Origin of the sequence: Agarivorans sp. DSG3-1 (assembly GCF_046774965.1) — a bacterium.
GTDB lineage: Bacteria > Pseudomonadota > Gammaproteobacteria > Enterobacterales > Celerinatantimonadaceae > Agarivorans.
In genome coordinates, this window is record NZ_CP177241.1 from 3,339,153 (window position 1) to 3,396,823 (window position 57,671).

A 57,671-nucleotide genomic window follows, 5' to 3' on the forward strand; every position below is an offset into this window, starting at 1 on the left:
CCTGCACATCGTGTTGCTTTGCCAAGTCGATTATTGCGTTTAAGTTGTTTTCAATATTACTGGTTGGGTGACCTTGTAAACCGTCGTTCCCACCTAATTCAATCAGTAACCAATCAATGTTATGTTGTTCCAGTAAGCTAGGAAGGCGTCGTAACCCGCCAGCTGTGGTTTCGCCACTAATACTGGCGTTGATAAGATCTACTGGCTGATTATTCACGTTATAGTATTGTTGACTGAGCGCAACCCAACCTTGGTCGATTGTCATGCCATAACCTGCGCTTAAACTGTCGCCTAATATCAAAATAGATTTTGAATTAGAGAAAGCTTTTGTATTCAATGTAAAAAAGAGTAAAACAAATAGTGCGAACAGCGAAAAACTTTTACTTTTGTGTCTAACCATCATTCTTGAGCACCTACTTTTATGCCAACAACCGAATCAACTTTAGCGCCTAACATAATCATAAACGCCAGCGGACTCAATCATCATGTTGCAACTCATGCCGGAAACCTGAGTTTATTGAACGATATAAACCTGCAAATAAAGCAAGGTGAGTCTTTGGCCATAGTAGGCGCATCTGGTTCGGGGAAAACCACCTTGTTAAGTATTCTGGCAGGCTTAGATAGCGCTAGCCAAGGCAGTGTTAACTTGTGTGGGCAAAACTTGGAATCTTTGGATGAAGAGCAAAGAGCCGGTTTAAGACGTGAAAACGTAGGCTTTATTTTCCAACAGTTTTTATTGGTCCCTGCTTTATCGGCGCTTGAGAACGTTATGTTACCTGCTGAGCTTAAGGGGGTAGCTAACGCTAGGCAATTGGCAGAACAGTGGTTAGAAAAAGTAGGCTTGGCAGAAAGACACGACCATTATCCAAATCAACTCTCTGGTGGTGAGCAGCAAAGGGTAGCAATTGCTCGCGCATTTATCAGCCAACCAAAAGTGTTGTTTGCCGATGAACCATCCGCAAATCTCGATAACAGTAATGGTCAAATTATTGAAGATTTGTTGTTTGAACTAAATCAGCAGTCAGGCACAACGCTTGTACTCGTGACTCACGAGCTTAAGCTAGCAGAACGTTGTGCAAGGCAAATTACTTTGCAAGCCGGCAGAATTATCAAGCAATAAGGAACAAACCATGAAAAGTTTGATATGGCGTTTGTTTCGAGCTGAATTACGCCGAGGCGAGTTAACCATTGTTGCCGCAGCCATTGTATTGGCTGTGAGTTCTGTATGGCTGTTCACCAGTATTACCGACCGCATGGAACAGGCTATTTTTAATAAAAGTGGCGACTTTATTGCCGCAGATAGAGTGGTGCGTAGTGCTCATCCGGTAGATTTACCCTTAGCTGATCAAGCGGGTGACCTCGAGCTCGACTACGCCGAGCAACTGCTGTTTCCGTCAATGGTTTATGGTAACCAAAACCTAGTACTTGCCAGCGTAAAAGCGGTGTCAGAGCAATATCCCTTAAAAGGTAGCTTACGCATTAGCTCTGACGTGGCTGGTAGTGATGCCGCACAAAAACAGGGCATTGCGATTGGAGAGGCTTGGCTGGCTGAACGATTATTTTATCAACTTAAGGTTGATGTCGGTGATGCCATAGAAATCGGTGAGGCTGAGTTTATTATTAGCGGGCGAATCGTTAATGAACCGGATGCGCCGTTTAGTGTGTTTATGACAGCACCGCGAGTCATTATTAATATTAATGATGTAGCCAAAACGGAAGTAGTACAACCTGGTAGCCGTTTAGCGTATCGCTATATGTTTGCTGGAGAAAAGACCAATTTAGCTGAATTTGAAAACTGGGTGAAACCACTGTTAGCCGACAATCAACGTTTAGTTAATGTTAGCAGTGGTGATTCGCCCTTGGCTGGTGCTTTGCAGAAGGCGCAGCAATTTTTATTATTGGCTGGCCTTATTGGCATTTTATTGGCCAGTGCAGCTATTGCTGTTGCTAGCCGTTTATATTGCCAGCGACATTACGACACGGTCGCAATGTTTAAAGTATTAGGCGCTAGCAAGCCGCAAATTAGGGCCATTTATTTAGGGCATTTGTTTGCGGTTATCGTGGCCTCTATTGTGATTGGCGTTGGGGTGGCGTTTATCGTTCAATGGCCAGTGGCAAATTACGTAGAAAGTTTGCTGAATATAACACTTCCTAGTGCCGGTGCTGCGCCTTACTTAATGGCGATAGGCAGCGGACTAATATGCGGGATTGCCTTTACTCTTCCTACACTTATTCAACTCTTCGATATCGCACCTATGCGAGTGATTCGTCGCGACAGCGATGATGGAGTGGTAAACCCACTGTGGGTTGGGATTTGGATGCTGTTAAGTGTATTTGTATTGCTGCTGCTTTACAGCGGTTCGCTAATGTTGAGCTTAATACTGCTAGGTGTTGGTATCGCAGCAGTGGCTTTGTTGCTGGTTATTAGCCAGTTACTGTTGTGGTTTGGTAAAAAACGCGCCGCTAGCCTGCGTAACTTGAGCCTTAAAATTGCAGTTTCATCACTGTATAAACGTGCCAAACAAAATCGAGTGCAACTGATTGGCTTTACGGTGGCGATTAAACTGGCCTTGGTGGTTTGGGTTATTCAACAAGATTTGATTAGTGAATGGCAACAACAGTTGCCTGAGGGTGCGCCCAATCACTTTATGTACAATATTAGCGAGCCTCAGAAACCGTTAATCAACGCGCGCTTTGAAAACGAGAATGTAGAACTTACTGAAATGTTCCCTATGCTACGTGGCCGATTAGTCTCTATTAACGACGAAGCGGTAAGCCAACAGCGCGAGGGTGAATACTCGGAAAAAAATTCATCACGTAGGCGTGGTGCTGGGCGAGAGCTTAATTTGAGTAGCGTGGCTAACTTGCCTTATCGGAATGCGCTATTAGAAGGAGAATGGCTAAACGCGAGCAGTGTAAATGAAGCCTCGGTAGAACAAGATTTTGCTCAGCGCCTCAATATTACTGTTGGCGATAAACTTGGCTTTATGGTGGGTGCGAGCGAGATAGTGGTAAATGTGACCAGTGTCCGCAGCGTTGATTGGAATACAATGCAACCCAACTTTTATGTGCTGCTTAGCCAAGACATTTTAAAAGATTTTCCCACTGGCTATTTAACCTCCTTTAATTTACCTGAAAACAAAAGTGCCTGGATGGCTGAAACCATGGCCAGTTTTCCTACCTTGGTTCTTATTAATGTAAAAGCCCTGATTACACAGTTGTCGCAAGTTGTCGATCAAGTGGCATTGGCACTGCGTTTGGTATTAGTGGTGGTGTTGCTAGCTAGTAGTTTAGTGCTGTATGCGCAGGTGCAAAGTTCATTAGAAGAGCGCAGGCAACAGACTGTGATATTGCGTACCTTGGGGGCCAGCGCTAAGTTACTACGCAATGCTGTTATTTATGAATTTGTTATTCTAGGGTTCTTAGCGGGTTTTATTGCCGCGAGCGCAGCACAGACTATCTTACTACTATTGCAAGTGATGGTATTTGATATTGGTACGTCGATTAACTGGGGATTATGGTTATTAGGCCCAGTGATTGGCACCTTGTTAGTCTCGGTGATGGGAGCAGGGGCCACCTTACGTTTACTAAAACAGAATTCAGCACAATTAGTGAGAAATTTGAACTAATTAACGACTGACAAATATGTAGTGGAAAGACATTTCATTCTCTGGTTGTTTGATTATATACTTATAAAAAAATGTAATAAGAAACCCACTAACGGGCAGTTAGTTGGAGTTTCGCGCCAGAGAATTTAACTACATGAAATTGCAGCAGTTACGTTATATCGTAGAAGTCGTTAACAATAACCTTAATGTGTCGGCGACTGCGGAAAGCTTGTATACCTCCCAGCCGGGCATCAGTAAGCAGATACGCTTATTAGAAGATGAGCTTGGTGTTCAAATTTTTAAACGTAGCGGCAAACACCTCAGCCAAGTGACTCCTGCGGGTAAGGAAATTATCCGCATTAGTAACGAGATCATGGCTAAGGTGGAGAGCATTAAGGCAGTGGCTAACCAGCATACTCACCCTGATCAAGGCTCCTTGAATATATCAACCACTCATACTCAAGCACGTTATGCATTGCCTGAAGTGATTCAAGGCTTTATTCATCGTTACCCTAATGTGTCCTTGAATATGCATCAAGGAACGCCGAATCAAATTAACGAAGCGGTTGCCAAGGGAAGTGCTGACTTTGCTATTGCAACTGAAGCACTGCACATTTTCTCTGATTTAGTGATGTTGCCCTGCTATCACTGGAATCGCAGTATTCTGGTGCCTAAAGAGCACGAGTTAGCTAAAAAACACCTTAACGGAGAAGTTGTTACCGTTAACGATTTGGCTAAACACTCGATTGTTACTTACATCTTCGGCTTTACAGGTCGCTCTGATCTCGATGATGCCTTTGGCCGAGCAGGTAAAGTACCTAAAATTGTATTTACTGCTACCGATGCAGATGTAATAAAAACTTATGTGCGTATGGGGATTGGTGTGGGCGTACTAGCCAGTATGGCCATTGATAAGCAACATGACCAAGATTTAGTGGCGATTGACGCGAGCCATTTATTTAGAGCCAGCACAACAAAGATTTGTTTTAGAAAAGGCACGTTCTTGCGTACTTACATGTACGACTTTATTGAACGATTTGCTCCACACTTAACTAGAGATATTGTAGATAAAGCTGTGCAAGCTAAGTCGCTGGATGAAGTAGAGGCGTTGTTTACTAATATTGATTTACCTGTGATGTAAATCTACCGCTTAAAATAAAAAAGCAGCCTAATGGCTGCTTTTTTATTGGCTTGTCTATACTACGGGAGCAGTCAATAAAATGTAGTTTAGGCATCGTTGCCGAGGCCTTAATTTTCGTGATGACAAATCGCTAATTAGAGCCCGCCCCGTAGACTTCTTTAACGTTTGTCTTTAAGCTTCTTGGATAGTGGTTAATGTTTTGTTACAGGGCTGTACGAACATTAGAAATAGAGCTACTTCACTCAACGCAGGGAAAGCGTATTTACGCAACATCATCATGACAATTAACTCTTTACGCAGCTTAAGTCAGCAGGTGCTGACCGTTTTCGTTCTACTATTCTGCGGGTTAGTTGCAACTAAAACATATGCTGAGTCTTTAACGGCCTTACATGTAAATGGCTTAGAAGATGGCAGCCGTTTAGGGCAGTACTTTCATGTGTGGCATGATGAAAGTGGTAGCGCTGATTTAGCCGATGCCATTGCCGCTTTTCGTTTACATAAATTCTCCCCGCTAAAAAGCAAAGGTTCTACGGGTTTACAGGCCGGCGCGTTTTGGAGCGTTTTCTACCTACATAATGATAGTGATAAACCTATTACTCTCAATCTAGAGTATGTAGACCATCAGCTGATTTATTTAAGTGCTTATCAGCGTAATACAAGCGCACCAAGCTTTCTTGAGATAGCAGATCTCGCCCTTAGCAATCCCTTTTCAGAGCGCTTAGTCAGTCACCAACGTTTTGTTGTGCCGGTAGAGCTAGGAGCGGGAGAGACTTATCAATTCTATTTTCGATTTGGCTCAGACGAGAAGGGCTTTGTATTCCCAGACCTAAGGCTCAGGCAGCCAGACAAAATGCACTATGTGCAAAGCATTGAACTGGGAAGTATCGCCTTTTTAGTCGGTGGATTAGCACTGATGGCAATTATTTCTTTAGTTACTGGTGTAGCCACAAACGACAAAACTTATTATGCCTATTTCGTTTATGCTGGGACTAAGTTAGCCACCTGGCCAACCATTCTTGGCTTTAGTCATATGTTCTTTGTACGAGAAGATTTTCACTGGAGTTACATGTCTCTCACGGGAGCTATGTCTATTATGACAGGGGTTATCTTTGCTCGAATTTTTCTCCAGACTAAAGTTAATACGCCGCGTTTAGACTACGTTCTCAAGTTTATGATTCTAAATGCAGGTTTATTGGCATTAGCCGCGTTAACCAGAGAAACCGTGTTCTCGGTAGTGCTTATTACTATCGCCTTACTGCTTTACCCTGTGTTAGCCATTGCCAGTCTTATTCGTTGGTATCAAGGGTCTAAAGAGTCCGCTGTATACACCTTAGGCTGGACAGTGTTGATTATTGGTCTATTTAGCCAAGCCTTGCGTGACCTAGGCTTAGTTGAACATACTTTTGTTACTTATTATTGGCCCGTAGTGGCGTCTTACAGTGAAATGATGGTGATCATGGTTGCCATGGGGATCCACTTGTTCAGATTACGACGCTTAAAAGAACAAGCGGAGTTACGTTACCGCAGCCAATTAGAGCGCGCTAAGCAAGAGTTAGAAATATTGGTGTCTGAGCGCACTCACGCTTTAGAAGTGGCTAAATCAGAAGCCGAGAAAGAAGCGCGTACCGATCCGCTTACTGGAATCAATAACCGACGCAGCTTTATGGCTAAATCAGAAGCTATGTTCGACAGTTGCCGAAATCGCTCGCACCCCATGTCTATGCTGATGTTCGATATCGATCATTTTAAAAAGATTAATGATAATCATGGGCATGCTGTTGGTGATCAAGCGCTCAAGCTGTTTGCGACCACTATTGAAAGTGAAATTCGAGACGGTGACGTGTTAGGCCGCTTGGGTGGGGAAGAGTTTGGACTTGCCTTGTACTCTGATAAAGATACGGCTATTCATACCGCCGAACGTTTACGTAGCGCGGTAGAAAGGATTTACCTAAACACTGGCGTCGTACAGGTACGATTTACTACCAGTATTGGTGTTGCCTTGATGGAAGCCGAAGAAAGCATAGAGCAATTGATGAGTCATGCTGACCAAGCTCTGTATAAAGCAAAAGAAAGTGGCCGAAACAAAGCTGTAGTATCGGCCGCCTAAAGCGGTTTATTCAGGAAATCCAGAATACTGTTTAATGCCCCTTATGTTTTTGTACCAGCTCGCTTTTTCTTTTACAAAAATATGGTCTTGAGGCGCTAAGCTTGGGCTGCTATCTAATGATCCAGCCGGAACAATTACCCAGCGTTTACTCGACGACAGATAGGGAACAGGGCTGCCGCAGTGTTTACAAAAAGCATTGGAAATATTCCTACCAGGAACATCATATTGGTTTATTTGCTGCTTTCCACTTAACCAAGTAAAGCGGCTCGGTGCTAAAAACAAGTTGGATACGTGGGCACCACCGGAGATCTTTTTGCATTGGTCACAATGGCAAAGATGAAACTGCTCGAAGTTATCCTCTGCTTCAAATCTTACCGCTTCACACAAACAAGTGCCTCTTAATACCTTCATTTGGTTTATCTCCGTAAGTATTTCGTGATGAATTGTACTAAATGCCGTTCAATCTCTTATGCCTTGATGGTATATCAAAAATATTAATAAATGATAAAAATATCTTACAGAGGTCTTTTTACATTAAATTCGTCCATATCTTGATACACGCATTTAACATTTAAATTGCGTTAAAGCAGAAATTTACTCGTCTTTATGGTAATTCTATTAGTAATAGCGATTGCAATTAAGTAACTCGCCTTTCGTTACATATTAATAACAAATACAAAATTCCATTTATGGTAACAATTAGCTAGTGCATTTTGGTTATATGCACGCAGTGGCAATGGAACTGCCAAGATAGATTTAGGGACAAATCGTGAAACCATTAACAACCTCCGCAATGAGCTTGCTATTAAGCCTCTGTGCGTTAGTTGGCTGTAGCCAACATTTAACGAACCTAGACAGCAACTACCAAGACGCAGTTGTTCAAGCTGCATTTCCAAGTAACCAAGATGTGAGTCACAACTTGTTCGCTCTCAACCAACAAAATGAGTCGCTGCAATGGAACGAACAAGGCGACAAAGTGTTGGTAGTGACTTGGAAAAACCAACAAGCGATTGACCAGTTCATCTTACCTAACACCCACAGTTCAGAAAACCCAGACTATCCAATTTGGGTAAGCTTGGCGCCGCAGTTACGTCAGTTTTGCCAATACTACGTTAAACAACATCCTGGTTTAGAGCAGGAACAATTAGCCTTGCGCTTAAAGCAATATCTAGGCCTTGACCCCAATTGGCATTACGACGCTATAGTGAGCCTGTATGTTAAGCCTGACGATCTATTTCGCCCTTGTGTTGACCCAGAAACTAACGATAGCAGTTGCCAATTAGAGGCAAGCAACATTACTGGCTCGGTAAAGGGGATAGATAACTACGCCAATTATTACCAGCAGTTATATTTCAAAAGTTTTCGAGCTACGGCAGGCGTTCCTTGGACTGGCTTAGGTTACACCTTTGATTGGGGGAACCCTGCGTCTAGACAAGGCGCAAGTGAATACATTTTGGTTCCCGGTGCAGAGTATCAAGTACATGCCGTCACCTCTACGAAGCAATATTGCCATGAGTGATTCAGCGCAGTTACAAGCATTGGGGGATTTTCTTAAGGCAACGCCGGCCTTTGCTGGGTGTGATAAAGAAGATCTAGCACGGTTATTAGCAAATATAAGTATCGAGAAACTAGCTGCTGGCGAGCGTCTTTGTCATACCGGTGATACTGCAGATAAGCTTTATTATTTACTAGAGGGGGAGCTAGAAACTACTAATAAAGACCAAGTTAAAGGGCCCATTAGTGGTTTTTTCGGTGAGGAGTCAGCACTCGGTATGCGCAGCTACATTTACGATATTGAAGTTGTAGATTGCGCCGAGGTAGTTGTGCTCCCACTAGAAACAATAAAAACTCTGGTTAGGTATTCAAGCTTCAAGCAAAGTTTGCTGGATAGTTTTCACGCACGTTTAGCTGGGCAAACCCATGTAGAAGTAGATTTATCTAAACAGCCAGAAGTAGAGATTGGATACCGATTACTGATTGGTTGGCTGTTTGCTTTAATTACCCCAGTTATGATTTACATGGGCCTGCAATATAGCGACGAAGGCCTGCATCAAGATGCCATCTATTTTGCTTCCATTCTGGGCATATGTTCGATCATGTGGATTTTTCGTTTACTCCCCGATTATGTGCCGGGTTTATTTGCGGTGTTAAGTGCAGTGTTGTTGGGGATTACCAGTAGCGAATCGGCATTTTCAGGATTCTCTAGCAATAGCTTTTTTATGGCTTTAAGTATTTTGGGATTAAGTGCGGTGATACGTTCTTCAGGCTTAAGTTATCGCATGTTATTGCATTTACTGTTAATTGGGCCAGCCTCAAAGATTTGGTATAACCTTAGCTTTTTTAGTGTCGGAGCGTTACTTACCCCAGTTGTACCAACGGTTAATGGCCGAGTGACTATTGTTGCACCTTTCTTAAAAGACTTGCTCAGTGGCGCTTCAAAAGAAGCTCGCGAACAAGAAGGGCCGCGTTTAAAAGCCAGCTTGCTGTTTGGCGCGAGCTTACTGTCGCCTATTTTCGTGAGCAGCAAATCGGTTAACTTTATTGTGCTAGGTATGCTGCCTCAGCAAGTTCAGCAATACTTTCAATGGTTAGACTGGTTAATTGCCGCTGTGGTTTGTGGTTTAGTTTTGTTGTTACTTTATGTCATCGCGCTGTGTTGGATTTATCGCAATAATCAAAACTTAACAATCCCTAAATCGATAAGTGATCAGCAGCTAAAAACTCTAGGCCCGTTAAATCCCGCTGAATGGTCATCTATTCTTGGCCTAATTGTGCTTATTGCCAGTTTATTGTTTGCCAATACTCACCGTATAGAGGTGGCATGGGTTGCGTTGGCGATCTTGTTTTACTTGATGATGTTTGGCTTTCTAAATCCTAATCAATTTAGGCAAAAGATTGATTGGAGCTTTCTAGTTTTTCTCGGTTCTTTAATCGGTATGGTCGATATTATTCACCAAGTTGAACTAGACGTATGGCTGACCGGAAAAATTTATTGGTTAGCAGCTTATATGCAAGAAAGCTTGGCCTTATTTGTGGTCATGTTAGCGCTAATCGTGAGCTTAGTGAGGCTGGTATTACCGATTAACGCCACCGTGGTCATCTTAGCGACCTTGCTTATCCCTGCATCGATTGAAGTTGGCGTAAATCCCTGGGTGATAGGGTTCTTAGTGCTGTTTCTTTCAGAAAGCTTTTTTTGGCCGTTTCAAGCGTCTTATTACATGCAGTTCCTCAGTTTAACCACTGGGGTGGTTAGCAACGACGAAGCCAAACTCATGAAGATGAATATTGCGATCTACTTATTTAAGTTAATTGCGGTGTACGCCAGTATTCCTTATTGGCAAAGCATGGGCCTTATTTAATGAAAAAAATCTTATTAAGTATAGTGATGTTAAGCTTTTTGGTGGCCACCATTACCATCACATTAGTTGTGGGGGCATCTCGCCCTCGGATTTTAATTTTACATAGCTACGATACCGACTACTCGTGGACTCGCACGGTTAATCAAGGCATTAAACGGGTGAAAACCGCGCATCTTAATGTGGATATTCGTTACCACTACATGAACACTAAAAATCAATCTAGTGAAGCGGCTAAACGCCGAGCTGCAGTGGTAGCCCATAGAGTTGTAGATTCTTATCTTCCCGATGTATTGATTGTTATTGACGATGACGCCCAGCGTTTAGTGGCGGTCGATTATTTAGACCGCCCTGAGTTACAGATTGTATTTGCCGGTGTAAATGCCGAACTAGAAACTTACGGTTACCAAAATGCCAATAATGTAACGGGGATTTTGGAACGAAAATCAGTGTTGGCGATTAAAGAAGTATTGCGCTTGTTGGTGGAAGCTCAGCCTACACCCGGAAAGTTACATGGAAAGGTCATCTATTTATCTGATAAGTCTTCTTCTGCGAAACATGACGCGGATTACCTTGCCAAACAACAATGGGATCCCATTCTTTACCAAGGCCATTTAGCGGTGAGTAGCTTTGAGGAATGGAAGCAAACCGTGCTGTCTTTGGCTGGGCGTTACCAGTTTTTACTGGTTGGTGGCTACCGTAAATTGGTAGGCGGCGAGGGTGGAGAGTTTGTATCTGCCAAAGATGTCGCACAATGGACCGAACAACATTCGCCTTTACCAATAATTGGCATTAATGCCTTTAATTCAGAAGACGGCATGATGCTGTCTATTGGCGCTTCTCCTTTTGAGCAAGGAGAAGTCGCGTTTACTCGCGCGATGCAGTTGGTGGATAAACCCTCTAATTTGGCGCAAATGCCAGTAACAGTGTCTAAGCAATACATTGTCGCGCTGCGCCGCGAGGCATTGCTTAAACGTGAAATCCAAGTGCCTAAAGTATTAGAGGCATTTGCTCGTGCTACCGATAATTATTTTGAATAAAAATAGCAAAGGAAGACTATTTTGACGATGAGATGGACCTTACGCAGACGCATGTTAGTACTGGGCTGCATAGCGGTGTTAATCAGTGCTGTTGTGACCAGTTACGAAAACTTACAGCATTGGCTGAGCAACAGCAATACCAACACTCTGGTATTAGCTGTTGTTGGGCCAATGACTGGGCCTGAAGCAGACAAAGGCCTGGCTATGGTGAGAGGCGCTGAACTATTTGTTAAACAATACAATCAACAACGTGTAGACAGCCAAATAGCATTGTCTGTTCAGCAGTACGATGATGCTAATAACATCGCCAAAGCAGAGCAAATAGCCAATCAATTTGTTAATAGCTCAAATGTTATAGCGGTTCTTGGTCACCGCGATTCTGATACCTCAGTTGAAGCAGCCAAAATCTATCAACGTATCGGTATGCCAATGATTGGCGCTTCCGCCACTGCACCTGAAATTACTCAGAACAATGATTGGGCGTTTCGTGTTATACCAGATAACAAGTTACAAGGGCGTTTCGTAGCCGATTACATTGCCAGTCTGGCCAAAGATAAAGTTGTAATGATCTTTAGCAACGATAAATTTGGCGTATCCCTGGCCGATGCATTTTTAGCTCGCACCGATCTGTTTGGTATAGAAACTAAACCCTTTATGGTTGAACCAAGCAGTAACATTGAGAAACAGGCCCACAAAATAAGCCGAGAAATTAGTCAATTTGGCCATACCGGCGCGGTGTTTTTAGCGGTAGGCGATGTTCAAGGTGAAGTATTAGTTAGTCAACTAAAACATCAGCATCCTAACTGGACGTTTATTGGTAGCTCATCAATCGGTAAACAGAGTTTTCCAGAGCGGTTTAAACAGCGTAGCCAAGAGCAAGAAGTGTCTGGTTACTTCACTAATGGCATGTTAGCGGTTAGCCCCATGTTGTTTGATGTGGCCAGTGAGTCTACTCAGTTGTTTTATCGTAATTTTAATCAAGATTTTGGTTATGAACCCAGCGGTGTGTCTGCAGCGTATTTTGACGCGACTACTATCGCCTCGGCGGCCTTAAGCGCTGCCATTGTTGATGTTGGCGGAACAGAGCTATTTAGCCAAAAAAGCATATCAAGCCAACGAGCAGCGGTAAAAAATAAACTGGCAAGTTTTAACTCTCAAAGCGCGTCGGTGAGGGGGCTTACTCATTCCTTGTATTTTGACCATCAAGGAAATGTTCAGCGCCCCATGCAAGTAGGACTATTTAGTGGTGGGGCGTTTGTATCAGCGCCACTGCAGTTGCAAATTTCTCCCGAAAGTCAGCTCAGCACTCGCCGAACTGATGTGGTGTATACCGGGGTAGAGATGCAGAGCATTAATCAGTTCTCTACGCTAGACATGACTTTTCAGGCCAAATTTAAGATCTGGTTTAGAAATACTCCTGGTGTTAACGCTGAAGATATCGTATTTCTAAATTCTGTCGGTGAACTGGTGCTGTCTACACCTATAGAATCTTCGTACACTAGTTTAAGTACTTACCAACTCTATCAAGTTGAAGGAACGTTTATTGCTGATGCAAAACCCGGCAGAGCAGCTTTTGGTGAGTATCAATTGGGAGTGAGTTTTCGCCACAAAACGCTGCCTAGAAGCGAACTCATTTATGTTTCAGATATTGTTGGCTTAGGCCAAACAAGCCTTCACAAAAACGTGAAAAACCAGCATAAGGTTCAATTCGATAATAGCCAATGGCGTCAAAAAGCATCACTGTCATTTCAAGATACTCTGCGTAAGCGAAGCTTGGGAGATCCAAAGTATCTTCACTCAGACAGACAAGCAGTGGAGTTTTCTCGATTTAACTCGGTAACGCCAGTTTTTGAAAACGCCCTTAGCCTGCGCGGGCGTATTCCTGCCCAATGGCAACAAATCATCTTCTATGCCAGTGTACTAGCTTGGTTGTTATACGCTCTAGTACTTGATTTTAAGATACTTGGTCAGTTGTCGAGAGCTTACGGCTTAGGCAATAAGCTGCTTTACGCCTTATTTATCGCCTCGGCAGAACCGCTATTTTTAGATTGGTTGGCACAGGCTTATCCAAATACTAATCAATCATTTGCTAGCAACTGTTTTGATGTGCTGTGGTGGCTATTGTTCGCCTCAACTTTAGCGTTGTTGGTGGATGTATTGTTGTGGGATCCCATCGAGCGACGCAGTGGCCGCCAAGTGCCAAAAATTATGCGCCACTTTACGCGAGGCATTATCTATATAGGTGCTGTATTTGCGATTTTGTCCTTTGTATATCAACGAGAGCTCACCAGCTTGTTGGCGACCTCTGGTTTGGTGGCAATGATTCTCGGTTTGGCATTGCAGTCAAACCTGGTGAATATATTTTCAGGGATTGCTATTAGTTTAGAGAAGCCGTTTAAGTTAGGAGATTGGATTAGTCTTGGTAGCTCTGGCGGGCCAATAGTGGGCGAAGTAATTGACATGAATTGGCGAACCACCAAAGTGAAAACAGCCGACAATACTTTGTATTCTATTCCAAATAATACCTTGGCAAATGCAAATTTAAACAATGTGAGTAGTAGTGGTCAGATTGTTACTGGCGGTTTTTCTATGTCGGTGAGTAAAGAGATTGAACCTCTTAACGTCATCCCTAAGATCGAAGCCGCTTTAATCGCCATTGATGCGGTAAAGCGCGTCTATACTGATGTATCTAATATTGGCTTTGACACGGTTGATTACCAAATGAAATTGGTACATGGGGTAGACGACACCGCCCAAACGACCGACTTAGTGTGGCAAGCAATTTGGCGTTTAGACAGTGAGCTAAAGAAAGAGTTAAGTGGCAACTCACCGCTTATCGATAATCAAACAGTTGAACAAGGCTAAGCTGATTGTACTTAAACAGGCGAGCTTGCTAAGGTAACTGGCCTGTTTAATTAGGAATTTCGTCGTGCAATTACATATTACCAATGGCGACTCTGTTGGCGACATGCTTGCTGAGTCAATACTTCTCGATGGCCAAGTGCTTTGCTGGCGAGATGTGCTTCACGATGGCCCTATCATCGCTGCTGAAGGTGAAACTCACCTTCAGGCTCGAGCTGATTTCATTTATCAAACTATGTTGTTAGACAGTCCATTTCCTCAAACAGAGATGACTAAAAATCAGATCTTGGAAAGCTTTCAACAGCGCCAGCAAGTATTAGATAAACTCGATAGCTTTAGCGAGATAGTGCTTTGGTTTGAGCATGATCTCTACGATCAGTTGCAGTTGGCTGAATGCCTGTATCACCTGGCTAAGTTGCCGTCAATTATAGATAAAACGCAGTTGATCTGTATTGGGAAACACCCAGATACAAGCTATTTCCATGGTTTGGGTAATCTCAATATTGCCCAGTTGGAAGCGCTATATCCTCAGCGCAGCTCATTAACCAACGCGCAATTAAATTTAGGTAAACGGATTTGGCTAACAATCGCCGAGCAATCCCCTCATGGTATTACAAATCTATTGAATGAAGATCTAAAATGTTTGCCGTTTATGGAAGAAGCATTGCTGCGTTTTGGCCAAGAGTATCCTTCTAGCTCAACCGGGTTAACTTTGACTCAACACTATATTTTACAGTCTTTGGCCTCGCCATTCGCTGAGTTACCAATATTACTAGCTAGCTTTGAAAGCAGTGAAAGCAGTGAAAGCGAAAAACTAAAAGCTAGGCAGGTAGAAACCACCACGCCGAGTGCTGCTGAGCGATACCAACAAGTTATGGCTAACCCTGATATTGGCTTAGGACGTTTGTTTGTTAATGTTCAAACCATAGAAAAGGCTACGTTCTTAGGGGATACTTGGTTGTGCAAAGACATTTTGTATCTCGCTAACTTGCAACCTGCATACCTTACTATCGTTAACGCTAATTCGTCTCGATGGGATAATCATTCAAGTTATAAAATTACCGATGCAGGTAAACAAGCTTTAGCGGGTAAGCGAACTGTGCCTGCGGAGCAAATAGGCGAGATTTGGCGGGGAGGGGTTGCGATAAACCCGGCTAATAATTGGCGCTGGAATGACCATAAAAATTGTTTTGAGAAGATTCAAATACTCTGAATGAAAAAGCCTGATTAACATCAGGCTTTTTCATGGGTCTAGTAAGCTTGTTGTTTGCAATCGCTAGCGAGAGTTTCGCCATCGATAGATTTAGCGTTTTGGTCAAAACAGCGCGGTAATGGCCAGGTAGGTTTACTAACAATTAAGCCTTGGTTCTCGTCACACGCTTCACCATTTTCGTTTATACACCAAGAGCTAGGTTCTGGTGTAGGCACTTTATTTTGGGAATGACGATACTTAGACACCGCTTGATAAACCACGCGTCGAGCCTTGTTTAAACTGCTTAAAGGTTCCCAGCCTTCTACTGCACGCCAAGGGTTCATCGAAATGTTTTCACAAAACTGTTGCTGCTGATCCGAGTATAAATACTGCGGCGGAATATTGATGGTGGCTACAGTGATAAACGGTGAGGCCTTTTCAGACCAAATCGCAGTGGCATCATCTACAGGCATGTAATGGCCGGGTACTTTCTCTTGAAGCATAAATTCAAAACAAGCTCCGCCGTTGGCCAGTTGAGTTTCTAACTGTTTGCTTAAATAATCGGGATTCGATTTATCTACTTTGTTAGGGAAACTCATGCCAGAGCAGGGTTTAGTCGAAAATTTTATAGTGCTCTTACCGAGTTGGTAGGGCAGCATCGAGAAATATTGTGCATTCAGTGGGGTATCAATCACTGATGAAACCGTCTGAATGGCGCGATAAAACTGCTTAGGGTGTAAGCGTGGCGGAAAGAAACTAATAAACCACTTGGTTCTTTCAAACTTAGCCAAATACAACATGTCATCAGCATAATCAAAGATGTTTCGATTAAAGAACGCAGGGGTATTGGTCATGATGAAATCTTGGTTGTGACTTTCGCCTAGCTCTGGAGCAATGGCTTTGCCAGGCACGCCCATCACCTTAACCGCCATGCCTCGCGCATCGCCTTTACTATCGGCTTGCACTAACATGTCTCCGTTAGAAAATCGGATCCACGCTTGGTACTGCTTATCAGCGTCGGCAAACATACCGGCTTTAAAGCGCTCTGGTATATCTGGATTGATTGAGAAAGTGGCTCGAGCACAACCGGTTGCTTTTGCATGAGCATCTCGACGGTAGGGCAAGCCGTTATATTGCTCTGCACGTTTAGAGATTTCTCTCGCTGAGTTAATCGCCGACATTATTGCTTCTTGCTCGGGCTTGGTAATGCCCATTTCCTGGTACAAATCAGTCGCCGTTGCGCTGTTTAATCCAATAGCCAGCAAGCTCGCTGCAATTGTGCACTGAATGATAGGAGTCTTTTTCATCTTAATGCACCTTCACTGGGTTGTTTTTAGCAGCACTGAAACTGTCTAAACAGGCTTGCTGCTCTGACGCAAAAGTCGGCGCTTGTGTATAAGCTGACCAATCTAAAGGATCGCCGCCTAAGCGTTGAGTAAAGTCTGGATTACCCATCACTTTTAAGTATTCAAGAATGGCTGCTCGTTCTTCTACGCTGAGTAAGCGACCGATGCGACCGGGCATATCTACGTCGGTAAATAGGTGACCGCGATTACTGTTGCCCTTAATGTTGGTGTCATGTTTAAAACTGCCAGGGCGTTTATCTGTGATAAAACCTAAACGCTGAGGGTTATATTCTCTATCCCCCACATAAAACTGTTTAGGGCGCTCTCTAAGTGGCGAGAGTAGGTCATACAAAGTCGGCACAGAACCGTTATGTAAGAATGGCGGAGTTGCCCATACGCCATGTAATGGGCGCGGTTTGTAGGCGCGCATATTGGCAATACGGAAAGGCACGTTTAAACCGTCGTAATCAGCCACTAGTTCTTTGCTTATACCATTATCTTGATACAGTTTAGGCACAAGACGATTGAGCAAAATCTGCAAGCCATCGCCCGCATTAACAGGCTCTGAACCAGGAATGATTTTACTGCCATCGTAACGGTGATCCATGTAATTGTCGGCCGCAGTAGGATCGGTGCCGATAACACTGGTTTTCACCCAAGGCATTGCCCAAATTACTTTACGCCAGTCTTCTCGTACAGCCTGTTGACCAACGAAAGTAACATCGCCATCCATATCCCATTGCCAGTTAACGTCTATTTGATTATCTGGGTTCTGTCCCGCCTTACTGGCGACTTTCCACTGGTAAGGTTCAACTTTATGCGGGCCATGGCAGAACTGACATTGATTTAAGAAAAGCTCTTTGCCGTGAGTCGCCTTATCGAGGTCAATATTGCCGAGAATATCCTCTGGCCAGCGAGGGGGCTCTAATGAACGCAGCGTACCTTCAATACAATGCATACCAGCTAAGTCGATGACCGATTCACCAAATTCCTCTGTTGTGAGCAATTCACCTTCATCATTCACTAACTTAATTGGCGCTAACACCCCGAGACTCTCGCCTACGTTGCGCGCCATCGCTTGATTAGTAAAGCCGGTGTATTGCACCCAATCAAAGCGCCAAATATCCCAAAGGAAGGGGTAACTTACCGGGGCGTTTGCTACACGGTAGTTACTCGGCTCATCTAAGTCGTAACCAAACACAACGTTTGCAATACGTCCAACTGCATCAGTTCGGCCTCGGCCTTCTTCAGTTGGGTAATATTTAGAGGCTCCAGCACCAGTAACAAATTGCTTAATGTTGCCTAAGAAGCCCCAAATCTGTTTGCGTAGTTGTTTTCGTAGTTCTGGGTCTTGGCCAACAACTCTGTCGGCAAAGCGATTCCATTTAACCGGATTAATATAAGTGGCTACTACCGAGGCTGCTAAGGTTGTAATGAATTCGCCGCGTTTGGCATTTGAGATACTTTGAACTGCCTGTCCGCCATCAACTCGCAAGGCATTACCTTTATAATGAAGCTCGCCGGTATGGCACATCGCACAGCTAAGGTCTAAGCGCTCTTTACCCGATTTAGGGTCAATATGTCGACCTAAACCAACCGGCAAATTACCTGGGTTTAGCGTAGTGGCCTGTTGTCCTGGTGATACAATAAAGCCCCAGCCACGCATGTTGTCTGGGCTTGTCAGTAAATCTTTAGATAAAGGCAACTCTAAGTTAACGAACCAGTCGTATTCTAAACCTAATAGTTCGGTGCCTTGGGGGGTGTAGTAGTAACGTTCGCGCTGTTCGTCGCTCCAGCCCTTATTGAGGTAATGAACCTGATTTACCGTTTCTAAGGTTAAGTTAGGTTTGAGAAAGGCTTTTAATGAGAAATAGCCAGCGAGCACAATAGCAATGCTCAGAAAAGAATAACGTAACCATCGCGGGCCAAGTGCTAACCAAACTTGCCATAGGGCTTTTAGTAAACCCGATACCCAATGTATTACCGCCATGATCCCTTTAATGATGAGCTTAAAAGGAAAAGCCACAGTTTTTAACACGAGCAAAAATAGCCCAGAGAGGAGCTGTAGTAGCATAGTTTCAAATCCATTTGTAATAATGCAAGCGGCCTGCAAAGATGCAGGCCGATATGTTGTACAAATGTTATAGTCTTTTAGTGTCAATTGCACTTAACTATTACTAAAACAAAGAGATAGCTCGAGTAACTAGATATTTACAGCAAAAATTCCATTAACATTCGATAATGTTTACTGCTAAGCCGCCGCGCGCGGTTTCTTTATATTTACTCTTCATATCACATCCTGTTTCCCACATAGTTTTGATGGCTTTATCAAGCGAGACCTTGTGTTCGCCACTACCGCGTAGAGCAAGACGAGCAGCATTGATAGCTTTTAGCGCCCCCATGGCATTACGTTCAATACAGGGAACCTGTACTAATCCGCCGATTGGATCGCAGGTTAGACCCAAGTTATGTTCTATGCCAATTTCAGCTGCGTTTTCTATTTGTTCAGGGTTACCGCCAAACATGGCAACTAAGCCTGCGGCAGCCATTGAACAAGCAACTCCCACTTCACCTTGACAGCCTACTTCGGCTCCAGAGATCGATGCATTGGTTTTATAAAGAGAGCCAATGGCGGTCGCAGTTAAGAAAAACTGATTAATCGCGTCTTGGTCGAGTTCTTGTACAAAGTTGTGATAGTAGTGCAACACTGCGGGAATGATCCCTGCTGCGCCATTAGTGGGGGCGGTAACTACTCGGCCGCCACCGGCGTTCTCTTCACTCACCGCTAGGGCATACAAGTTTACCCAGTCCATTACGTTTAAAGGGTCTGAACTTAGGTTCTGTTGAGAGGCCAGTTGGCGTTTTAAGCTTGGAGCCCGACGGGCTAGTTTTAAACCGCCAGGTAAAATACCTTCTTCATTTATGCCTCGTGCTACACACGCTTGCATAGTGTTCCAAATTTGCAGGGTATATTGGCTAATGGTACGAGTAGAGCAGTGAACTTGCTCGTTGGCTGACACTACTGCTGCAATGCTTTTGCCGCTTTCTTTGCAGCGAACTAGCAGTGACTCGGCGCTATCAAAGGGGTAGGGATAATTGTGCTGCTCAGTGCTAGTCGATTCGCCTTCTTCAATAATGTAGCCGCCACCAATAGAATAGTAAGTTGCAGTTACGGCTTTTCCGTTATCTAAATGCGCATGAAAACTTAGGGCGTTACTGTGTGCCGGCAAGTGTTTACGGCGGTGAAAAACAATGGCGCCGCTGTTACCAAAATTAACCAGTTTCTTACCCAGCAAATTAAGCTCTTCAGATTGTTCAATTTGCTGAAGCAAGGCATCTACTTTATCAACGTCTATGGCTTCTGGGGATTCACCCATTAAGCCCAAAATTACTGCTTTGCCTGTACCGTGACCTTTGCCAGTTGCGCCTAAGGAGCCAAATAGTTCTACTTTAAGATAATCTACGCGGGCTAGCTCTTGTTGAGTTTCTAAACGCTCAGCAAACAGTTTTGCGGCTTTCATTGGGCCAACGGTGTGTGAACTAGAAGGACCAATCCCAATGGAAAAAAGGTCAAATAAACTTACCATTTCTAATCCTACTGCTAAGGCATGAATGTGATTAAGATGTTAATTCTGAGATTATAAGTATATTCAGTTATCTGCAACATTGAATGGCAAAATCACGCAATATTTTAGCGGTAGCTCCCCAAATTACGTGTTTATCTACTTTTATAAAATAAACCTGCTCTTTATGGCCATTTCGCGTAAAGCGGTAGCTGTGGTAGTTAGTTAACTGCAGAAATGGGCGTAGCGGTAGTACCATTACTTGGGCTACTTCATCTTGGTTCAGCTTAAACAATAACTGTTCGGATGTGGTGGCTATAAACGGGCGTACTGCAAAATTGCTCACGGTGGTTTGCCGTGGTAACTGACCATGCAAGGTGAATACGTGTGCGGGAATACCAATTTCTTCTTCGGTTTCCCTTAATGCTGTATGAGCGAGGTTTATGTCTTCTGGATCTTGTTTGCCGCCAGGCAAACTGATTTGAGAAGGGTGATGGCGTAAATGTGCGCTGCGCTCGGTAAGCACAATCCTATCTTCTTTTCCTTGTTGGGAGATAATTGGTAACAACACGGCGGCAGCATGTTTTGCGCTTCGTTGGCTATCGGTATTGGCAAGTTGAAGTAGGAACCGCTGTAAATAATGTTGCATAACAGGCATTGGTGATAACTTCTCCTATTGGCTTAGATCAGTGTTACTCCAATACTGGTAAGATACGACTGAGTTTGTCAAAAATCTCTTGGTATTCACTGTCTACATTTGAGTCTACCACCACTCCGCCACCGGCCCAGCAGTATATATTTTGATTTTCGCAAACGAGGGTGCGAATAGTGATGTTGGTATCCATATCGCCGTTGGCTGATATATAACCAATCGCCCCACAGTAGGCATTTCGTCGATTGGCTTCCAGCTCTTCAATGATTTGCATCGCTCGTATTTTTGGCGCGCCAGTGATAGAGCCACCCGGGAAGCAAGCTGCTAACAGCTGCTCTGCCGAATATTGCTCCGCTAACTCTGCACGAATAGTACTAACCAAGTGATGAACCGCAGGAAAAGACTCTATGTCGAATAGTTTGGGAACAGATACGCTACCGGGTTTTGCTACGCGACCTATATCGTTGCGCAACAAATCCACAATCATTAGGTTTTCTGCTTGGTCTTTTTCTGCGGCCTTTAACTCATCGGCAAGTTGCTTATCTAGAATGAGATCGCTGCTTCGAGGCCGTGTTCCTTTAATTGGCTTGGTTTCTATTTGACCTTGCTTAAGGCTAATAAATCGCTCCGGTGAAACACTTAATACACAACTTTGTGGAAGTCGCATAAAAGCTGAGAAAGGGGCTTGATTAGCCGCAATGAGACGTTGATAAGCATCTAATTCGCTGCCTTGATAACTGGCTTCAAAACGTTGAGTTAAATTGATTTGATAACAATCGCCACTGAGCAAATAACGCTGCACTTGCGCAAACTTAGCTTGGTACTCAGCTTGGCTTGTATTACTGCGCCATGAACTGCTTAAGTTAAAAGCTGGTGTTTCTTGGCAGGTTTGAATACTTAACCACAAAGCCCGTTCTTTTAAGCGCGTTTCTGCTTGTATTTGATCGCCAAGATCATGCCATTGAATGAGTGTAGTCCGTTGTTTTTCATGGTCAAAGATAAGAGCCCAGTCATAAAAACCAACGGCCATATCTGGGGTATTAAGATCTTGAGCGATTTGCTCAGGAAGTGTTTCCAAACTACGGCCTAAATCGTAAGACCACAAGCCCATCGCCCCACCAACAAAAGGAAAGTCAGTGTCGTTTGTTTGCGCATTGGGAAACAGTTGTTCTCGCAGCTCTTCTAATAATTCAAAGGGGGCTTTTGTACTTTGATAGTGTTGCTCGCCGAGGCTTACCTGTGAAACGCCTGCTTGATAAGCAATAGTGGCGATAGGATCGGCCACTAGAATATCGAAATGGTTATTCTCATGAGAATCGGCAGCCGATTGTAAAAAGCAGCACCAGTGTTGTTGGGCGAGTTGCTCAAACACGATTTTTGGCTGAATAGGGTAAGTTTTACTAACAATCATATAGGCAGTTTAAGGTGACCGTTCACTAAAGGGTTTGTTGATGTAGAGAAAATGTAAAAACTTAGCTTAAGGTTATAGCAGGCTTAATGGCGCAAGGGTATCATAGGCGATGAAGGATAACGACTATAACCCTAACAGCCTTATAAGCAGCCTAAATAAAAGCTGTTGAAAATAAAGGCAATAATAAGGAAACGTGGAGACTTTATGACCATCATCCGTAAACAGGACTTCATTGACAGTGTTGCTGAATCACTGCAATTCATTTCGTACTACCATCCCATCGATTTTGTTACAGCCATGGCTGAAGCTTATGAAAAAGAGCAAAGCGTTGCTGCTAAAGACGCCATTGCTCAAATTCTTATTAACTCTCGTATGTGTGCTCAGGGCTTACGACCGATCTGCCAAGATACCGGTATTATTACTGCGTTTGTAAAGGTAGGCATGAATGTACAGTGGGAAAGCGATTTAACGGTTCAAGAAATGGTGGATGAAGGCGTTCGTCGCGCGTATACCAACCCAGACAATCCTTTACGTGCATCGATTGTTGCCGACCCTAATGGCGCGCGTAAAAACACCAAAGACAATACCCCTGCAGTGGTTCACATTGATTTGGTCGCTGGTGATAAAGTAGAGATTATGGTGGCTGCGAAGGGCGGTGGTAGCGAAAACAAATCGAAGATGGTGATGTTAAATCCTTCAGATTCGGTGGCTGAATGGGTGCTTAAAACACTACCTACTATGGGCGCAGGCTGGTGTCCGCCTGGCATGGTTGGTATCGGTATTGGCGGTACGGCTGAGAAAGCCGCTGTGATGGCGAAAGAATCGCTAATGGATCCGGTAGACATTCAAGATTTAATCGCAAAAGGCGCAGAGAATGCAGACGAAGAGCTGCGTTTAGAATTAATGGATGGGATTAATAAGCTGGGCATTGGTGCTCAAGGTTTAGGTGGCCTAACCACAGTATTAGACGTTAAAGTTAAATCTTGCCCAACACATGCTGCATCTAAGCCTGTGGTGATGATCCCTAACTGTGCGGCAACTCGCCATGCGCATTTCCACTTAGATGGCAGCGGCCCAGCAGTACTTACACCACCCAAGTTAGAAGACTGGCCAGAAATTACTTGGGATGTTGGCGACAACGTACGTCGGGTAGACGTAAACAAAGTTACTAAAGAAGATATCGCTAGTTGGAAGATGGGTGAAACGGTATTGCTAAACGGCAAAATCTTAACTGGCCGCGATGCCGCCCATAAACGCATTAAAGAATATTTGGAGCAGGGTAAACCATTCCCTAACGGCGTTGATTTCAACGGTCGCTTTATTTACTACGTTGGTCCAGTCGACGCGGTGGGTGACGAAGCGGTAGGTCCAGCGGGCCCTACAACTTCCACTCGTATGGATAAGTTTACCGACATGATGCTAGAAGAAGCGGGCTTGTTAGGCATGATTGGTAAAGCCGAACGTGGCCCTGCTACTGTAGACGCGATTGCTAAACATCAATCGGTGTATTTAATGGCGGTAGGTGGCGCAGCTTACTTAGTGTCTAAGGCCATTAAAAAAGCGAAAGTAGTCGCCTTTGAAGACCTAGGTATGGAAGCTATTTACGAGTTTGAAGTTGAAGATATGCCAGTGACTGTGGCAGTTGATTCAGATGGAAACTCTGCTCACCAACAAGGTCCGGCCATTTGGAAAGCTAAGATAGAAGAGTTAGATGCAAAACTAAGCCAATAAACCCGCTTAGTTTTGCAAGGTAAAGCAGCTTAGGCTGCTTTTTTTTGTGCCATTTTTTTGTTTAATATGTAATCGACAGAGAAAGGTCCCGCTCCCCAGATTATGTTGATAAGAATCATTAAACCCCAAAGTTGGTGGTCGTAAAAACCGCCTGGCCACAATACTGGGTAAGACACCACCGCAATGATGTTAAAGAAGAATAATTTTAGGGCGAAAATACGAGTAAATAAGCCCAGCACCAAAAATATGGGCAGTATTAGCTCTGCCGCAGTGCCCAAATAAGCCGCTAGCTCCCAAGGTAAAATAGGCACTTGGTATTCTTCTTCAAACAAATAGAGGGTGGAATCCCAGCTGCTAAATTTTAAGTAGCCTGAGCGAAAGAATACGATAGCAACCCATATTCGAGTAAAAGTGAGTAATAAGGGAATAAGTACCGCTTGCATTAATGCTACGGCTTTTAAATAAAGGTTATAAATTGGCATCATGGGACTCTCCTATCGGCGATGCAAAACTAAAATGGGATATACGCTGATGTTGAATTGCGTCGCCAAGCAAAAGTTCTAACTCTGCTAGGCAATCAGCCGGTAGCTGTCCAAGAGGCAGGCCTTGTTGGCTATGTTTGAGAAACGCAAAAGCAGTTGCTGAAACCTGTTCTATTTGCACTTCAAAATTGGCTTGTTTCGTGAGTAAAATATGATCGTGTTGTTCTAGCTCTACCTGTTCAACTTGGTCATGTTGCACCATTTGGTAGATGGTAAAGAGAGGGAATTCGCTAGCGAGTAAAGATTGATGAGGCGCTAGGTGTAATACTGCGTTGCCCAATTGCTCAGCCGGAATGCTCTGCAAATCGGCTATTGAGAATGTTGATGTGGGTATTGCTTGCCCAGCAGTTTGTTCGATATGCCAATCTAACAAGGCAATATCAGGTAAGTAGGGCAATGTGTTTAGTGCTTCTTGAGCTTGTAAAAACGTGTTAAAACCTTCACCAAACAAGTTTAGATCACCTTGGTTATGGCCGTATTGCAATACAAAGGCTTTAGCACAGTGTTTAAAGTAATCCTCACCTACCAGTTTTTCAACGGTTGGGTAGGTGGCGCATAAAGCCTCACTCAAACTCAACACATAGTTGTTTTGATAAATTTGAATAGATTCTTCGGCACTTAAGGCATTGGACGCCAGATCGTTACCTAACAGATTGTTTTCGCGGTTTAACGACTCGGCGAAGCGTGATTGTAATTGTTTAAGCACAACTCACCTCGTTAAGGCTTTGGTCGATACCTTTAGCGGTATTTACTTCATTTATTAATACGCTAAGCTCGGGAAAATCGCTGTCCCATTCAATAAGGGTAGGGATTGTGTTAGCAAAGTGCTGTTGAAAATAACGATAAAGTTGCCATACCTCTTGATGTACTTTTTGGTTATGACTATCAATGAGTACGGTTCTATCGCCAATAACTTTTGGTGTAAATCCGGCTAAATGAATTTCTTTTACCGCGTTAATATTTAACTGCTCAAAGTAAGCCTTAGTGTCCCACGCTAGGTTGTGCCCGCTAACATAAACGTTGTTAATGTCTAACAACAAACCGCAACCAGTAGCTTGTACTAATTGGTTCAAAAACTCAGGTTCATGAATATGACTTTCGTGGTAAGCCAAATATGCTGACGGATTCTCAATCAATAGCTGCCTACCCAAAAAGTCTTGAGCTTGATTAACTCGACTAATAAACAACGCTAAGCATTCTTCTGTGTAGGGGAGTGGTAACAGGTCGTTATAATAACGCCCATTAACACTGCTCCAGCTTAAATGTTCAGAAACGATAAAAGGATTAACATCATCGATTAATGCTTTTAGCTTTTCTAAATGGTGTTGGTTCAATGGATCGGTAGAGCCTAACGATAGACCCACGCCATGCACACTAATCGGGCTATGCTCAGCAATACGTTTGAGCAGATGATAATCGTAAGAGTGCGGGTTGAAGTAGTTTTCAGCATGGACTTCTAACCAATCAATATCTTGATTTTTGCTTAAAAGCTGCTCTGCATACGCCGAGCGTAAACCTAGGCCATATTGTTTTTTCATCATAGGGTATCGTTTAAAACAGAAAGAGGAGGGAGGTGCTGCCAAACTAACCTAAGTTAGTTTGGCAGGGGAACAAATTAGCTAGACTCTTTGCTGCTTCCAGCTAATTTGTCACATAAACCTTTTGGTAACACTACAAATGCATCTGATTGGTTGTCAGACGTTGCAGTACCGGCACATGAACTGGTTTTAGTGGCACAGTCGTTTTTACCTGCTTTGGCTACTCCGTAGCATTTCTCTTTACCGGCCGCAACGGCAGGTGTAGCGGTAAGAGTACCCAATGCGATTAAACCAGTTACTGCTGTTGCGATTGCGATATTTGAAGTTTTCATAAGATTTCCTTTATCAGTAGTTGTTGCGCTTGTTACAACTTGTTTACTTAGTTGTAGCTAATGAAACCGTATTACTAAAGGAAAAATTTCACGCCATTTATAAAAAACTGACAATTAATATTTATTTAGTTGCTGTATTTATTCGTAAAAAATTGCTTAAGCCCAGTAATGGTGTGGGCTTTCACTATATTAATAAGAAGCCAATTTTTTTTATGATTTGTCTCCCTGCTTTTTGTTGAGTGTGCAGTTGTTACCGAAAATTATTCAATTTTTAAGCCGTGCAACGTTACATATTTGTAATTAGTGAGGAGACCATAAGAGCTCTCACCCGGTGTGAAAGAGGTGGTTCTAAATAAAGATGAATCTTTATAGGTATAACCGGTCTTAACTTGGTGAAAAAAGGCTGAACTACTCATTGATGCTAAGCCGCTGAAAGGAAATGATTAACCACCCGAAAATGTAACAATAATCGTGCTTTTTAGTTTCATTTAGTTAATCATGTCAACATACAAGCTTTATAGGTTTAATTCATGAAAAAAGTTCTTTTATTTAGTGCGGTAGCAGTGTTGATCAATGGTTGTGTTCCTGTTCCTGATGATAGCCAAGCGCAGCGCAGTGGGCAGCAATATCGAGACACCATTATTGTTAACTCTGAGCCTGGATTTTCCCTAAGCAAAAACCAAACTGTTTGCAGCCACCCTTTACTAGAAGAAGCCTTGCGTAACCCTCAGCGATCTGATGTTCAAGCCTATGACAAAATCCATGTGGCGCTAGAACAAAAATTTACCAGCCTAGGCATAAACTACCAAACCACTGCCAACCAAGACTGTGATTATTGGATGGCTTTTGCGTTGCCGACTAGCCAAAAACTAAGTGATGAACAGTTAATGACCTTGTTTGGAGTATCGCCGGGTTTAGCAGATGACGGTAATGACCAGTTTCAGCGTGCGACGTTAATGATGAGTTTGTATACCGCTCAATCTAATTACCAAATGTGGCAAGTGAGTCTGCAGGCGTTTGCTGAAGTTGAAGAGGATGAGATGGGGCGTCGACAAATTGCGCTTAAGCCTGAAGGCGTGGACTACGCAATCAATCGCGTATTTACCTATTTAGAGATAAAAGACAGCGAGTAAACCGCAGACAAAAAAAAGCCCAGCTACAGGGGGCGCTGGGCGTTCAATTTAAGTATTTAATTGCAGTGGCATAGATTAAGACCCGGCGTTTCAAATATAGTTTCAAATTATTTGATTTTTTTCTTAAAAAAATACAAGTCCAGTTCTCGTTTTTAGTTTCACTCTTAAATTATCCACTGTGAATGATTGACATCTGCAGACCTTAAACGTAGATTTTAAACAGGTGTTTTATTTTTAAGGTGTCATAGTGAGACAAGGAACTAAAAGTAAGATTCTCGATGCGGCTGAACGCTTGTTCGCTGAGCGGGGTTTTGCCGATACCTCATTGAGGTTAATTACTTCCCATGCTGAAGTGAATCTAGCTTCGGTAAATTATCATTTCGGTTCGAAAAAAGAACTTATTCAAGCAGTGTTGATGCGTTATCTCGAGCAGTTTATGCCTTTAGTAGATAAAGCAATGCAAGAACATATAGAAAGCGCTACGCCCCCCAATCTCGATCAAGTTTTTTCTTCATTCATCGATCCATTACTAGAAATGAACCAAGTGAAGAAACACGGTACCGCCATGTTCCTACTATTATTAGGACGAGGTTATACCGATAGCCAAGGGCACTTGCGTAAGTTTATTACTCATCATTTCGGTGAAGTATTAAGCCGCTTTCAAGATGCAGTTAGGCTGGCTTACCCAGAGCTTTCTGATAGCGACATATTTTGGCGTTTGCACTTTACCCTAGGCACGGTGGTATTCACCATGGCGTCGAGTACAGCATTAAAAGAGATTGCTAGCGCAGATTTTAACGAAGAATTGAACACAGAAGGTTTGATTCGAAAAGTAATCCCCTATCTGGCTGCCGGTGTCGGTGCGCCAACCTAAACAATAAAAACTATAAAAGTACGTGAAATAAGGAAGAGCCATGACTATTTTGTTGATGTTAGTAACTGCCCTGGTAGTGCTTTTGTGCATACCAGATACGCGCAAAAAACTGGTGACTAGACCGGCATTTAAAGTATTTAAGAAAATCTTACCGCCACTTTCTCAAACCGAGAAAGAAGCGATGGAGGCCGGCTCGGTATGGTGGGACGGCGAATTGTTTGGCGGTAAGCCTGACTGGAACAAACTACACAGTTACCCAAAGGCAACGCTTAGCAAAGATGAACAGGCCTTTATGGATGTTCAGGTTGCTACTTTACTAGACATGCTGGATGATTTTGATATCGTGCAAAATCAACGCGACTTACCTAAGCAAGTATGGGATTACCTTAAAACTGAAGGGTTCTTCGCGTTAATTATTCCTAAAAGCTACGGCGGTAGAGAATTCTCTGCTATTGCAAACTCAACCATCGTAAGCACCATTGCTACACGTAGCCTTTCAGCTGCAGTAACCGTTATGGTGCCTAACTCTTTAGGCCCCGGTGAGTTATTGCTTCACTATGGCACTCAAGAACAAAAAGATCACTGGCTACCAGGTTTAGCCGATGGTACGCATGTACCGTGTTTTGCTCTTACAGGTCCGGAAGCGGGATCTGACGCTGGTGCCATTCCAGATAAAGGCATTATTTGTAAAGGTGAACATAACGGCGAAGAAGTTGTAGGTATTCGCTTAAACTGGAACAAGCGCTACATTACTCTAGCGCCCGTTGCTAGTGTGCTTGGTTTAGCCTTTAAGCTATATGATCCAGAAGGATTAATTGGCGATAAAGAAGAACTTGGCATTACTTGTGCGCTAATTCCAACGGATCACCCTGGTGTTCGCACGGGTGATCGTCACTTCCCGTTAGGCCTAGCATTTATGAATGGTCCTACTTTTGGGGAAGAAGTATTTATTCCCCTAGATTGGATTATTGGTGGTGCAGATTACGCAGGTAAAGGCTGGCGTATGCTGGTTGAGTGTTTGTCTGCTGGTCGCGGGATTTCACTTCCTGCACTTGGCACCGCGGTTGGGCACATGAGCTCACGTACCACCAGTGCTTATGCTTATGTGCGTAAACAATTTGGTTTATCCATTGGTCGCTTTGAAGGGGTAGAAGAAGCTCTCGCTCGTATCGGCGGAATGACCTACCAACTTGAGGCCGCTCGCCGCTTAACTGCTGGCGCACTTGATTTAGACCAAAGCCCAGCAATTGTTACGGCAATTGCTAAATACCACATGACCGAAATGGCGCGTACTGTCTTAGACGACGCTATGGACATTCATTCTGGCCGTGCCATTCAACTTGGCGCAATGAACTATCTTGGCCATGCATACAACGGCGTGCCGGTGGCGATTACCGTTGAAGGGGCGAATATTCTTACACGCAACTTGATGATCTTTGGACAAGGTGCCACTCGCTGTCACCCCTATGTGCTTAAAGAGCTACAGGCAGCCGCTAACCCAGATGAAGAAGCAGGTTTAGCTGAATTTGATAGTTTGTTATTGAAGCATATCGCTTTTGGCGCGGGTAACTTCGCGGGTAGCCTATTCCAAGGCTTAACCGGTGCTGCATTTAACTCAAGCCCTGTTTCTGGTGATACCGCTGTTTATTACCGCCAGTTAACTCGCATGAGCCGGGGATTAGCTTTGTGTGCTGACATGTCTATGCTGATTTTAGGTGGAGATCTTAAACGTAAAGAGCGCATTTCTGCGCGCTTAGGCGATGTGTTAAGTAATTTGTATTTAGCATCAGCTACGTTGAAGCACTATGAAGATCAAGGGCGACCAGCAGAAGACCTGCCATTTGTAAAATGGGCGGTAGAGCGTAACTTGCACGAAATTGGTATTGCCTTTGAAGGCTTCTTCCAAAACTTCTCAAACCGCGTAGTCGCTCGAGTGCTTAAAACAGTCGTGTTCCCATTTGGTAACCGTTTTAAACTTGCTGATGACCAAGTGGGTCACCAAATATGCGAAACGATGATGACGCCTGGAGCGGCTCGTGAGCGTCTAAGTCATTTGTGTGTTACCAATGGTGGAGAAGGGGACGCGGTAGCGATTATCGAACAAGCCTTTTTGGCCATGTACAAAGTTCGCCCACTAGAGCGTAAGATTGCTAAGGCGCAAAAAGCTGGTCAATTACCGCGTAAAGTGGCCTTAGATGAAATCGTAGAAAAAGCATTAGCACAAGATGTGCTGACTCAAGAAGAAGCTACAAACCTACTCGAAGCAGATAAGCTACGTTATGCTGCTATTCAAGTGGATCACTTTGAACCTGGCGTATTAGAAGCTAAAAACGCACCGATTGAGTCGTCGGCTAATGTTGCCTAAGGCTAACCCTTAGATTCCGAAAAAGGATGCTCAATGAGCATCCTTTTTTTATTGGGTACATTGCTGGCTAGGTCAATCAATTGAAGCTGTGTGGTCTATTTCATTGAGACAGCATTAAGCAGCACTACAAAAATTTATCTTTGCAGTTAACAGAGCGTTTAAAAAAGATGAGCGTAGTAGAGCATATAAGAGGTGTTATTTGAGCTACAAAAAAGCCAGCGCAAGCTGGCTTCTAGAGTAGCATTTAAGCTTATAACGACTTATCCGTTCGAGAATCTTTTAAGCTTTGTTTCACTTTACGTAGGTTTTCGCGAAACTTTTCACCGCGGCGTAAAGTAAAGCCTGTTGCAAGTACATCAATTAAGGCCATTTGTGCAATACGAGATGCCATAGGCATATATACGTCTGTATCTTCTGGCACATCCATCGACAGCACTAAGTTACATTCTTTGGCTAATGGGGAGTCTTTACTGGTAATGCCAATAACGGTTGAATCATTTTGCTGGGCAAGTACAGCAATATCAATCATCGCTTTAGTACGACCAGTGTGAGAAATCAAAATGATTACATCTTCTTCAGTAGCCACAATGCAACTCATCCGCATCATTACTACATCATCAAAGTAACTAACGGGTACGTTAAAGCGGAAGAACTTATTTAACGCGTCTTGTGCAACCGAAGCGGAAGCACCTAAGCCAAAGAATGAAATCTTCTTAGCTTGAGTAAGCAAATCTACAGCTCGATTAACCGCATTTGGGTCTAAACTGTTTTTTGCTGCTTCAAGGCTAGCCATTGACGATTCAAAGATTTTAGAGGTGTAAGCCTCTGGACCATCTTCTTCATCAACATGACGGTTCACGTAGGGAGTACCGTTTGCCAAGCTTTGAGCTAGGTGCAGTTTAAAGTCTGGGAAGCCTTTAGTATCTAAACGACGACAAAAGCGATTAACGGTAGGTTCGCTTACATCTGCCAACTTGGCCAGTGCTGCAATACTTGAATGGATCGCCGTTTGAGGGGAAGCGATAATAACTTCAGCAACCTTCCGTTCTGATTTACTGAAGTTCTCTAAATTTTTAGTTATTTTTTCAAGAGTATTCATAATATCCGTTATTTTTAGCGCATTTGTTATGTCGGCGTTGTCAAATGTAATAATTTTTCAACAGAATATATGTCATACAATTACATAGACAATTAGCTAAAACAAGCCGAATTATGAGCAATCATAGACCAGAGGGGGATTTTATAGTTTGAGCTATGTCTAAAATCTTTTAAAAGGCTTACACAATTGGTAATTTACTAACGAAATTCTAGTACAAAAGCGGTAAAATTCCACAACACAAATATACTAGAGCCATCTTAATGACTGTTTGTTAGGATGAGTAATGTTATTTTTCTTTTTTTTGAACTTGGTATGAAGGAAAACAAAATGGCCAGTTTTGGTTTAATTGCCGATGTAGGTGGTACAAATATTCGTTTAGCGCTAGTTGAATTAAAAACGGGCGAAATTGGACGACTACAAAAATATTTGTGTGCCGACTACCCAAGCATTGCAGATGTGATTTCTCTCTACCTAAAAGAGCAGCAAGAATCGGTTACTCAAGCCTGTGTGGCAATTGCTTGTCCAACGGATAAAGACTGGATTGCCATGACCAACCATAGTTGGGCGTTCTCCAAGAGAGAAGTTCAAGAGCAACTTGGGTTTGAAAACTTTCATGTAATCAATGATTACACCGGTATCGCCATGTCTATTCCTACATTGACTGACGAGCAAAAAATTCAAATAGGCGGCGAGACAGCTAAAAGTGGTAACCCAATTGCCGTTTATGGCCCTGGTACTGGCTTAGGTGTCGCTCACCTTATTCATCACGACAGCGAGTACGTATGTATTCCTGGCGAAGGCGGACACGTAGAATTTGCCGCAAATGATGACAAAGAAGCCCACGTATTGAGTTTCTTACAAAAACGCTATGGCCACGTATCTGCAGAGCGTTTGTTATCTGGCCCTGGCTTGGTAAACATTTACGAAGGCTTAATGGACATGCGCGGTAAAACAGCCGAAAGCTTTCAACCGTCAGATATTACCTCACGCGGTATAGACGGAAGCTGTCCAGTGTGTGTTGAAGCAATGGAAGTATTCTGTCGTGCCTTGGGCTCGTTTGGCGGTAATTTAGCGCTTAACATGTCAACCTTCGGCGGCGTTTACATTGCCGGTGGCATCATCACTCGTTTTATGGATTTCTTTAATAACAGCGAATTCCGCAAGCGTTTTGAAGATAAGGGCCGTTTTGTAGATTTTGTGGCAAAAGTGCCTGTTTACATCATTACGGAAGAACAGCCCGGCTTGCAGGGTGCAGCTGCTTACTTACGTCAAAGCAACGGCTACCGTATTTAGGCTTAAAAGCTGTTTAACGAAAAAGAAGCTTCGGCTTCTTTTTTGTTTGAGTCAGCAAAAATTGTTTAAGAACTCGGCAGTTGCCAGTATTTGGCCAAAAAGTTATTGACCCAAACATAAGTGATCCGTAATCTAGCGCCTCATTATTGCTAAGCGCAGTAATTCAAATAAGGTGACGTGTCCGAGTGGCTGAAGGAGCACGCCTGGAAAGTGTGTAAGGGGCAACCCTTCGAGAGTTCGAATCTCTCCGTCACCGCCATCTTCTCTTTTAAACTCTACCATTCAAAAATAATTTACTCGGCTTGTTGCTGCAGCTCGTCTAACCATTGCTGGTGGTATAGATGGATATGCTTAGGGGCAAAGTACTTGCTTAGCCATGTCATACCGTTTCGTTGGGTGGTTTCAGTGTAAATTTCGCAGCCATTATCGTTCTCTTGCAGCAGCCAAGCATGGTACATGTCCATGCTTCCTGACTTACCTTTCCAAGCGAGTTTTTTATGTGTTTGGTATTCTACAACGGTGCATTCAAAGGACAGTTTTTTGGTTTGCCATTTAAATATAGAGCCTTTGTGAAGCTCTATGCCGTCGCCATTCAAAATTTGTAAAGACGTTGTTGTGTGCTTCCAGTTAGGCCAACAAGGTGCTCGCACTAAACAGGCCCAAATGTTTTCAGCAGTTACAGCCGTCTGAATTTGGTTTTTTACATGAATGTGTGAGTTTCGAGGGTGATAATAATCTGGCCATGTTATTTTGCTCGGACTATCCATTTACCTTCCTTCAGAATTATTTATTGGGCATGGCTTAATGCCTTTATTGATTATAGTCGCCCAGTGATTTTATTCATGTCTTGGCTGTCTGGTGGCAGGTCATTACTTTAAATAGTGGTGCAAAAAATAACTAACGAAGCTCCTTATTTAGCTAGATACAAGCCAAATGCCCACTCCAATCATTAATGTGCCAGATATTCGATTAAGTAATCGCACGTTGCCGCTTTTGTTTAAGAATAACCGTAAGGTTTTGCCACCGGTTGCATAAAGAGTCATACAAACAAACTCAGAAATTAGAATTATCCCCACTAATACACTAAGTTGCAGGGGAAGGGCTTTGTCCGCTTGGATAAAAGGCGGTAACAGTGAAATCATAAAGGCCCAACCTTTAGGATTCGCTATTGCTGTTACCAGCCCCTGTGTGGCTAATTGCCAAGGGCTAACTTGTGCTTGCTGTTCAATTTTTTCGGGTATGGCCATCTTTCCGCGAGAGCGCCACATTTGGATCCCTAAGTAACCAAGGTAGCTGCCGCCAACCCATTTTAGCAAGGTAAACACATCTGGGTAACGCAGCATAATTGCAGCAACACCAAGTACAGCTAGCACCGCAACTATGCCTACTCCTATCATTTCACCTAGCATCATCCAAAAGGTGCGGCGCAGCCCAATGGTCATGCCTAGGGTCATCGCAAGCGTCATACACATTCCGGGGGTAATAGAGACAAAGAAAAAGGTGGGAATGAAAATGAGAAGAATGGAGAAGTCCATAAAGATAAATAACCGTCTTAGAAAAAATGCGATTTTACACCCTAAATAGACTTACCGCATGATTTAAATCAGTGAGGCTTATTTCGTTGGAACATCTTTAAGTAAAAGATAATTCGAGAAACATTTACCCGTAGCAACACCCTTTTACCTATCCCATTAGTGAGTAGTTTTATCGAGTAAGTATCAAGGTTGCGGGACAATTTTTTGAAGCGTTGGCAATTTCCATAACGAAGCTTTAGAATTAGCCGTTTCGCGGCATAGCTGCAAATATTAACTAAAGGAATCTTTAATGATTATCGCAAAAGACGATGTTGCCATTTTCGAATACACAGTAACCGCGAACGGTGAACAACTAGATACGTCTGAAGGTAAAGAACCTTTAGCAATTATTGTTGGTCACGGCCAATTGGTACCTGGCTTAGAGCAAGCATTAATTGGTAAACAAACTGGCGATAAGTTTGACGCTGATATTGCCGCTGCAGATGGCTATGGCGAGCGCAATGACAACCTTGTTCAGGCTGTTCCACAATCAATGTTTGGCGATGTTGAAGTAGAAGTGGGTATGCAGTTTCGTGCAACTACTGATGAAGGTGAGCAATCAGTTATCATCATTGGTATGGAAGAAGACGAAGTGATTGTTGATGGTAATCACCCTCTAGCGGGTATTGATTTAGCCTTTAGCATTGAAGTAACCGAAGTGCGTAAAGCCACTGAAGAAGAATTAGCTCACGGTCACGTTCATGCGGCTGGCGGCTGTGGTCACCAGCACTAATAGCGCTTACTTATAGTTGGTCTTCTAAGGGTAGTAGGCCAACTATCCAAGCTTGAAACTTTCTCCAGGCACTTGCCTTAGGTTCCTTGTTGTAGCGTAGCTCTTCTTGTTCTCTTCTTTTTTCTATCCATTCTAAGTCTTGCTGTTGATCTAAAGCTAACAAATAACTCTTGTAGGGCAGTTCTTCATGTACCGAATGATGAATCAACTCGGCTAAGTTAGGACAGGTGAGTAGTAAGCCCATTTCTGTATTTAAGTTTATAGAGCGCGGATCCCAATTGAACGAACCAATAAACAGTTTCTCTTCATCAATAATAAACATTTTGCTATGCAGGCTTGCTCGAGAAGCGCCTTTTCCAAAGAACGCGAGGCGTTCTTTTTGTTTAGCGTCGGGTTTTACTTCATAAAGAAACACGTTTCCTTCGACCAGACGTTTACGGTACTTTTTATAACCCGAATGAACCGCTGCAACATCGGTAGCGGCTAAAGAGTTGGTGATTACACTCACATCTATGCCTTTGTTGGCGAGGGCTAATAAACCTTCGGTACCTTCTTCTCCTGGCACAAAGTACGGAGAGCTGAGCATAATGCTTTGTTCTGCCTTGCTTAAGGCTACTCCCAAGTTGCTCGAAACGTCTGAAGGGTAGGCCGGGTCTTTATCCGGATGGTCAACCAGTAAGCGTCCATCACACCAATAAAGGTGATCTCTAAAATCTTGGTTAACCAGCAATTGTTGGTAACGCTGATGGGCAACGATGAAAGACTTCACGCTATTTTTAAATATCTGTTGTTCTAGGCGTCGATATTGCTTTTGCTGATCTATATCGTGTGGATTTAGTGCCTCAATCGGGTAAGCTCTGAAACCGTTCCAGTAAAAATCAAATGCTTGGCTTACTTCTTTTACCACTGGGCCCAGTGCAATGGCATCTAAATCTGCAAACTCTAATTCCGCTTTAGCACTAAAATATTCATCACCGATGTTTCTGCCACCAACCACCGTAATTACTCCGTCTATGGTGAGTGACTTATTGTGCATTCGGCTGTTTAAGCGATTAAAGTCGCCGACCATATTGGTGCCTCGAAAGGTACGGTCGTAAAATGGATTAAATATCCGGACTTCTATATTGTGATGCAGTGATAAAGCTTTAAGTACGTCATCGTAGTTAGAGGTATTAATGTCGTCGATAAGTAGCCTTACACGCACCCCGCGATCAGCTGCCTTCAGTAAATTTCCTAAGAAAATAGCACCGGTCATGTCTTCTTTAATCATGTAGTACTGAGCATCAATACTTTGCTCTGCTTGCTCGATTAGAGCGATACGAGCAGCAAAGGCGCTAATACCGTCTGCGAGTATCGCTATCCCAGTTTTACCAGGCTGATACTGCGTAATATGATCAATTTTTAACTGGTTAATAGAATCCTGTGGGAGCGTTAAGGTGTAACTCGCTTGCTTATGTTGCTCAATCAATTCGTTGCTAGGGCGCTGCGCGCAGGCCAATAAGACTTGAGAGGCAAATAGAATAACAACAATACGTTTAACCTGAATGAGCAAATCCATTTGACTAACTGTCTACCTAAGCAACTAAATATTATGAGAAATTTTAGACTAAATCCAATCACCTAGCTAGCTGTAACGTAGCTAAGACAGGCCAATTTGTTAACTCTGTGTTAATCCGTTTCCTACTCACTCGTATTACGTATATAATGCCGCGCTTACTTTTTTGAGACTTTGTATATGCACACAGCTGAAACCCTGTTTAAACCTGAAACTTGTGTAAACCGTCAGCGAGCCGCTGCGCCGTTTTTGCCGATGTCTCGTAAAGAGATGAAAGCCTTAGGTTGGGACAGTTGTGACATTATCTTAGTGACTGGCGATGCCTATGTGGATCACCCTAGTTTTGGTATGGCGGTTATTGGCCGAATGCTTGAAGCTAAGGGGTTTAGAGTGGGTATCATTGCTCAGCCCGAGTGGACCAGTAAAGACGCGTTTATGACGCTTGGTAAGCCTAATTTATTTTTTGGCGTAACAGCTGGCAACATGGACTCGATGATCAACCGCTATACGGCTGATCGCAAATTGCGCCATGATGATGCATATACACCAAATGATGAAGGTGGAAAGCGGCCAGATCGCGCAGTGATTGTGTATTCTCAGCGCTGTAAAGAAGCGTATAAAGATGTACCCGTTGTTTTGGGTGGTATTGAAGCTAGCTTGCGCCGGATTGCCCACTATGATTACTGGTCAGACAAAGTTCGCCGTTCAGTATTGTTTGATGCAAAAGCAGAATTACTTATCTATGGAAACGCTGAACGTCCGCTAGTGGAAGTGGCTTATCGTTTAAGCCAAGGTGAGGACATTGCTGATCTTTATGATGTGCGTGGTACGGCCATTATTCGTAAAGAAGCGCTACCTGGATGGAGCGGATTAGATTCAAGTCACCTCGATAAACCAGGAAAAATCGATCCTATTCCTAGCCCTTATGCCGAAATTGAGGAAACTTGCTCAAGCAAGGAGGACGCTCCGGTAGAATCAGATCCACAGCAAGCCAAACCAATTGTTGTGCAAATGGAGAAAAAGCGTCCTTGGGAAAATGTATATATTAATTTGCCTGCTTACGAACAGGTAAAAGTTAACCAAGTGCTTTACGCGCATGCTTCTCGTATTTTCCACCTTGAGACAAACCCTGGGTGTGCGCGAGCATTAGCTCAGCGCCACGGTGATCGTTATATATGGCTTAACCCTCCTGCGTTACCATTAAGTACCGAAGATATGGATGGCGTGTTTGGTTTACCTTATCAACGTATTCCGCATCCTAGTTACGGTAAAGCGAAAATCCCGGCTTATGACATGATTAAGTTCTCAATCAATATCATGCGTGGTTGTTACGGGGGCTGTACATTCTGTTCTATCACTGAGCACGAAGGGCGAATTATTCAAAGTCGTTCAGAAGATTCTATTATCAATGAGATCGAGCAGATCAGAGATCAAGTGCCTGGATTCACGGGTATTATTTCTGATTTAGGTGGTCCTACCGCGAATATGTATCGCTTAAATTGTAAAAGCCCGAAAGCCGAAGAAACCTGCCGCCGTTTATCCTGTGTTTACCCAACTATTTGTCATCATATGGATACTGACCATACGCCGACTATTGATTTGTATCGCAGAGCGCGAAAGGTGGAAGGCATCAAAAAGATCTTGATTGCTTCTGGTGTTCGCTACGATTTAGCCATTGAAGACCCGCGTTATATTAAAGAGCTAGCGCTACACCATGTCGGCGGGTATTTAAAGATTGCCCCAGAACATACCGAAGAGGGTCCATTGTCTAAGATGATGAAGCCGGGCATGGGGACTTACCACAAGTTTAAAGAACTATTCGACAAATACTCTAAAGAAGCGGGTAAGAAACAGTATCTGATTCCTTATTTCATCTCTGCGCATCCAGGGACCAAAGATGAAGATATGGTGACCTTGGCGCTGTGGCTTAAAAAGAATAAATTCCGCTTAGACCAAGTGCAAAACTTCTATCCATCGCCATTGGCTAACGCAACAACTATGTATCACACCGAGCGTAATCCGTTACATAAGGTGAGCCATACTAGTGAAAAAGTGTCGGTAGCGAAGAAGGGGCGTCAGCGTCGCTTGCATAAAGCTTTGCTACGTTATCATGATGAGAAGAACTGGCCGTTAATTCGTGAAGGCTTAACGAATATGGGCTTAACGAAATTAATTGGTAATGGCTTGCATCATTTGGTGCCAGCCGACAACCGAAGAGGTGGTCGCGGTGCGGCGAACCGTGGTTATAAAGGTGCCAAAAACAGTAATTTTGCTGCGACACGGTTTACCAACAAACAGTTTAAGCAAAAACGATAACGTAAAAAAAGCGGCTTGTTAGCCGCTTTTTTATTGCTTGTTTATAACCAATGCCTTAGCAAATCTAACAACACGGTTAATACTAGTAAATAAACTGACCTACGTATTAGCAGGTACTCATTAGGGCTTAAATCGTTTACTGGTTTAAAGAAAATCCGCAAAGGATTAAACCAATCGTTATGTTGTCTAGCATGCCCCCACATCGCTTTGCTAACAAAGCTAAGCGCTAAAAGTATACATAGCGCTTCTGCAACCAAGACCAGATTATTCATGGTTAAAGCTTAGGCCATATGCTCTAAGTACATGACCGTAAGTTCTACTCGAGACTTGGCGTTTAACTTACGCAATAGGCTTTTAACATGAACCTTCACAGTGCCTTCTGTGATTTTTAAACTAGAGGCTACTTCGCGATTACTAGCACCTTTAGCGATTTCATTCAGCGTTTGTAACTCACGTTTGGTTACCGTGGCTAACTTCTCAGCAAACTCATCATTTTCGTGTAGGCAGTTTAGGTAAGGCAATAGCTCTTCGCTTAATACTTGTTTACCTGCAGCGGCTTGTTTGAGTTGTTCGTGTAATTGCTCAGGCTCCATATCTTTTAACAAGTAACCATCTGCGCCAGCGTTAATGAGCTTGATTACGTCTTGTTTAGAGTCAGAAACTGTAAGAATAATGATGGTTGAAGAGACCTGTTTTTCTCGTAACAGTTTTAAGGTATCTAAACCCGACAAACCCTTCATATTAAGATCTAGTAATACAACATCGGGTTCTAATTCGGTGCAGAGTTCTACTGCTTGTGCGCCACTGCCTGCTTCTGCAACTACGTTAAAATCTGGCTCTATGCTTAAAAACTGCACGATACCTTTTCGCATTAACGGGTGGTCGTCTACAACAATAATGTTGATTGGGTCGCTCATAGCTTAAAGAATCCTTAATTACTCTTTGTAGGGAAGGTTAGTTTTACCGATACGCCACCAGTTAAAGACTGCTCGAAACGTATTTCGCCATCTAAACGTTGCGCACGTTCTTGCATAATCTGTAAGCCGTAATGATCGTTAACCTGTTTTAATTTATTGCCTTGCAATCCATTGTCTGCAATCTCAACCGATATTTGCTCTGGTTCGCCAATACATGTTACCGAAATTTTATCACAGTCAGCATGTTTTAAAGCGTTTATGATCGCTTCTCTCACAATTTGAATAATGTGAATTTGCTTGTCGGCTTCCACCATATCGTTGGAAATGTCTGTATTTAACTCAATAGTTTGTTGGTGCTGAGTATTAAGCTCTTCTATTAATACTTGTAAAGAATCTACCAGCAAAGCGTTTTTAATGGTTAACCTAAAGGTAGATAGCAGCTCACGCAGTTGTATATAGGCTGAGCTTAAAACACTTTGTATCTCGTTACTTATCTCTAAGCTTTTAGCAACGTCTGTGGGTGACTGCTTTAGTTGCCGTTGTAACAAGCTGTTTTGAATTTTCAGGTAAGAGAGGCTTTGAGCTAAAGAGTCATGTAGCTCGCGTGCAATGGTGGCGCGTTCTTCCATGAGTAACAGTTTTTGCTTTTGCAATAAGCTTTGTTCAAAGCGCAGTACTTTGGTTACGGTGCGGCAATAGCTGGTCACAATCGCCGCTCTATCTTCAGGAATAGCAGGGAGCAGCAAAGAGCCGTATTGTTCTTGGTTAAGCTCTAGCGGAATGGGGGTTGCAAATTCACTTATTTCGGGCTCAATGTCTATCGCAATATCCAGCTTCTCGATATAAAGTTTTGCGCCTTTTATGCCGAGAGTATCGCACAGTAATTCTAAGGATTGGGTGAGGTGTTGTTGATTCAAATTGTTATTAAATAGAGTTTGTTCAAGATTGTATAAAAAATTGAGGTCGCGGTTGGCGCGACGTAATTCCTTGGTCTTATCTTTTACTTGGTTCTCTAGGTTTTGATATGAGCGCTCTAAGTCTTGCGACATAGATACAATAGCTTTGGCCAAAGTTTCCATTTCAATGCTGGCGTAAATGGTGGAAATTGATATTTTGAAATCGCCGTTTTGAACTTGTTTTGCGGCCTCAACCAAACGGTAAATTGGCCGAGAGATATTACGTTGCATATACCACAAAGTATAAACTGCAATCATGGTGATGATGGCAAAAGCGATAAGTTGAAGCAGGGTTAATTGGAATACTTTTGCTTCAGAACCATATTGAGTATGTGCAACAAAATCGTCGATTAGGTCGACAAAACCCACAATTTGTTTGTCAAAACTAGCGATATCTTTATTTTTAACAAATGGTTTTAACTGCTCCCAACGGTGTTTTACTTTCTGATAACGCTGATTAATAGTGTCGTCTTGCTGGGCTACTTTCATCAAGGCAGGGCTAGACAGGGATTTCTCAAATTGGTCGATTTTCCTAGGAAGTGCAGTGTCATAAACATTTAGCGCGTGCGCCATTCGGTAGCTTTGCATGCGTAAAGAACCAGCAACATTTATAGCTTCTGCATCATTTAAGCTATTCACCAAAGTAGTCAAGGAGCTAATAGCGACCAAGGCGAATAAAAACATCATTAAACTTAAAAGGCGAATAACAGCGGTGCCAATGGAGCGTTTGCCAAAAAAACGTTTCAAGCGGAAATCCTTGTATTTACGAAAGTTTTAATACAATCAAATTGCCATCAAATTGTAACTCTTTAAGAAAGCACTTAACAAATGTTGTTTTGTTGCATAACATTAAAAGCATCACCGAAGTCTAAAACGACCTACGTCACAATGATATGGCGTTTAGACCCTTAGCATTAGACTAAGCAGGGTAGAGTTCAGAAATGGCTTTGCCTCCCGCATTTGGAAAGGTTGATTTATGTTATCGGATTCATTTTCCCGAAAATTTTTCTATTTGCGTCTGTCACTGACCGACGTCTGTAATTTTAAGTGTAACTATTGCTTGCCCGATGGTTACCACTGCGACACTCCTCATACCAACCTTAGTTTGTCTGAAATAGAGCAGTTAGCCACGTGTTTCTCTCGGTTAGGTACTAACAAAATCCGCCTTACTGGTGGCGAACCCAGTCTGCGCAAAGATCTTGTAGACGTAATGAACATTTGCTCGAACACCACGGGCATAAAGCAGCTAGCCATGACCACCAACGGCTTTAAGTTAGCAACACATGCAAAACGTTGGAAAGAGGCAGGTTTAACTCACGTTAATGTGAGTGTAGATAGCCTAGACCCACGCCAGTTTGAGTTAATAACCGGCACCAAAACATTTGAAAAAGTGATGGCCGGAGTTGATGAAGCTTTGGCGCAAGACTTTACTGCAGTGAAGTTAAATGCGGTTCTGATCAAGCATATGGCTAAGCAAAATTTTCGTAAGTATCTTGATTGGATTAAAGACCGCCCAGTTGAAGTTCGTTTTATCGAGTTGATGCAAATGGGTGATCACCCTGAGTACTTCGATAAACATCATATTGCAGGCGATGGTTTTAAACAGCTCCTGTTAAATGAAGGCTGGGAGCAACAAATAAGTGCACACAATGCAGGCCCCGCTCAGGTTTTTCATCACTCTGATTATGCCGGCAAAATAGGTTTAATCATGCCTTATTCAAAAGACTTTTGTGCAAGCTGCAATCGTTTACGTGTTTCTTCACAAGGTAAATTACATTTATGCCTATTTGGAGAAGAGGGCGTAGACTTGCGAGATTTGTTGCAAGACCCTATTCAGCAAGCTCAACTTAGCCAACGAATTGAAACCGCTCTTCAGACTAAAAAAGTCAGCCATTTCCTTCACGACGGTAATACCGGCGCTACTCCTCACCTCGCTTCTATAGGCGGATAAGTTTTAGTGCGTGATGCAAATCACGCACTATACTTGATCTAAATCAATCATTTGGACAAACACCTCTTTCGAGGTATGTTTTTGAATGTTAATAGAAATTACGCTTAACCCTAAGAAACCTAGGGTGGTTTTACCAGTTTGGCTAAAGCCTGATTTCGTAAGGAAAATTGATGTCTGTAGACCTGTCTAAACGTCGTATGTTTAGTCCCAGCGATACGATTCGCAGTAAGCAACATCACTCATTACCTTGGCTAAAACAATCAATCGAAGATGGTTGTAGCCAGTGTGGTGAATGCATCAAAGCGTGCCCCGAGCAGATTATTGTTAAAGGCAGTGGTGGTTTTCCGGTGGTTGATTTCACTAAAGGTGAATGCACATTTTGTTACCAATGTGCTGCAGCTTGCCCAGAATCTTTGTTTCACCCTCAGCAGCAATCTGCTTGGTCTAATTCAGTTAACGTTAACGATTCTAAGTGTTTGGCTCAAAACGGCGTTTATTGCCGTAGTTGCAGTGATACTTGTGAACAACGAGCGATAACAATTAAACCTTTATTGGCAGGTAAAGCAGAGGTCAACGTAGACTCGGAGCATTGTAATAGTTGCGGTGCTTGTATCTCAGTATGTCCAAGCCAAGCTATTGAAATAAAGGAAGTTGGATGAACGAAGAGTACCATATTAGTAGCGCAGTGGTGATGTGTAATCCTGACCGTATCACTGAAGTTATTGACCAAATCAGCGGACTTTCTGGTTTAGAAGTTCACGGTTTTAACCCAGAAGGGAAAATTGTGATCTCTATTGAAAGTGAAATGCGAAACAACATCGTAAATACCCTAGAAGATATAGGAAAGTTGGAAGCAGTGCTAAGCAGCAATTTAGTATTCCACCAATTTGAACCAGCTAATGCTAATGAGGAAGTATCATGAAATGGACTCGCCGACAGTTTGTTAAAGCGAATGCAGTAAGTGCCGCAGCCACCGTTGCCGGTATTAGTTTACCTGCAAGTGCCACCAACCTAATTACTTCTTCAGAAGATACAAAGGTTACCTGGGATAAAGCCCCTTGTCGTTTTTGTGGTACGGGTTGTAGCGTATTAGTAGGCTCTCAAAATGGTAAAGTAGTGGCAACCCAAGGTGACCCTGAGTCGCCGGTAAATAAGGGTTTAAACTGTATCAAGGGCTACTTCCTTTCTAAGATCATGTACGGTAAAGACCGATTAACCACGCCATTGCTGCGTATGACCGATGGAAAATTTGATAAAAATGGCGAGTTTGCTCCTATCACTTGGGATCAAGCCTTCGACATTATGGCTGAAAAGTGGAAAAAAGCCTTGGCCGACAAAGGCCCTACTTCAGTAGGTATGTTTGGTTCAGGCCAATGGACCGTTTGGGAAGGGTACGCTGCAGCCAAATTACATAAAGCGGGCTTTCTAACCAATAACCTAGATCCAAATGCGCGCCACTGTATGGCTTCTGCGGTAGGTGGCTTTATGCGTACCTTTGGCATAGATGAACCAATGGGCTGTTATGACGATCTAGAAGCCGCTGATTCGTTTGTGCTTTGGGGCTCAAACATGGCGGAGATGCACCCAATTTTGTGGTCGCGCTTAACCGACCGTCGTTTGTCTGCACCGCACGTTAAAGTGCATGTGTTATCTACCTTTGAACACCGTAGCTTTGAATTAGCCGACAACGGAATGGTATTTACACCACAAACCGATTTGGCCATTCTTAACTACATTGCTCACTATATTATTGAAAATGATAAAGTGAACTGGGATTTTGTTAATAAGCATACTCACTTTAAACGTGGTGAAACCGATATTGGTTATGGCTTACGCCCAGAGCATCCTCTTCAAAAAGCTGCTGCACATCCAGACTCCGGTAAAATGACCGATATGAGCTTCGATGAATATCGCGAGTTCTTAAAAGATTACAATCTAGACGCCGTGGCTAAATTGTCTGGTGTTCCTGCAGAAAAACTTGAAGCTTTAGCCAAAGATTACGCTGATCCTAATGTTAAAGTAACTTCGTTCTGGACCATGGGCTTTAACCAACACACGCGTGGTGTATGGGCGAATAACTCTTGTTACAACATTCACTTATTGACCGGTAAAATTTCAGAGCCAGGTAACAGCCCGTTCTCGTTAACTGGTCAACCGTCGGCGTGTGGTACTGCGCGTGAAGTGGGTACCTTCTCACATCGCTTACCAGCAGATATGGTGGTGGCTAATCCTAAACACCGTAAAATTTCTGAAGATATTTGGCAGCTACCTGAAGGTGCAATTCCGCCAAAACCGGGTTACCACGCAGTACTTCAAAACCGTATGTTGAAAGACGGTAAGCTAAATGCCTACTGGGTAATGTGTAACAACAATATGCAGGCCGCGCCTAACATTAATGAAGAAGGCTTACCGGGTTACCGTAACCCAGAAAACTTTATTGTGGTGTCAGACCCATATCCAACCGTTACTGCACAAGCCGCTGATCTTATTTTGCCTACTGCAATGTGGGTGGAAAAAGAAGGCGCCTATGGTAACGCTGAGCGTCGCACCCAGTTTTGGCATCAACAGGTTTCACCACCGGGTGACGCAAAGTCAGATTTATGGCAAATGGTTGAGTTTTCTAAGCGCTTCGCTGTTGAAGAAGTTTGGCCAGCTGAGTTGATTGCTAAGAAACCAGAATATAAAGGTAAAACTTTATACGACATTCTTTATGCAAACGGTGAGGTTGACAAATTTCCGGTTGAGCAGGTTGATGCGAAACTAAATGATGAAGCTAAAGATTTTGGATTTTATCTGCAAAAAGGCTTATTTGAAGAATACGCCAAGTTTGGCCGCGACCATGGTCACGACTTAGCCCCATTTGATACTTACCACGAAGTGCGAGGTTTACGTTGGCCGGTTGTTAATGGTGAAGAAACCCGCTGGCGTTTCCGTGAAGGGTCAGATCCTTATGTTAAAGCAGGAGAGGGTGTTAACTTCTATGGTAAACCAGATGGCAAAGCCTTCATTATTGCTACGCCTTTTGAGCCTGCGGCAGAGTCTCCAGATGAAGAATACGACATGTGGTTAAGTACCGGTCGAGTACTAGAGCACTGGCACTCAGGTTCTATGACGCGTCGCGTACCAGAATTGTATCGCGCATTCCCCGATGCCGTATTGTTTATTCACCCAGAAGATGCCAAACAGCGCGGCTTCAAACGTGGTGATGAAGTGCTGATTCAATCTCGCCGTGGTGAAGTTAAATCGCGAATTGAAACTCGTGGCCGTAACCGTCCACCAAAAGGCTTAGTATTTATGCCTTGGTTCGACGCCAAGCAGCTAACCAACAAGCTCACCCTTGATGCAACGGATCCTTTATCAAAAGAGACCGACTTTAAGAAGTGTGCGGTTAAGTTAGTTAAGGTTTAAGTTAATGAAAAAGCACTGTAAGTCCCTCGCTTTCAGTGCTTCGCTAACAATATTTGCCAAGGTGGCGGAGAGAGTATTATGAAAATGCGAGTTTTATTATCAGGCTTTATAACCAGCCTTTTACTATGCGGAGCGGTTGTCGCTAACGATTACATTAGTAATGGTGGTGTAGATTCATTGCGCGGCGATACTGAGCTAAACACTCAAACTCAGGCTGCAGGTTTAAAATCTGTAGTAGAGCAAGACAAACCCTATGATAGCGATTATGTGTTTCAACCACCGTTGATCCCACACCAAATTCGCCATTATGAGATGAGTTTAAATGCGAATAAATGTTTGTCATGCCATAGCTGGAAAAACGCTCGCGAAAGCGGAGCGACTAAAATCAGCGTGACACACTATGAAGCGCGAGACGGCCAAGTACTGGCGGATGTGTCTCCACGTCGTTACTTCTGTTTACAATGCCACGTGCCTCAAAACGAAGCGGCTCCGTTGATTGAAAATGATTATGAACGTGTTGAATCGTTACGCTAAACACTAGGTTTAACCAGAGGCTAAATTATGAAGTTACTAAAAGCATTTTGGCGGAAACTAAGCACTCCCAGCAAGGCCGCTGTGGGTGTAGTGTTAGCGCTAGGCTTTACTGGTGGTATCTTATTCTGGGGTGCGTTTAACACCGGAATGGAAGCCACCAATACCGAGGCATTTTGTTCCGGATGTCATGCGCCAATTGTGGCTGAAATCCAGGAGACGATTCACTATTCAAACCGTTCAGGGGTGCGAGCAATTTGCTCAGATTGTCACGTACCGCATAATTGGACTGACAAAATAGTGCGTAAAGTTCAAGCCAGTAAAGAGCTTATTGCATTTGCGATGGGTACCATTAGTACTCAAGAGAAATTTGAAGCGCGTCGTAAACACTTAGCTGAGCGAGAGTGGCATCGTATGAGCCAAAATGACTCTCAAGAATGTAGAAATTGTCATGAATTTGATTTCATGGATTTCTCAGAGCAGCGTCCACGCAGTGTCGCTCAACACTCTGATGCATTGGCAAGTGGCGAAAAAACTTGTGTTGATTGTCACAAGGGTATCGCTCACCGCTTACCGGATATGAGCGGCGTTGAAGGCTGGTAATAATTAAGGAAGACACATGAGTACTTTAGAATCAGTTTTTTGGCATGTGTTAGGTTATGCTGCCATGCCTACCATTTTTGTTATGGGCTTTGTTGGAGTTGCGGTTGTTTCGCTAGCGATTCTATCCAAATGGGATAAAGACCAATAACTTAGTCTGTATTAAGACTTTTCATCACAACACTTAGTAGGCATTATTAGGCCTACTAAGTCGTTTCTATACGAAGATAATGCAAAGTAAATCACCAGAAGCTATCCAAGGCGTAATATTGGCCGGCGGCCAGTCTCGCAGAATGGGTACTGATAAGGCGCTACTTGATTGGCAAGGTAAAACATTGCTGGCAGCTAAAGTTGCTCAGTTAAGTACAGTATTACAAAGTAGTGTATTTGTGAGTGGCAGTTATAGCGGATTTGAATGCATTGCAGATGAAGCAAAATCGCTCGGGCCGTTAGCGGGCATAAAAAGCACCGTAAAAACGTTGGAGTGTGAGGCATGTGTGTTCATTCCTGTGGATATGCCTTTGTTAAGCGATGGCGTTATTGAACATTTGCTCTCTTTGTATGAGACAAATAGACAAAGCTATTATTGCAGCTCAAGCGTATTCCCGTTAGTTCTTGAAGTAAATCAAGCTACGATTCAATGCATTGATGAGGTACTTGCTAGGCCTGAGGCAAAGCAACGCTCGATTAAAGCCCTTTTAACACTTATTAATGCCCAAGCCGTTCAATTTTCTGAGGCGTTTACTAACACTTTGGTTAACACTAACACGCCTGAGCAATGGCAAATGATTAAACATATTAGCGGAGAACAACCATGAGCCATTTGGCTAATGATACTCAAACCTTTTTAAATATTGCAGTGCTAACGGTATCCGATACTCGCAATGAAGAAACCGATACCTCGGGCCGTTATTTAGCTGAAGCATTAACAGATGCTGGACATAATCTAGCTGATAAAAAGATAGTCATCGATGATATTTATCAAATACGAGCAGTGTTAAGTAACTGGATTGCTGATCCAAACATTGACTGCGTTATTTCTACCGGTGGTACTGGTTTTACTGCTCGTGACAATACACCTGAAGCCGTTCATGTACTATTTGATAAAGACATTGAAGGTTTTGGTGAGTTGTTTCGTCATATCTCTTACACCGAGATCGGTACCTCAACGGTGCAGAGTCGCGCATTAGGTGGTTTCGCAAATAAAACCGTTATTTTCTGCGTACCTGGCTCTACCAATGCTTGTAAAACTGCTTGGCAAAAAATACTGCTAGAGCAACTAAATAGTACTCATAAGCCGTGTAACTTTGTTCCTCACATAGGTCAAAAGTAATGAGCAAATTTACCCATATTAATGCTTCTGGTGAAGCCATTATGGTAGATGTTTCCGATAAAACTGAAACTAGCCGAATTGCTAAAGCTCAGGCACGAGTTAATATTAATCAGCAAACAGTCGCTAGCTTGGTTAATGGTGAGCAACACAAAGGTGACGTATTTGCTTGTGCACGTATTGCCGGGATACAAGCCGCTAAAAAAACCTCAGAGCTGATACCTTTATGCCACCCTTTAATGCTAAGCAAAGTGACTATAGAGTTGGATCTGGATGAAAGCGCAGGTGTGATTACGGTGATAAGTACCGCCAAGGTGAAAGGGCAAACAGGTGTTGAGATGGAAGCGTTAACAGCGGCCAGCGTTGCAGCCTTAACGATTTACGACATGTGTAAAGCGATTCAAAAAGACATTGTTATTACCGATCTCAAGCTACTAGAAAAACACGGTGGTAAGTCTGGCTCTTTTAGTGCTGAGGCATAAGGAGAAAATATGCAGGTAAAAGTGTTATTTTTTGCTCGATTAAAAGAGCAGTTAGGCTGCTCTAGCGTTAGCCTCGAGCTAGCAGAAGGCAGTAATACGACTCAATTGAAAGCCGAGCTAGTAAGCAAAGGGCAGCAATGGACGATTTTAGAGGAGTCCTCGGTATTGATGGCTATTAATCAACAGCACATTAGCGATGTTAAAAGCTTAGCCAACGGTGATGAAGTGGCATTTTTCCCACCGGTTACGGGCGGTTAAATGATACGGGTTCAAACTGACGACTTTAATGTGGGTGATGAGTACCAAGCGCTACGTAATCGCGCTAGCGCTGGGGCAATTGTATTTTTCGTTGGCTTAGTTCGAGACATGAATTTAGGCGAACAAGTTAAAGGTTTACATTTAGAGCATTACCCCGGAATGACGGAGTCTCAGTTAGAAGCCATTGTTGAGCAAGCCAAGCAACGTTGGCCTATTCAAGATGCTAGTGTGGTTCATCGCGTTGGTGATTTAGATGTGAGTGACCAAATTGTGTTTGTTGGGGTTAACAGTGCTCACCGAGAAGCATCATTTGAAGCTTGCCATTTCATTATGGATTACCTTAAAACTCAAGCCACCTTTTGGAAAAAAGAGCGCACGAATAATAACGACACATGGTTAGATGCTCGAGAATCTGATTTAGAAGCAAAAAGTAAATGGTAAAACTGCTAGTTTCTTTTTTTCTATTATTGAGCTGCACTGTGAAAGCTGAACCGGTAACGATAGCGGTTGCTGCTAATTTTAAGACTACTGCAGAAGCGTTAGCGAAAGATTATCAGCTCACTAATACTCAGTTTACGTATCGTATTTCTAGTGCATCAACAGGTATTTTATACAATCAAATTAAACACGGTGCTCCTTTTGATTTATTCTTTTCTGCCGACGATCTTCGACCACAACAGTTGGTTAATGAGCAGCACGCAATAAAACAGAAACCCTATGCAGTGGGACAGTTGGTTTTTTGGGCGCCACAGTTCACTGACCAAAATGGTGAGTTCGTTAAAGGTGAAGCCCTTTGGAACAAATGGTCGGAACCGTTTGCTTACGCCAACCCTGAATTAGCACCTTACGGTGCCGCGGCTCAGCAATTGGTTAGTGAGAAAAATGCTTCACCAAAAATTATACTGGCTAACAATGTATCTCAAGTGTATCAATTTATTGTTACTGGTAATGTTAAAGCCGGTTTTGTTGCTCGTTCAATTAAGACCGATTTAGACGGGTCTTTCTGGATAGTACCTAAAAATAGGCATCCAGCGGTAACCCAAAATATAGCCCTACTAACAATCACATCGCAAGCTGTTGATTTTTACCATTACTTGTCTAGTTCCGCCGCACACTCTATCATCAAAGCAAATGGATATTTGTTACCTTAATCAATGACCGACGCTGAAATACAAGCCATTGTTTTATCGATAAAGCTCGCTTCTCTGAGCTGCTTTATCTTGTTGCTAGTTGGCACTCCGCTAGCATGGTGGTTGGCTCGAAGCGAACGCAAGATTAAACATGTGATAGAAGCCATTGTGGCGTTACCTATTGTTCTACCACCTACCGTATTGGGTTTTTATTTGTTGATTAGCTTTGCGCCGAACAGTGTTATGGGCCAGTGGTGGCTAACGCTTACTGGTAGTCAGTTAGCTTTTAGTTTCTCTGGGTTGGTATTCGCCTCTTGTTTATATTCTTTGCCCTTTGTCGTTCAACCCATTCAAAGTGCTTTTAAACAAATTGAACCAGGTGTGCTCGACGCGGCCAAGGTATTACGAATGCCTAGGTGGAAACAACTATTAGCCGTTGAGCTACCGTTAGCCAAAAATGGCTTTATCGTTGCGATGGTCTTGGGTTTTGCACATACCTTGGGAGAGTTTGGTGTGGTACTTATGATTGGAGGCAGTATTCCTGGTGAAACACAAGTAATAGCGATTGCTTTGTTTGACCATGTAGAAAGCCTTAATTTTGCCGCAGCGCATCGCTTAGCTTTAGTATTGTTAGGCTTTTCATTTGTCGCGTTGTTATTAACTTATACTTTCTCTGCTTCAAAGAAGCGAGTAGGGAGCATAGGTGTTAAGTTTTAATCTTGAGTACCTACGTGATAACTTTTCATTAAAAATAGAACCAACTCAGCTACCTTTATTATGTGGAGTGTTTGGTCCATCAGGGGTGGGGAAAACAACCTTGCTTAGAGTTTTGGCCGGTCTTGAGCCTCCTCGAAACGGAGACATTTTTTTCGCGTCACAAACTTGGTTTAATCGAAACACTAATCTTAGTTCACATCAACGTCCCTTAGCGTTTGTCACTCAGGGCAGTTATCTTTTCCACCACCTCAGTGTTAAACAAAACATCCAGTTATCAAGTCGCATCAACGCTGCTGATTTAGATTATTTGCTTAAGTTATTTGATTTGGAGCCTTTATTAGATAAAAAGGCTGATCAACTTTCTGGTGGGCAAGCTCAAAGAGTGGCTCTAGTTAGAGCTCTGGCAACAAAGCCTAAACTATTACTGCTAGACGAACCACTTTCGGCGATAGATAGAGGCAGCGCTACGAAACTACTAAAAGGCTTAAAAGCTTGGCTGATAAAACACAATATCGCTAGCTTGATGGTGTCTCATAATCCTGAGGATTTAATCTTTTTTAGTGATAAAGTCTTGCTTGTCGAACCCAATAAAACCTGTGAATTGGGAGACAGCTTACAACTTATCAACCGCTTCAATGATCAACATAAGCAAACCTTGGTGCTAAAAGTTGCTCTTGCTGAACGAAAGGCCGATCTTGGCTGGCGTTGGTTCAAATTTGGCGAACAATATCTATTAGCAGAAAGCGCTAATGATTTATCAGAAGATACTCACTTGGTGGGTTTTAAGCCGAGCAATATTGTTATCGCTAAGTCTTTTGTAGAAAACTGTAGTGCGCAAAACCAATGGTTAGCAAAGGTATTGGCAATAACAGTTACTGAACTGAGTTGCTTAATTGAAGTTGAATTGGAAGGCTTAACCTTCTCAGTACCCATATCGCCAAGCGCTCAACAAGCCTTATCTTTACAAGTGAATCAATCCGTTTACTTGTTACATAAGGCTGTTAAGTTACATAACCAATTCTAGTTGCGACGAGGCTATAGAATAGGCTCTGCAAACATTTCTATATTGACTATTTCGCCTGCGTTTACTTTACCTCTATCTTGCTCTAGCACCACAAAACAGTTGGCTTGGGTTAAGCTGGTAAAGATGGCACTACCTTGGGCGCCAGTTGACGTTACTTGCAGCTCGCCTTTATCATTGATGCTGGCAAAGCCTCTCTGGTAATCGGTGCGCCCTGGTGACTTTCTAAAGTCTTGTAATGAAATAGCCTGTAGGCTTAAAGGCTCTTGGTACTGCCAATCAGTCGCTTTGGCAATAACTAACATCGCAAGCTTATAAAAAGTTACGTAAGCCGACACTGGGTTACCGGGTAAGCCAATAAAGTAAGAATCTGACAAGTTACCAAAAGCAAATGGTTTACCGGGCTTAATCGCTAACTTCCAAAAGCCAATGTCGCCGATCTCATCCAGCACTAACTTGGTGTAATCTGCTTCACCAACCGACACACCGCCACTACAGATAACGATGTCTGCTTGCTGGTCTGCACTAATAAACGCTTCGGCGACTCGTTGTTTGTCATCTGCAATTACCCCAAAATCGATGATATCAACGGGTAACTTTTCGAGAAGGGCACGAATAGCGAATCGGTTGCTATCGTATATTTGGCCGTGTTGAAGTGGATTACCTGGTTGAACGAGCTCGTCACCACTCGATAGCAAAGCTACCTTCAGTTTGCTTTGTACTTTAACTTGATCAATGCCGAGTGTGGCTAACAGCCCAATATGGCTGCTGTTTAGGCGAGTTTGGGCGGTGATAACCACTTGGCCATGTTTTACATCTTCCCCCATCAGTCGAACATTTTTGCCTTTGTTAATGGCTTGTTCGAATATGATTGAATTGCCTTCTACCCGTGTATTCTCTTGCATTTCAACTGCATCACAACCCGGAGGGAGAGGAGCACCAGTCATAATCCGCACGCAATGATCAGCTTCTAAAGCGAGATTTCGGGTATCCCCCGCAAACACTTTATGACTTAAAGGAAGCGTTTTATTGCTCGGCAGTTGATCTGCTGCGATGGCGTAACCATCCATAGCACTATTGTCGAATGGAGGGATGTTTAAAGGTGATTTGATTTCAACAGCTAACACTCGTCCTAAAGCATTTTCTAGTGTTACATCCTCGAGTGTCGTTTTTAGTGAAACAGCGTCTACAAGCTTTCTTTTAGCTTGTTCTATCGGCATAAGCCCCGGTTGACTGCAGCAATCCATCGAGTTTCCTAATTGGTTTCGGCTCGCCAAATAATCGAGCGAAGCACTGTGTAAATTTTCTCAAATTATCGCATTTCTAAGGTGTTTATTCAGTGATTAACGTAAATAATTATCACAGAGCCATTAACCATAGATTGGAACATTCACCGATGAGTTTTGTCAGCACAATCTCAGTTTCTAGGACTTGATTTGGAAAACTATGGTTCTTTCTGGTTTTTATACTGGCAAGAGGCAGAATGGCTTAGCGAATAAGAGACTTATTTTAACTAAAGGCGCTTTTAACTTTGGCTTATCATGTGTAACATGTTGTTCACAACTGGTCACCTGTCACAGTTTAGACGTTTATCAAGGGAGTTGATATGTCATCGGAAACGGCAACCAATATGGTCGTGCGTGCAATTTCTAGTATAGAGTTATATCAGTTCTGTGAGCTGCTAATGGAAGCAGCAAGCTGGTTTGAATCTCGCGGCGAACCACTTTGGAAGTTTCATCAAATTACCCCTCACTCTTTGCTAGCTAATCACCGCTTAGATGAAATGTATATGGGCTACATAGCCGGCAAACCGGTTGCAGCGATGATTCTAAACAATCGCAGTGGCGCTATAGATGTGGCACCTGAGGTGAGACGAGAAAGTTTGTTCATGCATAAACTTACCGTGAATAGGGACTATGCTGGGAAAGGTTTAGCAAAATTGATGGTGGACTGGGCGCGCTGCTACGCGCTTAAGCAAGGTTTTACTTTACTCAGTTTAATTTGTAATTGTCGCGATGAACGTCTGCGGTGGACCTTAAGCCAGTTTGGCTTTGAAGAAGTCGAGCTACTGAATGCTCAATATCAGTTACAACGTTATTTTTGTTTAGATTTAGATCACTGTAATGTACCACTAGAGAGTGTTCCTGTTGACGCGCTAGGGTTTGATTTTGCCATTATGAGTGAAGCAAAACCATTGATGGGTTGATATGGAGCTTAAACGCGTAACAGCACTGGCCAAGGGTAAAGTGCAAGGTGTTGGATATCGATACCATGTAATGCTTAAGGCGAATGAATTAAAAGTATGTGGCTATGCAAAAAATTTGTCTAATGGTGATGTTGAAGTGGTCGCGGAAGGCAGTGAGGTAGCCTTATTACAGTTATTGGAGCATTTGCTAATCGCGTCGCCTTATTCAAAGGTTGAACGTGTTATTAGCCAAGAGATAACAGTAATAGACAAACTCAGTTATAACGATTTTTCTAGCTATTAAAAAGGCGCCAATTGGCGCCTTTAAATTTACATTACTCGCATTCCTGGCTGGGCGCCATCATCGGGGGTTAACACCCAAATATCTTTTCCACCAGGTCCAGCGGCTAACACCATACCTTGAGATTCACCAAAACGCATTTTTCTTGGCGCTAGGTTTGCCACCATAACGGTTAACTTGCCTTCCAGCTCTTCTGGCGCATAAGCAGACTTAATACCTGCAAATACTTGGCGAGTTTCAGTGCCAATATCTAGCTCTAAACGCAGTAGCTTTTCTGCTTTTTCTACGTGCTCGGCTTTAACGATACGAGCTATTCGCAAATCAATTTTTGCAAACTCATCGAAGCTGATTGTGTCGGCAATAGGTTCAATCGCAGTTTCACTCGTCGTGTTTTTAGCTTTTTTCTGTTCCTGGTCCTTGGTTGGTACAGCAGCAACTAAATTATCTTTAGAGGCATCAACCATGGCTTCTACTTTAGCCATATCAATGCGTTGCATTAAGGCTTTGAAGCTTTGAATTTCATGGCCTACAAGGGTGTTACCGATATCAGCCCATTTAAGTTCTACATTTAAGAACTGTTCAACCTTTGCTGTTAATTCTGGTAGTACTGGTTTTAAGTAAGTGATCAGTACCCGGAACAAATGAATCCCCATTGAACATACCTGGTGAGCACGTTCAAGAGTGTCTTCATTTTTTGCAAGCTGCCAAGGTGCTTCTTCTGCAATATATTGGTTGGCTTTGTCGGCTAAGGCCATAATCTCGCGCATAGCTTTACCAAACTCACGTCCTTCGTATAAGGCTGCGATGTTTTGTTCTGCTGCTACAAACTCATCAAGTAAAGCTTGGTTGCTTACATGCGTAGATAAGGTGGCGTTAAAGCGCTTGCTAATAAAGCCGGCGGTGCGGCTGGCAATGTTAATAACCTTGCCTACTAAATCAGAGTTAACTCGTTGTGCGAAGTCTTCTAGATTTAAATCTAAGTCATCGATACGATTATTAAGCTTAGCTGCGTAGTAGTAACGCAGGTATTCTGGGTTTAAATGATCTAAATAGGTTCGCGCTTTAATAAAGGTACCGCGAGATTTAGACATTTTTGCACCATTAACGGTGACATAACCGTGGGCATAAACGCTAGTAGGTTTGCGGTAACCAGCACCTTCTAACATGGCGGGCCAAAATAAGCTGTGGAAGTAAATAATATCTTTGCCGATGAAGTGGTAAACCTCGGCGTCTGAATCTTTGTTCCAATAGCTATCAAAATCCAAATCGTCACGTTTATCACATAGATTTTTAAAGCTGCCCATGTAACCGATAGGTGCATCTAACCAAACGTAAAAGTATTTGTCTTCAGTACCCGGAATCTTGAACCCAAAGTAGGGCGCATCACGGCTAATATCCCACTGCTGTAGACCTTGTTCAAACCACTCATTAAGTTTGTTAGACATCTCTTCTTGGAGTGAGCCAGAGACGGTCCAATCTTTTAGCATGTTTTGAAATTCTGGTAAGTCAAAGAAGTAATGCTCTGAATCTTTAAGAACAGGTTCTGCGCCAGAAATAACTGATTTAGGCGATACTAAGTCTGTTGGGCTATAAGTAGCACCACAATTATCACAGTTGTCGCCGTTTTGATCTTCGCTACCACATTTAGGGCAAGTGCCTTTTACAAAACGGTCAGGCAAAAACATGTTTTTCTCAGGATCGAATAACTGAGAAATGGTACGTGTTTTAATATGACCAGCTTGGTTCAACTTGTTGTAAATCTCTTCCGATAGTGTTTGGTTTTCGAGGCTATGAGTTGAGTGATAGTTATCAAATTCTATATGGAATTCTTTAAAGTCAGCGGTGTGCTCAAGCTGAACTTGATTGATCATTTCTTCCGGCGTGATCCCCATTTGCTGAGCTTTTAGCATGATAGGCGTACCGTGTGCATCGTCGGCACAAACATAGGTACAAGTATTGCCGCGAAGTTTTTGGAAACGAACCCAAATATCGGTTTGAATATATTCCAGTAAGTGGCCTAAGTGAATAGGACCATTGGCATAAGGTAAGGCACTGGTTACCAGGATTTTGCGTTGTTCGTTTGTCATGTGATCTACTGTAAGCTCAGTCAATTAACAGGTGATTCAAGGCTGCCAATATTACCCTAAGCGGCAGTTGATGCCTAGTAGCGTAGCGCTTATGGAACAACTATTACGAATTTGCGATTAATTATCTTGCTTCAAGCTATTCCCGTAATGACTAATACTTTGTTAGCACCTATAATTGCGGCAAAAGTACCAGGTTAATTCTATGAAAAATCAAGATCATAATATTGTCGTTATTGGCATTTCTGGGGCATCGGCCTCTGGCAAAAGCCTTTTCTCTCAAACTATCGTAAACGACATTCGTAATGAGTTAGGCGATGATTGTATTGCTGTGATTAACGAAGACAGCTATTACAACGATCAGAGCCACATTACACCTGAAGAACGTAAGCTAACCAACTATGATCATCCCAAATCTATGGACCACGCATTACTGG

Annotated in this window: 54 protein-coding genes, 1 tRNA gene and 1 riboswitch (2 of these 56 cut by a window edge); of the genes, 35 read left to right on the forward strand and 20 right to left on the reverse strand. The window is 43.1% G+C overall.

Going from position 1 to position 57,671, the window contains the following annotated elements:
* Positions 1-403 carry the 5' portion of an arylesterase gene (locus tag ACLD71_RS15460; protein WP_411991257.1) on the reverse strand. Its footprint begins 239 nt before the window's first position, so the window shows 403 of its 642 coding nt (coding positions 1-403); the start codon lies at positions 401-403; its stop codon lies beyond the left edge, outside the window.
* Positions 404-421: 18 nt separating this feature from the next.
* On the opposite strand from ACLD71_RS15460, the gene ACLD71_RS15465 reads away from it, so the two are divergent.
* From ACLD71_RS15465 to ACLD71_RS15480, 4 genes are all read left to right on the forward strand, one after another.
* A complete protein-coding gene (locus tag ACLD71_RS15465; RefSeq protein WP_411991258.1) occupies positions 422-1,120 on the forward strand; it encodes an ABC transporter ATP-binding protein in 699 nt (232 codons plus the stop codon).
* Positions 1,121-1,130: 10 nt separating this feature from the next.
* Positions 1,131-3,629: an ABC transporter permease gene (locus ACLD71_RS15470; RefSeq protein WP_411991259.1), complete on the forward strand. Its 2,499-nt coding sequence runs from the start codon at positions 1,131-1,133 to the stop codon at positions 3,627-3,629.
* A 133-nt stretch (positions 3,630-3,762) separates the two neighbouring features.
* Positions 3,763-4,749: an HTH-type transcriptional regulator CysB gene (cysB, locus tag ACLD71_RS15475; protein WP_137672936.1), complete on the forward strand. Its 987-nt coding sequence runs from the start codon at positions 3,763-3,765 to the stop codon at positions 4,747-4,749.
* 277 nt (positions 4,750-5,026) lie between these two features.
* Positions 5,027-6,856, forward strand: coding sequence for a diguanylate cyclase (locus tag ACLD71_RS15480; protein WP_411991260.1), 1,830 nt, complete (start codon positions 5,027-5,029; stop codon positions 6,854-6,856).
* Positions 6,857-6,862: 6 nt separating this feature from the next.
* On the opposite strand, the gene ACLD71_RS15485 is transcribed toward ACLD71_RS15480, so the two are convergent.
* Positions 6,863-7,267: a GFA family protein gene (locus ACLD71_RS15485; RefSeq protein WP_411991261.1), complete on the reverse strand. Its 405-nt coding sequence runs from the start codon at positions 7,265-7,267 to the stop codon at positions 6,863-6,865.
* Between the two features lie 358 nt (positions 7,268-7,625).
* Between ACLD71_RS15485 and ACLD71_RS15490 the strand changes: the two genes are divergently transcribed.
* From ACLD71_RS15490 to ACLD71_RS15510, 5 genes are all read left to right on the forward strand, one after another.
* The gene (locus ACLD71_RS15490) at positions 7,626-8,375 is read left to right on the forward strand and encodes a hypothetical protein (protein ID WP_137672933.1); all 750 of its coding nucleotides are present in this window, start codon (positions 7,626-7,628) and stop codon (positions 8,373-8,375) included.
* A complete protein-coding gene (locus ACLD71_RS15495) occupies positions 8,368-10,215 on the forward strand; it encodes an SLC13 family permease (protein WP_411991262.1) in 1,848 nt (615 codons plus the stop codon). Before ACLD71_RS15490 ends, ACLD71_RS15495 begins: the two co-directional genes overlap by 8 nt.
* A complete protein-coding gene (locus tag ACLD71_RS15500) occupies positions 10,215-11,252 on the forward strand; it encodes a hypothetical protein (protein ID WP_411991263.1) in 1,038 nt (345 codons plus the stop codon). The genes ACLD71_RS15495 and ACLD71_RS15500 overlap by 1 nt, the downstream gene beginning before the upstream one ends.
* A 27-nt stretch (positions 11,253-11,279) precedes the next feature.
* Positions 11,280-14,117 carry an ABC transporter substrate-binding protein gene (locus tag ACLD71_RS15505; protein WP_411991264.1) on the forward strand — a complete coding sequence of 946 codons (2,838 nt, stop codon included), beginning with the start codon at positions 11,280-11,282 and terminating at the stop codon, positions 14,115-14,117.
* 64 nt (positions 14,118-14,181) lie between these two features.
* Positions 14,182-15,327, forward strand: coding sequence for a DUF1835 domain-containing protein (locus tag ACLD71_RS15510; RefSeq protein WP_411991265.1), 1,146 nt, complete (start codon positions 14,182-14,184; stop codon positions 15,325-15,327).
* Between the two features lie 38 nt (positions 15,328-15,365).
* On the opposite strand, the gene ACLD71_RS15515 is transcribed toward ACLD71_RS15510, so the two are convergent.
* The 5 genes from ACLD71_RS15515 to pabB form a co-directional block, all read right to left on the reverse strand.
* Complete coding sequence (locus ACLD71_RS15515) at positions 15,366-16,613, reverse strand: catalase (protein ID WP_411991266.1); 1,248 nt, start codon at positions 16,611-16,613, stop codon at positions 15,366-15,368.
* A gap of 1 nt (position 16,614) precedes the next feature.
* On the reverse strand, positions 16,615-18,726 hold the full coding sequence (locus tag ACLD71_RS15520; RefSeq protein WP_411991267.1) for a di-heme-cytochrome C peroxidase: 2,112 nt from the start codon (positions 18,724-18,726) through the stop codon (positions 16,615-16,617).
* 154 nt (positions 18,727-18,880) lie between these two features.
* Positions 18,881-20,239 (reverse strand): L-serine ammonia-lyase, encoded by a 1,359-nt coding sequence (locus ACLD71_RS15525; RefSeq protein ID WP_411991268.1) that lies wholly within the window; start codon positions 20,237-20,239, stop codon positions 18,881-18,883.
* Between the two features lie 67 nt (positions 20,240-20,306).
* The gene (locus ACLD71_RS15530) at positions 20,307-20,873 is read right to left on the reverse strand and encodes a CoA pyrophosphatase (RefSeq protein WP_137672926.1); all 567 of its coding nucleotides are present in this window, start codon (positions 20,871-20,873) and stop codon (positions 20,307-20,309) included.
* Positions 20,874-20,907: 34 nt separating this feature from the next.
* Positions 20,908-22,278 (reverse strand): aminodeoxychorismate synthase component I, encoded by a 1,371-nt coding sequence (gene pabB, locus ACLD71_RS15535; RefSeq protein ID WP_411991269.1) that lies wholly within the window; start codon positions 22,276-22,278, stop codon positions 20,908-20,910.
* Positions 22,279-22,482: 204 nt separating this feature from the next.
* On the opposite strand from pabB, the gene ACLD71_RS15540 reads away from it, so the two are divergent.
* Complete coding sequence (locus ACLD71_RS15540) at positions 22,483-24,009, forward strand: fumarate hydratase (RefSeq protein WP_411991270.1); 1,527 nt, start codon at positions 22,483-22,485, stop codon at positions 24,007-24,009.
* A gap of 29 nt (positions 24,010-24,038) precedes the next feature.
* Here the strand turns inward: ACLD71_RS15540 and ACLD71_RS15545 are convergent, their stop codons facing one another.
* From ACLD71_RS15545 to ACLD71_RS15560, 4 genes are all read right to left on the reverse strand, one after another.
* A complete protein-coding gene (locus ACLD71_RS15545; RefSeq protein ID WP_411991271.1) occupies positions 24,039-24,494 on the reverse strand; it encodes a DoxX family protein in 456 nt (151 codons plus the stop codon).
* The gene (locus ACLD71_RS15550; protein ID WP_411991272.1) at positions 24,478-25,257 is read right to left on the reverse strand and encodes a DNA-binding domain-containing protein; all 780 of its coding nucleotides are present in this window, start codon (positions 25,255-25,257) and stop codon (positions 24,478-24,480) included. Before ACLD71_RS15550 ends, ACLD71_RS15545 begins: the two co-directional genes overlap by 17 nt.
* Complete coding sequence (locus ACLD71_RS15555) at positions 25,250-26,092, reverse strand: DUF692 domain-containing protein (protein ID WP_411991273.1); 843 nt, start codon at positions 26,090-26,092, stop codon at positions 25,250-25,252. Before ACLD71_RS15555 ends, ACLD71_RS15550 begins: the two co-directional genes overlap by 8 nt.
* Before the next feature lie 74 nt (positions 26,093-26,166).
* Entirely contained in the window at positions 26,167-26,421 is a 255-nt protein-coding gene (locus tag ACLD71_RS15560; protein ID WP_137672921.1) for a DUF2282 domain-containing protein, read from the reverse strand.
* 530 nt (positions 26,422-26,951) lie between these two features.
* On the opposite strand from ACLD71_RS15560, the gene ACLD71_RS15565 reads away from it, so the two are divergent.
* The 3 genes from ACLD71_RS15565 (at position 26,952) to ACLD71_RS15575 (ending at position 30,793) form a co-directional block, all read left to right on the forward strand.
* Positions 26,952-27,554, forward strand: a complete 603-nt coding sequence (locus ACLD71_RS15565) for a hypothetical protein (protein WP_411991274.1) — start codon at positions 26,952-26,954, stop codon at positions 27,552-27,554.
* Positions 27,555-27,801: 247 nt separating this feature from the next.
* Positions 27,802-28,428, forward strand: a complete 627-nt coding sequence (locus ACLD71_RS15570; protein ID WP_137672919.1) for a TetR/AcrR family transcriptional regulator — start codon at positions 27,802-27,804, stop codon at positions 28,426-28,428.
* Between the two features lie 40 nt (positions 28,429-28,468).
* Entirely contained in the window at positions 28,469-30,793 is a 2,325-nt protein-coding gene (locus tag ACLD71_RS15575; RefSeq protein WP_411991275.1) for an acyl-CoA dehydrogenase, read from the forward strand.
* 250 nt (positions 30,794-31,043) lie between these two features.
* Here ACLD71_RS15575 and ACLD71_RS15580 read toward each other — a convergent pair whose 3' ends face one another.
* Complete coding sequence (locus ACLD71_RS15580) at positions 31,044-31,892, reverse strand: MurR/RpiR family transcriptional regulator (RefSeq protein WP_016401844.1); 849 nt, start codon at positions 31,890-31,892, stop codon at positions 31,044-31,046.
* Between the two features lie 327 nt (positions 31,893-32,219).
* Here ACLD71_RS15580 and ACLD71_RS15585 point away from each other — a divergent pair, with 327 nt between their 5' ends.
* Positions 32,220-33,185 (forward strand): glucokinase, encoded by a 966-nt coding sequence (locus ACLD71_RS15585; RefSeq protein WP_137672917.1) that lies wholly within the window; start codon positions 32,220-32,222, stop codon positions 33,183-33,185.
* 171 nt (positions 33,186-33,356) lie between these two features.
* A tRNA-Ser gene (locus tag ACLD71_RS15590) sits at positions 33,357-33,444 on the forward strand.
* 34 nt (positions 33,445-33,478) lie between these two features.
* On the opposite strand, the gene ACLD71_RS15595 is transcribed toward ACLD71_RS15590, so the two are convergent.
* Positions 33,479-33,952, reverse strand: coding sequence for an SRPBCC family protein (locus tag ACLD71_RS15595; protein ID WP_411991276.1), 474 nt, complete (start codon positions 33,950-33,952; stop codon positions 33,479-33,481).
* Positions 33,953-34,099: 147 nt separating this feature from the next.
* Positions 34,100-34,720, reverse strand: coding sequence for a LysE family translocator (locus ACLD71_RS15600; protein ID WP_137672915.1), 621 nt, complete (start codon positions 34,718-34,720; stop codon positions 34,100-34,102).
* 289 nt (positions 34,721-35,009) lie between these two features.
* Here ACLD71_RS15600 and ACLD71_RS15605 point away from each other — a divergent pair, with 289 nt between their 5' ends.
* Positions 35,010-35,492, forward strand: coding sequence for an FKBP-type peptidyl-prolyl cis-trans isomerase (locus ACLD71_RS15605; protein ID WP_137672914.1), 483 nt, complete (start codon positions 35,010-35,012; stop codon positions 35,490-35,492).
* A gap of 10 nt (positions 35,493-35,502) precedes the next feature.
* On the opposite strand, the gene ACLD71_RS15610 is transcribed toward ACLD71_RS15605, so the two are convergent.
* Complete coding sequence (locus ACLD71_RS15610) at positions 35,503-37,050, reverse strand: phospholipase D family protein (RefSeq protein WP_137672913.1); 1,548 nt, start codon at positions 37,048-37,050, stop codon at positions 35,503-35,505.
* A 177-nt stretch (positions 37,051-37,227) separates the two neighbouring features.
* Between ACLD71_RS15610 and ACLD71_RS15615 the strand changes: the two genes are divergently transcribed.
* Positions 37,228-39,363, forward strand: coding sequence for a YgiQ family radical SAM protein (locus tag ACLD71_RS15615; protein WP_137672912.1), 2,136 nt, complete (start codon positions 37,228-37,230; stop codon positions 39,361-39,363).
* A 41-nt stretch (positions 39,364-39,404) separates the two neighbouring features.
* Here the strand turns inward: ACLD71_RS15615 and ACLD71_RS15620 are convergent, their stop codons facing one another.
* From ACLD71_RS15620 to ACLD71_RS15630, 3 genes are read right to left on the reverse strand one after another with little or no spacing between them, the layout of a single operon-like run.
* The gene (locus ACLD71_RS15620; protein WP_137672911.1) at positions 39,405-39,635 is read right to left on the reverse strand and encodes a hypothetical protein; all 231 of its coding nucleotides are present in this window, start codon (positions 39,633-39,635) and stop codon (positions 39,405-39,407) included.
* A 9-nt stretch (positions 39,636-39,644) separates the two neighbouring features.
* The gene (gene narL / locus ACLD71_RS15625; protein ID WP_137672910.1) at positions 39,645-40,280 is read right to left on the reverse strand and encodes a two-component system response regulator NarL; all 636 of its coding nucleotides are present in this window, start codon (positions 40,278-40,280) and stop codon (positions 39,645-39,647) included.
* A 14-nt stretch (positions 40,281-40,294) separates the two neighbouring features.
* Positions 40,295-41,983, reverse strand: coding sequence for a type IV pili methyl-accepting chemotaxis transducer N-terminal domain-containing protein (locus tag ACLD71_RS15630; RefSeq protein ID WP_137672909.1), 1,689 nt, complete (start codon positions 41,981-41,983; stop codon positions 40,295-40,297).
* 100 nt (positions 41,984-42,083) lie between these two features.
* A riboswitch (molybdenum cofactor riboswitch) is annotated at positions 42,084-42,224 on the forward strand.
* On the opposite strand from ACLD71_RS15630, the gene moaA reads away from it, so the two are divergent.
* The 15 genes from moaA to ACLD71_RS15705 all read left to right on the forward strand — a co-directional run bounded on the left by moaA (position 42,213) and on the right by ACLD71_RS15705 (position 52,667).
* Positions 42,213-43,187 carry a GTP 3',8-cyclase MoaA gene (gene moaA, locus ACLD71_RS15635; protein ID WP_137672908.1) on the forward strand — a complete coding sequence of 325 codons (975 nt, stop codon included), beginning with the start codon at positions 42,213-42,215 and terminating at the stop codon, positions 43,185-43,187. It overlaps the preceding riboswitch by 12 nt.
* A gap of 170 nt (positions 43,188-43,357) precedes the next feature.
* On the forward strand, positions 43,358-43,846 hold the full coding sequence (napF, locus tag ACLD71_RS15640) for a ferredoxin-type protein NapF (RefSeq protein WP_137672907.1): 489 nt from the start codon (positions 43,358-43,360) through the stop codon (positions 43,844-43,846).
* Positions 43,843-44,109 carry a chaperone NapD gene (locus ACLD71_RS15645; RefSeq protein ID WP_137672906.1) on the forward strand — a complete coding sequence of 89 codons (267 nt, stop codon included), beginning with the start codon at positions 43,843-43,845 and terminating at the stop codon, positions 44,107-44,109. The genes napF and ACLD71_RS15645 overlap by 4 nt, the downstream gene beginning before the upstream one ends.
* The gene (gene napA / locus ACLD71_RS15650; protein ID WP_411991277.1) at positions 44,106-46,595 is read left to right on the forward strand and encodes a nitrate reductase catalytic subunit NapA; all 2,490 of its coding nucleotides are present in this window, start codon (positions 44,106-44,108) and stop codon (positions 46,593-46,595) included. Before ACLD71_RS15645 ends, napA begins: the two co-directional genes overlap by 4 nt.
* Before the next feature lie 84 nt (positions 46,596-46,679).
* Entirely contained in the window at positions 46,680-47,129 is a 450-nt protein-coding gene (locus tag ACLD71_RS15655) for a nitrate reductase cytochrome c-type subunit (protein WP_137673112.1), read from the forward strand.
* Between the two features lie 27 nt (positions 47,130-47,156).
* A complete protein-coding gene (locus ACLD71_RS15660) occupies positions 47,157-47,729 on the forward strand; it encodes a NapC/NirT family cytochrome c (RefSeq protein WP_137672904.1) in 573 nt (190 codons plus the stop codon).
* Between the two features lie 16 nt (positions 47,730-47,745).
* A complete protein-coding gene (locus ACLD71_RS15665; RefSeq protein WP_137672903.1) occupies positions 47,746-47,877 on the forward strand; it encodes a TIGR02808 family protein in 132 nt (43 codons plus the stop codon).
* Positions 47,878-47,956: 79 nt separating this feature from the next.
* A complete protein-coding gene (locus ACLD71_RS15670) occupies positions 47,957-48,544 on the forward strand; it encodes a molybdenum cofactor guanylyltransferase (protein WP_411991278.1) in 588 nt (195 codons plus the stop codon).
* A complete protein-coding gene (moaB, locus tag ACLD71_RS15675) occupies positions 48,541-49,059 on the forward strand; it encodes a molybdenum cofactor biosynthesis protein B (RefSeq protein ID WP_411991279.1) in 519 nt (172 codons plus the stop codon). Before ACLD71_RS15670 ends, moaB begins: the two co-directional genes overlap by 4 nt.
* The gene (gene moaC, locus ACLD71_RS15680; RefSeq protein ID WP_137672900.1) at positions 49,059-49,538 is read left to right on the forward strand and encodes a cyclic pyranopterin monophosphate synthase MoaC; all 480 of its coding nucleotides are present in this window, start codon (positions 49,059-49,061) and stop codon (positions 49,536-49,538) included. Before moaB ends, moaC begins: the two co-directional genes overlap by 1 nt.
* Before the next feature lie 9 nt (positions 49,539-49,547).
* Positions 49,548-49,796, forward strand: a complete 249-nt coding sequence (gene moaD / locus ACLD71_RS15685; protein WP_411991280.1) for a molybdopterin converting factor subunit 1 — start codon at positions 49,548-49,550, stop codon at positions 49,794-49,796.
* Positions 49,797-50,237, forward strand: a complete 441-nt coding sequence (gene moaE / locus ACLD71_RS15690; RefSeq protein WP_137672898.1) for a molybdopterin synthase catalytic subunit MoaE — start codon at positions 49,797-49,799, stop codon at positions 50,235-50,237.
* A 38-nt stretch (positions 50,238-50,275) separates the two neighbouring features.
* A complete protein-coding gene (gene modA / locus ACLD71_RS15695) occupies positions 50,276-50,947 on the forward strand; it encodes a molybdate ABC transporter substrate-binding protein (RefSeq protein WP_411991281.1) in 672 nt (223 codons plus the stop codon).
* A 3-nt stretch (positions 50,948-50,950) separates the two neighbouring features.
* Positions 50,951-51,643, forward strand: a complete 693-nt coding sequence (gene modB, locus ACLD71_RS15700) for a molybdate ABC transporter permease subunit (protein ID WP_411991282.1) — start codon at positions 50,951-50,953, stop codon at positions 51,641-51,643.
* A complete protein-coding gene (locus tag ACLD71_RS15705) occupies positions 51,630-52,667 on the forward strand; it encodes an ATP-binding cassette domain-containing protein (protein WP_411991283.1) in 1,038 nt (345 codons plus the stop codon). The genes modB and ACLD71_RS15705 overlap by 14 nt, the downstream gene beginning before the upstream one ends.
* Before the next feature lie 11 nt (positions 52,668-52,678).
* Here ACLD71_RS15705 and moeA read toward each other — a convergent pair whose 3' ends face one another.
* Positions 52,679-53,911: a molybdopterin molybdotransferase MoeA gene (moeA, locus tag ACLD71_RS15710; protein ID WP_411991284.1), complete on the reverse strand. Its 1,233-nt coding sequence runs from the start codon at positions 53,909-53,911 to the stop codon at positions 52,679-52,681.
* A gap of 359 nt (positions 53,912-54,270) precedes the next feature.
* Here moeA and ACLD71_RS15715 point away from each other — a divergent pair, with 359 nt between their 5' ends.
* Complete coding sequence (locus tag ACLD71_RS15715) at positions 54,271-54,870, forward strand: GNAT family N-acetyltransferase (protein WP_137672893.1); 600 nt, start codon at positions 54,271-54,273, stop codon at positions 54,868-54,870.
* A gap of 1 nt (position 54,871) precedes the next feature.
* A complete protein-coding gene (locus tag ACLD71_RS15720) occupies positions 54,872-55,153 on the forward strand; it encodes an acylphosphatase (protein WP_411991285.1) in 282 nt (93 codons plus the stop codon).
* Positions 55,154-55,179: 26 nt separating this feature from the next.
* Here the strand turns inward: ACLD71_RS15720 and metG are convergent, their stop codons facing one another.
* The gene (gene metG / locus ACLD71_RS15725; protein WP_411991286.1) at positions 55,180-57,237 is read right to left on the reverse strand and encodes a methionine--tRNA ligase; all 2,058 of its coding nucleotides are present in this window, start codon (positions 57,235-57,237) and stop codon (positions 55,180-55,182) included.
* A gap of 202 nt (positions 57,238-57,439) precedes the next feature.
* On the opposite strand from metG, the gene udk reads away from it, so the two are divergent.
* On the forward strand, positions 57,440-57,671 hold the start of the coding sequence (gene udk / locus ACLD71_RS15730) for a uridine kinase (RefSeq protein ID WP_137672890.1). It continues 413 nt past the right edge of the window; only the first 232 of its 645 coding nucleotides appear in the window; its start codon is at positions 57,440-57,442; its stop codon lies beyond the right edge, outside the window.

Coding starts and splice junctions, on each gene's coding strand:
- ACLD71_RS15465 (WP_411991258.1), top strand. CDS start 422: ATGCCAACAACCGAATCAACTTTAGCGCCTAACATAATCATAAACGCC.
- ACLD71_RS15470 (WP_411991259.1), top strand. CDS start 1,131: ATGAAAAGTTTGATATGGCGTTTGTTTCGAGCTGAATTACGCCGAGGC.
- cysB (WP_137672936.1), top strand. CDS start 3,763: ATGAAATTGCAGCAGTTACGTTATATCGTAGAAGTCGTTAACAATAAC.
- ACLD71_RS15480 (WP_411991260.1), top strand. CDS start 5,027: ATGACAATTAACTCTTTACGCAGCTTAAGTCAGCAGGTGCTGACCGTT.
- ACLD71_RS15485 (WP_411991261.1), bottom strand. CDS start 7,267: ATGAAGGTATTAAGAGGCACTTGTTTGTGTGAAGCGGTAAGATTTGAA.
- ACLD71_RS15495 (WP_411991262.1), top strand. CDS start 8,368: ATGAGTGATTCAGCGCAGTTACAAGCATTGGGGGATTTTCTTAAGGCA.
- ACLD71_RS15500 (WP_411991263.1), top strand. CDS start 10,215: ATGAAAAAAATCTTATTAAGTATAGTGATGTTAAGCTTTTTGGTGGCC.
- ACLD71_RS15505 (WP_411991264.1), top strand. CDS start 11,280: ATGAGATGGACCTTACGCAGACGCATGTTAGTACTGGGCTGCATAGCG.
- ACLD71_RS15515 (WP_411991266.1), bottom strand. CDS start 16,613: ATGAAAAAGACTCCTATCATTCAGTGCACAATTGCAGCGAGCTTGCTG.
- ACLD71_RS15520 (WP_411991267.1), bottom strand. CDS start 18,726: ATGCTACTACAGCTCCTCTCTGGGCTATTTTTGCTCGTGTTAAAAACT.
- ACLD71_RS15525 (WP_411991268.1), bottom strand. CDS start 20,239: ATGGTAAGTTTATTTGACCTTTTTTCCATTGGGATTGGTCCTTCTAGT.
- ACLD71_RS15530 (WP_137672926.1), bottom strand. CDS start 20,873: ATGCCTGTTATGCAACATTATTTACAGCGGTTCCTACTTCAACTTGCC.
- pabB (WP_411991269.1), bottom strand. CDS start 22,278: ATGATTGTTAGTAAAACTTACCCTATTCAGCCAAAAATCGTGTTTGAG.
- ACLD71_RS15540 (WP_411991270.1), top strand. CDS start 22,483: ATGACCATCATCCGTAAACAGGACTTCATTGACAGTGTTGCTGAATCA.
- ACLD71_RS15545 (WP_411991271.1), bottom strand. CDS start 24,494: ATGATGCCAATTTATAACCTTTATTTAAAAGCCGTAGCATTAATGCAA.
- ACLD71_RS15555 (WP_411991273.1), bottom strand. CDS start 26,092: ATGATGAAAAAACAATATGGCCTAGGTTTACGCTCGGCGTATGCAGAG.
- ACLD71_RS15560 (WP_137672921.1), bottom strand. CDS start 26,421: ATGAAAACTTCAAATATCGCAATCGCAACAGCAGTAACTGGTTTAATC.
- ACLD71_RS15565 (WP_411991274.1), top strand. CDS start 26,952: ATGAAAAAAGTTCTTTTATTTAGTGCGGTAGCAGTGTTGATCAATGGT.
- ACLD71_RS15575 (WP_411991275.1), top strand. CDS start 28,469: ATGACTATTTTGTTGATGTTAGTAACTGCCCTGGTAGTGCTTTTGTGC.
- ACLD71_RS15580 (WP_016401844.1), bottom strand. CDS start 31,892: ATGAATACTCTTGAAAAAATAACTAAAAATTTAGAGAACTTCAGTAAA.
- ACLD71_RS15585 (WP_137672917.1), top strand. CDS start 32,220: ATGGCCAGTTTTGGTTTAATTGCCGATGTAGGTGGTACAAATATTCGT.
- ACLD71_RS15595 (WP_411991276.1), bottom strand. CDS start 33,952: ATGGATAGTCCGAGCAAAATAACATGGCCAGATTATTATCACCCTCGA.
- ACLD71_RS15600 (WP_137672915.1), bottom strand. CDS start 34,720: ATGGACTTCTCCATTCTTCTCATTTTCATTCCCACCTTTTTCTTTGTC.
- ACLD71_RS15605 (WP_137672914.1), top strand. CDS start 35,010: ATGATTATCGCAAAAGACGATGTTGCCATTTTCGAATACACAGTAACC.
- ACLD71_RS15610 (WP_137672913.1), bottom strand. CDS start 37,050: ATGGATTTGCTCATTCAGGTTAAACGTATTGTTGTTATTCTATTTGCC.
- ACLD71_RS15615 (WP_137672912.1), top strand. CDS start 37,228: ATGCACACAGCTGAAACCCTGTTTAAACCTGAAACTTGTGTAAACCGT.
- ACLD71_RS15620 (WP_137672911.1), bottom strand. CDS start 39,635: ATGAATAATCTGGTCTTGGTTGCAGAAGCGCTATGTATACTTTTAGCG.
- narL (WP_137672910.1), bottom strand. CDS start 40,280: ATGAGCGACCCAATCAACATTATTGTTGTAGACGACCACCCGTTAATG.
- moaA (WP_137672908.1), top strand. CDS start 42,213: ATGTTATCGGATTCATTTTCCCGAAAATTTTTCTATTTGCGTCTGTCA.
- napF (WP_137672907.1), top strand. CDS start 43,358: ATGTCTGTAGACCTGTCTAAACGTCGTATGTTTAGTCCCAGCGATACG.
- ACLD71_RS15645 (WP_137672906.1), top strand. CDS start 43,843: ATGAACGAAGAGTACCATATTAGTAGCGCAGTGGTGATGTGTAATCCT.
- napA (WP_411991277.1), top strand. CDS start 44,106: ATGAAATGGACTCGCCGACAGTTTGTTAAAGCGAATGCAGTAAGTGCC.
- ACLD71_RS15655 (WP_137673112.1), top strand. CDS start 46,680: ATGCGAGTTTTATTATCAGGCTTTATAACCAGCCTTTTACTATGCGGA.
- ACLD71_RS15660 (WP_137672904.1), top strand. CDS start 47,157: ATGAAGTTACTAAAAGCATTTTGGCGGAAACTAAGCACTCCCAGCAAG.
- ACLD71_RS15665 (WP_137672903.1), top strand. CDS start 47,746: ATGAGTACTTTAGAATCAGTTTTTTGGCATGTGTTAGGTTATGCTGCC.
- ACLD71_RS15670 (WP_411991278.1), top strand. CDS start 47,957: ATGCAAAGTAAATCACCAGAAGCTATCCAAGGCGTAATATTGGCCGGC.
- moaB (WP_411991279.1), top strand. CDS start 48,541: ATGAGCCATTTGGCTAATGATACTCAAACCTTTTTAAATATTGCAGTG.
- moaC (WP_137672900.1), top strand. CDS start 49,059: ATGAGCAAATTTACCCATATTAATGCTTCTGGTGAAGCCATTATGGTA.
- moaD (WP_411991280.1), top strand. CDS start 49,548: ATGCAGGTAAAAGTGTTATTTTTTGCTCGATTAAAAGAGCAGTTAGGC.
- moaE (WP_137672898.1), top strand. CDS start 49,797: ATGATACGGGTTCAAACTGACGACTTTAATGTGGGTGATGAGTACCAA.
- modB (WP_411991282.1), top strand. CDS start 50,951: ATGACCGACGCTGAAATACAAGCCATTGTTTTATCGATAAAGCTCGCT.
- moeA (WP_411991284.1), bottom strand. CDS start 53,911: ATGGATTGCTGCAGTCAACCGGGGCTTATGCCGATAGAACAAGCTAAA.
- ACLD71_RS15715 (WP_137672893.1), top strand. CDS start 54,271: ATGTCATCGGAAACGGCAACCAATATGGTCGTGCGTGCAATTTCTAGT.
- ACLD71_RS15720 (WP_411991285.1), top strand. CDS start 54,872: ATGGAGCTTAAACGCGTAACAGCACTGGCCAAGGGTAAAGTGCAAGGT.
- metG (WP_411991286.1), bottom strand. CDS start 57,237: ATGACAAACGAACAACGCAAAATCCTGGTAACCAGTGCCTTACCTTAT.